The sequence below is a fragment of the Gilliamella sp. BG3 genome (assembly GCF_046635605.1).
In the GTDB taxonomy this organism is placed as follows: domain Bacteria; phylum Pseudomonadota; class Gammaproteobacteria; order Enterobacterales; family Orbaceae; genus Gilliamella; species Gilliamella bombi.
In genome coordinates, this window is sequence record NZ_JBIDFE010000003.1 from 1 (window position 1) to 57,671 (window position 57,671).

Consider the following 57,671-nt stretch of genomic DNA (forward strand, 5'->3'; position numbering starts at 1 on the left):
ACCAATGTTAGTGCCCATTCAGCATACGGAATACCTGATGTAGGTAAGCAAATTACCCTAGCTAAGACCTACCAAATCGCACCAAAATCGCAAATTTGTTATGCAAAACCGAATGATGTGATTGTTTCACCTAATCTACAATGGCGATCATATGATCCTAATCTGGCATCTGACCCAATTTCAGGACCTTGGGCTTGGAATGGTACGAATATAAGCCGACATCCTAACGCTGGTGGAGGGTATAGCGCTGATTATGTTTATAACTGGGGATTTAAAGCTAATCCAATAGAATCAGGTAAAAAATTTCCAACAACTGGCTTTCCTGGAGCTAAATTTCAATTAGTGATGATAGGTGCACAAGATGATTATCGTTATCAAATACTCAATAACCCAGGTGGAGGTGTTTCTGTTGATCAAAATGGGGTGGTAGAACTTAATAGTAAGCCGTCAGGAAATGTTACGGTGAGGACAACGTTAAAAAGAGATACTTCAATCATTCATGATTATATATTTAACCCAACTTCTGTGTGGTTAGAACCTAAAAATAACGACAATATAAATTTATCTAATGCAATCAATTTATGTGGAGGAATGGATAATATACCTTTACGTAAAGATTATACTAATTCTCCAGCTATTAATGTTGCAGAAAATCAGAATTGGAAAATTTATCCCAATAGTTTTACGCGATCAATTGGCGGTTCAGTTATGGGGGAATGGGGCTGGCTATCGAATAAAAACTATCCTAAATCAAATTGGCCTAAAGATAATACTTACAATGTTCTTTTTTGGACTAGAGAAATAGATTACGCTAAGTATAATATTTATTTTACAGTTAACTTATCTGGTTATGTTTCTACACGTGAAGCTGAAAAGGGTGACAATAGTAAAATAGCGTGTAAACGTTAATGATTCTACAATATATGATAATATCGAGTTATATAAAACTCAGATTAACTGAAACGTAACTCTCTGAATCAGTGACGGCTATTTTTATGATTTTAGCGCCATATTGCCTTCTGGTGATAAGGCGCTATTTTTTTATGTTTTCCATTACCATTGTTTCTCAAATTACGATAAATAACACAACAAGTAGTTCCTACATATTACTCAGTAAACTCACCTCTTTTAAGAACATTAGTTGTATAAAGAATTCACACACTATCATGAAATACTATCTATCATATAACTGTACCATCGGGCGCTAGTCTGCACTTTTTTAATGGTCAAGGCTCGCATATTCATATGAATATCCTTACTGTATTAGTTCTCTAGCCTACTACTCTTTACCATTTAACTTGCGGTGTATAATTTAAGCAAAAACTATGGAGGATGAATTCGATTTTTGTTCAATAGGATAAAAATTGTTTGTCAAAAACTTTCAGATAACTATGTGTTTTAGTATAAAACTACTTATAATTAATTTTGATATCATATAAAGTAATTAAACCGTTTGGCGAGTATTGTTTTTAAAATTATAGTACTTATTTAATTTTATTATGTTTATTTCTTAGTAGACGTTATAATCTTCATGAATTAACTAGCTGGATATGAATATGTTAAAAAAATTGATATTGATTGCTTTGTTGTTACCTATCACCGTATTTGCTGCTAAAAAAGAGTGTGGGATTAAGCCCAGTTATGACATTACGATAAATAGAGAAAGTGTACATGTTTTTGATAAAAAAAATGATTTAATTATCATGCCAAATGGTAATGTCATTTTAAATAAAGAAACGATATCACTTAATCCATCATTACAAAAAGAACTGATTCAATTTCAGCAAGATTTACGTCAACAGTTACCGCTACTAGAACAACAATCATTAAGCCTTTTAACTGAAGTTAAAGAAACTTTTGAAAAAGCAATAAAAAATCAATTGGGCGATGATAATGAGCTAAAAAGCGAGTTAAACAAATTATATAAACGTTTAGTCAAGTTGTTACATGCATCAATTATTACTGAAAATGGTAATACGCGATTTTCTTACCGACATTTTAATAATATCAAAAAAGATGGAGAAGATATTGGTCAACGCATTTTTTATAATGTTGTGGGCGGAAGTATTTTGCATTTCGAATTTTTTAAAAATTATGGAGCAATTAAACAAATTTCTAAAAATGAATGGAAGGCTCAAAAACCTAAATTAAAAGCTTTTGATGCTCATATTTGTTCAGTTATTACAGATATTGATGCTCAATACAAACAAATATTGAATCAACTTAATCAATCAATTCATAACTAAATAGACATTAATAAAAACTTTTGCGAAAATGATACCTCTAATAAGATAGTTAAACGGAAGCTTATGACTGCACATATAATTGATGGGAAAGTATTAGCACAACAAATACGAACTGAAATTGCTAATAAAGTCAAAATGCGTATTGAAAAAGGACTATCAGTCCCAGGATTAGCTGTAATTCAAGTCGGTTCAGACCCTGCATCAAAAATCTATGTTAAAAATAAGCAAAAGGCTTGTGATGATGTTGGTTTTGTTTCATTTGCTTATGACTTTACCTCGACGACCACCGATGAATTATTAGCATTAATTGATGAACTAAATCAACGTTTAGATGTGCATGGTATTTTAGTACAACTGCCTTTACCTGATAATATTGATAAAACAAAGGTTCTTGAACGTATTGATCCAAGTAAAGATGTTGATGGTTTTCACCCATATAATATTGGACACTTGCTACAGCGTGATCCAATCTTGCGACCATGTACTCCTTATGGCGTAGTCAAAATGCTAGAATCCACCGGCATAAATCTGTCAGGTTTAAATGCTACCGTTGTAGGAGCATCAAGCATTGTGGGTCGTCCAATGGCATTAGAGTTATTATTATTAGGTTGCACAACAACCATTACCCATAGTCGTACTATTGATTTAGCAAAACATGTTAGCAATGCGGATATTGTTGTTGCGGGAGTAGGCATTGCTAATTATGTTAAGGGTGAGTGGATAAAGCCAGGTGCAATCGTCATTGATGTTGGTATCAATCGTTTGCCAGATGGTAAACTTGCAGGTGATGTAGAGTTTGATGTTGCTGTTAAAAGAGCGGGATGGATCACACCTGTTCCTGGTGGTGTTGGTCCCATGACAGTTGCTATGTTAATGAGCAATACACTAGAAGCATGTGAAAAATTTGGTAAATAATTTATATTAATTAAGATTTACTAAATTTTATTCGAAAGATATATATTAAAAAAAGGATTATGCAATGATCATATTTCACACTAATTTAGGTGATATTAAAATCAAAACTTTTGATGATAAGGCGCCAGAAACTGTTAAAAATTTTGTTGAATATTGCAAAGAAGGCTTTTATAACAACACAATATTTCATCGTGTTATTAATAATTTCATGATTCAAGGTGGTGGTTTTGAGCCTGGAATGAACCAAAAAAAGACAAAATCACCAATTAAAAACGAAGCAAATAACGGTCTAAAAAATGAACGTGGTACTTTAGCAATGGCACGTACATCAGATCCTCATTCGGCAACTGCGCAATTTTTTATCAACGTGGTTGATAATGATTATCTCAACTTTCGCTCTGCGGACATTAATGGTTATGGCTATTGTGTTTTTGCACAAGTTGTTGATGGGCTTGATGTGGTTGATAAAATAAAAGCTGTTAAAACAGGGCGCAGTGGTATGCATTCTGATGTTCCTGTAGACGATGTTATTATTACGAGTGTCACGGTTGAATAATCCTGTTCGTTATTTTATTGCTGATATCCATTTAGCAGATAATGAGCCTGCTTCAGGTTATATTAATATAACCGCAGGCTTTTTGTCTTTTTTGGATACTTTGCCCGACAACTGCGAGCTTTATATTCTAGGCGACCTTTTTGATTACTGGGTTGGGGATGATGTAAAAACAAACTTACATTATCAAATTGCGCAGGCTTTACAAGCCTTATCAAAACGTAATATAAGAAAATATTTCGTCCATGGTAATCGTGATTTTTTATTGGGAAAAAAGTATGCACAACAATGCGAAATGACCTTACTGCCTGAGATTAATTGCCTTTCTAATCAAGGAAAAAACATTATTTTTTTACATGGTGATTTACTGTGTATTGACGACCATCAATATCAAACTTTCCGAAAAGTTATGCATAATAAATGGCTTCAAAAATTATTTTTATTTTTACCTCTTTTTATTCGGTTGAAAATTGCAGCAAAGTTACGAAAAAAAAGTAGTCAACATAATCAACTCAAATCTGAAAATATCATGGATGTGAATCAGCAAGCAGTTATTGAAATGATGGTTAAACATAATGCAGATATTATGGTGCACGGTCATACACATAAACCTGCTGTACATCATTTTCAAATTGAAGGCAACACTGCAACTCGTGTGGTGCTTGGTGCTTGGCATGATGGCGTGACATATATTAAACAAGCGGAAAATAGTAATACTTTAGAGCTTTATAACCATTCTTTTAAATAGTCACTTTGTAAAACATGTTCGGTCTTACCAAACTCAATCAGCTTGCCTTGATCTAAAATTGCAACATTATCGGCTATTTGTTTAACTTCATTAATATTATGTGTTACATAAATAATGGGTATATTTAGCTCATTAGTTAATTTATTAATATAAGTTAACAATTCTTTTTTTCTTGGCATATCTAGAGCTGAAAGCGGTTCGTCCATTAATAGTAGTAAAGGGTTGGTTAATAGTGCTCGACCAATTGCTACTCGCTGTTTTTCTCCACCAGATAACATAGCAGGATAACGATTTAATAATGGTCGGACATTAAGTACATTAACTATTTCATCAAATCTTGATTGCTTGAAATTTTTAGCACCATAAATCAGATTTTTAATAACTTTATAATGAGGGAAAAGTAATGCATCTTGAAAAACGGTACCAATATGCCGATTTTCAGGAGTAACAAAAAGGTGTTTATTGCAATCAACTAGTGGTAAGCCATTCAACTGGATTTGGCCTTGATCAGGTTTAATTAATCCATTAACAAGGTTTACTAGTGTGGATTTTCCTGAGCCAGAAACGCCTAAAATAGCAGTAACCCCTTGGCAGGCTATCTCATGATTGAATTGGAACGAAAACGAAGCAAGTTGTTTGCGAACATCTATTTTTAACATATTGATTATCCTGCTAACTTCTTTTTATGCCATCGATTTAACAATTCGGATAAAAAAAGTGCGATTAGTGATAACACAATCGAAATAATACACAGTCGCAATGCACCTTGTTCACCATTGGGAATTTGTAACAACGTATACATTGCTAATGGTAAGGTGCGAGTTTCATCTTGAATATTTGACACAAAAGTGATGGTTGCACCAAATTCCCCTAAGCAACGGGCAAAACCCAATACAATTCCCATAAGAATACCAGGAAAGGCTAATGGTAAAGTAATAGTTATAAAAACTCGCCACTTATGGGCTCCAAGAGTCCGAGCAACGTTTTCAAGGCGTGTATCAATTGATTCAATGGCTAAACGAATTGAACGCACCATTAATGGAAATGCAACTACTGCCGAAGCTAAAGCTGCACCTTGCCAATTAAAGCTAAAACTAATATTTAAATGGCTACTCAACCACTCGCCAATAACGCTACGTCGTCCCATGGTTATTAACAACAAATAACCTAAAACAACTGGTGGTAAAACAAGAGGAAGATGTACGATGCTATCAAATAGCGATTTACCAAAAAATTGACAGCGTGCCAATATCCAAGCGGTTAAAATTCCTATTGGCAAACTAAAACCAATTGCTGTGGCGGCTATCTTTACACTAAGTAGTAAGGTTCGCCATTCAAATTCAGTTAATAACATAGTTTTATAAAATTATTTACTTATTAAATTACTTTGTTATAAATCCATATTTTTCAAAAATAACTTTAGCTTGTGGTGAATTTAAATATTGATAAAAATCAGTTGCTTTCTGATTTAACAAAGTGATGGGATATTCGATAGACTTAAATGTATCTTCAGGAAAGGATCCAATTATTTTTACTTTATTGCTTATTTTTGCATCGGTACTATATACAATACCAAGCGTAGCTTCATTACGCTCAACTAGTACCAAAGCGTCTCTTACATTGCTCGCTGGGGCAAATTGTGGCGATAATTTATTAAATACCCCTAAATTAGTTAATGATTCTTTTGCATACATTCCTGCTGGTACATGATCAGGATCACCAATAGCTATTCTTTCACCTTTAGGTAAAATAATTTCCCAATTGGTATTTTTATTAATTGAAACATTCTCTAAATGTGAATTTTGAGGAGCAATAAGCACCAATGTATTTTTTAATAAATCGTGTTTATTTTTAGTTAAATTATGCTCAATAAGATAAGTCATCCACTTTTGATCAGCTGACATAAATATATCCGCAGGTGCACCTTGTTCAATCTGTTTAGCTAATACTGATGATGAAGCAAATGAGAATACAATATTTGCATCTTTATGTTCTGTTTTATAAGCTGCAGCGATATCTTGCATAGCATTAGTCAATGAGGCAGCGGCAAATATAGTCATTTTTTCAGCAGCTGAAACTGAAAAAGTTATTGCCATCATTAAGATAATTCCAATAATTTTTTTCATTTTGTTCCTCACAATAAAATTGAGTTAATTTTAACTGTTAATATTATTTATCTAATTGATTATTATGATTTATTAAGTTATTTGGTAAATTATTAAATAACCGCTATATAAAATATAACATATCGATGCTAGCAGAATTTATATATAAAGTACAATTAAAATTCATCTAAGCTGATACGATATGACAATCAACAAAATTTCACCAAGTTTTGAAGGAATGCCAAAAAGGGTCTACAATAACCACTATTATCTCTTCCAAATTGATTAGTCGGTTCTTCATGGTGTTAAATTATGTTTTCTCCTGAAATTTTATTAACGTTAAATATAAAACAGCAGTTATTTACTGATCCAAGGCGTATTGCGTTATTAAAAGCAATTGAACAGACGGGGTCATTAAGTCAGGCTGCCAAGCAAATTGGTATTAGCTATAAAACCGCTTGGGATGCCATTAATGAAATAAATAAATTAGCACCTAAACCTTTTTTAATTACCGCAATTGGTGGTAAAAATGGAGGAGGCACTAAACTGAGTGCTTATGCAGTTAGATTTATCCAACTCTATGATCTATTAACTCAACTACAACAAAATGCTTTTAACATACTAAATGATGACAAAGTACCTTTAGATGATATTTTAAAAGCTACAGCTAGACTATCATTACAAACCAGTGCACGAAATCAATTATATGGTACGGTTAAGCAGATTCAAACAAACGATGTCGCTGGTTTTATTACAGTGCTACTTAGTGATAATCAAACTGAGTTAAAAGTTTACATTACTCAGTCAAGTATTGAACGGCTAAAGTTGAGTACGGACAAAACAGTATTGCTGTTAATTAAAGCTCCATTAATTGAATTAAAAAATGAAATCGAGAACGAAAACTGCTTGTCGGTTACCGTTGAAAAAATCACTACTGATGGCAATTGGAGTGAAATTGCTTTTACACTATCTTCTGGCATAGTGCTTTATGCTAACAAATTAGCCAGTGAAGTAAAAAAGTCGGCTTTAGCTACAGGCAAACAATCAAAACTATTTATTAATCCACAAAATATTATTGTTGCGACATTAGTTTAGCAATATGAGGTTATCATGCTACAAATAGAAAACGCACATTTTAAAATTAGTGACTACCTAGTTTTTACCATTGAATCACTTACAATAAATCAAGGAAGTAATGTTGCATTTGTGGGGCGTAATGGCAGCGGTAAATCTATACTAGTTAAAGCATTAGCTGGTGAGCAAACATTATTATCAGGCAAAGTAATTAATCAATTTAACTCCATAGCACACATATCGTTTGAACAGCTACAAAAACTAATTGATGATGAATGGAAACGCAATAATACAGATATGCTAAGCGAAGGTGAAAACGATACAGGATTAACCACTCAGCAAATTATACAAGAAAATAATTTTAATCAAGTACTTTGCCAAAAATTAGCAACACAATTTGGAATTGAACACCTATTAACGAAACGCTTTAAATACCTTTCAACTGGTGAAACACGCAAAGCCTTAATCTGTCGAGTTTTGATGCAGCAACCTGATTTTCTGATATTAGATGAGCCTTTTGATGGCTTAGATGTGACATCACGTGAAAACTTAGCCGAAATACTAGCAGATCTTGCTAAGCAAGGTATCACAATTGTCCTTGTTTTAAATCGATTTAATGAAATTCCTACTTTTATTGAAAATATTGGCATATTAGCCGATTGCCAACTATTGAAAATTGATACAAAAGATACAATCTTAAACGATACAACTGTTAAGCAATTAGCTGATTTGGAAAATATTTCCAATATGCCATTACCAGAAGCCGACGAACCACCAACTCAATTAGCGGATCAATTAGATCGAGTCATATTAAATAATGGTTATGTATATTATGATGATAAAGCAATCATTAATGGATTAACTTGGCGAGTAAAAGCCAAACAAAATTGGCAAATAGTTGGACCTAATGGCGCAGGTAAATCAACGTTATTAAGTTTAATAACTGGCGATCATCCGCAAGGGTATAGCAATGATCTCACTTTATTTGGTCGTAAACGAGGTTCGGGTGAAACGATTTGGGATATTAAACGCCATATTGGTTATGTTAGTAGCAGCTTACATTTGGCTTATCGAGTTAGTTCTAGCGTTAAAACTGTGTTATTGTCAGGCTATTTTGATTCGATTGGTGTCTACCAAGCTACCAGTGATAAACAAGCTAAATTGGCTGATGAATGGCTACAATTACTAGGGTTACAAACGCAGGCGGATAAACCCTTTCAATCGCTTTCTTGGGGACAGCAAAGATTAGTATTGATTGCCAGAGCGTTGGTTAAACATCCGACACTGCTTATTTTAGATGAGCCATTGCAAGGGCTCGATCATCTTAATCGAGAATTAGTAAAACGTTGGATAGATCGTTTAATTAGTGAAGGGTACACGCAGTTGCTATTCGTGTCTCATCACGCAGAAGATGCGCCAAAATGCATCACTCACCGATTGACTTTCATCCAAAACTTGGATCATAGCTATCAATATCAAATCGAACAGATAAATCGAATGATTAGTTAAAACTATCAAAATTAGTGTTAAAGATAGGAATAAACATTAAAATAAAAGGGATTTTTTTTTGAAATTTTATCTTGATAATTGAAAAAAGTTTATAAAGACTATATTTATAAAGTTATCCCCGTTGCCTGTGGATAACTCTGTGAGTATTTTATTGAAAAAAGCGCTAACCTCAGTAACTATCAGGATTTTTCTTAATTTGATTGTAACTTAATCATGAAATATTTTTTTGTTTTATATCAACATGTTACCGTAAATCAAGTTATAAATTAGTTGTCTTTTTTATAAATGAAAATGTTAATTGAACAAAAAATAGTAAATTTTAAAAGGTCAAGTCCTTTTGGGGATAATTTTTATTAATAGGTAAAATATTAGGTTGCGATGTAATGAAAAAATTTAAATTATGTTCCGAATTTAAGCCAGCTGGTGATCAGCCAGAAGCAATAAAAAGGATTAATCAAAATCTTGATGATGGGATTGCGCATCAAACACTATTAGGCGTAACTGGATCAGGTAAAACATTTACCATGGCAAATGTTATTGCTAAACATAATCGCCCTACAATTATTTTAGCACCAAATAAAACATTAGCCGCTCAGCTATATGGCGAAATGAAAGCCTTTTTCCCTGAAAATGCGGTTGAATACTTCGTATCTTATTATGATTACTATCAACCTGAATCTTATGTACCGTCAACCGATACATTTATTGAAAAAGATGCATCAATTAATGAACATATAGAACAAATGCGTCTTTCTGCCACTAAATCACTACTAGAACGACGTGATGTTGTAATTGTTGCTTCGGTGTCGGCAATTTATGGTTTAGGAGCACCAGAAACCTATATGTCGATGATATTACACCTAACAAAAGGCACCATAACCGATCAGCGTTCAATCTTAACTCGATTAGCTGAATTGCAATACACTCGTAATGAAATAGGTTTTAGTCGTGGTACATTTCGTGTTCGAGGAGATGTTATAGATATTTTTCCAGCTGATTCAGACGATCTTGCTGTGCGCGTTGAGTTATTTGATGATGAAGTCGATCGAATTGTTATGTTTGATCCGCTTACAGGTAATAGCATAAATGAAGTATCGCGGATAACAATTTATCCAAAAACACACTACGTCACACCAAGAAACATTATGGAAAACGCTATTGCGCAAATAAAGCAAGAGCTTAAAGAACGTCAAAAAGTTCTGTTAGACAATAATCGTCTATTAGAGGAGCAACGTTTAACTCAGCGGACATTATTTGATATCGAAATGATGACCGAATTGGGGTATTGCTCTGGGATTGAAAACTATTCACGCTTTTTAGCTCAGCGTAATCCAGGCGATCCGCCAGCAACCTTATTTGATTATTTGCCACCTGATGGATTACTGTTTATTGACGAATCTCACGTGGCTATTCCACAATTAGGGGCAATGTATAATGGTGACCGTTCACGTAAACTTAATCTGGTTGAATATGGCTTTCGTTTGCCATCAGCACTAGACAATCGACCGCTAAAATTTGCTGAATTTGAAAACATCATGCCACAAACGATTTATGTGTCAGCAACACCAGCTAAATACGAAATTGAAAAATCAGGTAATGAAATTATTGAACAAGTAGTTAGACCTACAGGTTTATTAGATCCTATTATCGAAGTTCGACCAGTTGCGACGCAGGTTGATGATCTATTATCAGAAATCAAAATTCGTATTAATAACGAAGAGCGTGTTTTAGTGACCACATTAACTAAACGTATGGCAGAAAACTTAACTGATTATCTGTCAGAACATAATGTAACTGTAAAATATTTGCATTCAGACATCAATACGGTCGAACGTATGGAAATTATTCGTGACCTACGTTTAGGTAAAGTTGATGTACTTGTGGGCATTAACTTATTGCGAGAAGGTTTAGATATACCTGAAGTCTCACTAATAGCAATATTGGATGCTGATCGCGAAGGTTTTTTACGTTCAGAAAGTTCACTAATTCAAACCGTAGGGCGTGCAGCTCGTAATGTAAATGGTAAAGCCATATTATATGCTGATAGAATAACCCCTGCTATGCAAAAAACGATTGATGAAACTGCCCGTCGTCGTAAAAAACAGGAAGACTTTAATACAGCACACGGCATTACACCAAAATCAGTACGCAAAGAAATTAAAGACGTATTAGAGGCAGGTTTAAGTACCAAAAAATCAACAGCTAAAGTACAAGCATTTGAACCAGGCAAACCTTATCAGTATGTTTCAGTTAAAGAAGTACAGGCAAGAGTCAAAGAGCTTGAAGCAATGATGTACGAAGCGGCTAAGAATCTTGAATTTGAAAAAGCTGGTGTACTGCGTGATGAAATAAAAAAATTGCGTGCTGATTTTATTAAAGTATCTTAATAACTCATCTAACAAGGAAAATATGATGACAATAACACGAATTGATCCAGATAACCGCTGGTCTGAAGCAGTGATCCATAATAACGTTATTTATTACACAAGTGTTCCAGCTGATCTTGAAAATGACGCTTATGTACAGACCAAAAGTGCATTAGCTGAAATTGACAAAATATTGGCTCGAGCTAACAGTGATAAATCACGTATATTAGATGTAACATTATTTTTAGTTAATAAAAGTGACTTTGCTGCTATGAATAAAGCATGGGACGAATGGGTAGCTAAAGGTAGTGCACCAGTACGTTGTACAGTGCAAGCTGGGTTAATGAAAAAAGAATATTTGATAGAAATTAAAATCGTGGCAGCAGTAAAAGGCTAACTCTTTCTTCACCGCCGATACTATTCGGCGGTATTACTTTGTTTATCATCTTCATTTTTCCGGGAACATGTATTTTAATTGCTAACAGATAAAATCCTTACTATCCCCATTAATTAAATTTTAGTGTATACTTCACATACATCTTATTTTAATTATTCATACATTTGCCATGCATACTCAACCTAGAATTGCCATTGTAATGGGTTCCAAAAGCGATTGGACTACTATGCAACACGCAGCCGACATCCTTGATGCGTTAACAATTCCTTATCATGTTGAAATTGTTTCTGCTCACCGTACCCCTGATAAATTATTTTGTTTTGCTGAAGATGCCAAACAAAAAGGCTTTGATGTAATCATAGCTGGTGCTGGTGGTGCGGCTCATTTGCCAGGTATGTTAGCTGCTAAAACGCTGATTCCTGTATTAGGTGTTCCAGTGCAAAGTGCTGCATTAAGTGGAGTAGATAGTCTCTATTCTATTGTTCAAATGCCTAAAGGTATTCCTGTTGGTACTTTAGCAATAGGTAAATCTGGTGCAGCGAATGCGGCATTACTTGCTGCACAGATTCTAGCTCTACATGATAAAGAAATATATCAACGTTTATCAACATGGCGATTAACTCAAACTGATGAGGTATTAAATCAGCCTGATCCAAGAGTGAATGCATAACATGAAACTTCAATCTGTTTGTGTACTTGGGAACGGACAATTAGGGCGAATGCTTAAGCAAGCAGGCGAACCAATAGGTATAAAAGTTTATCCAGTTGGATTAGATGTAGATCCTACCGCCATTCCATATCAACAGTCAGTAATAACAGCTGAAATTGAGCGATGGTCAGATACTCCGTTTACACAAATTTTAGCTAAACATCCGCATTTTGTTAATCGAGATGTCTTTCCTATTATTGCCGACCGTTTAACGCAAAAACAGCTACTTGACGAACTTGGTTTACCGACAGCCAAATGGTTTGCACTTAATCAATACCAAGATTGGTCAAAGCTATTCACTGAACTTGGCGATCGATTAATTGTTAAACGTCGAACTGGTGGTTATGATGGACGAGGTCAATGGCGAATTGCTATTAATGGTCCAATAACTGTACCTGATGATATCTATCAACAAGCTATCGTTGAACAGGCTATCCCTTTCGAAAAAGAGATGTCATTAATAGGCGCTCGTAATGCAAAAGGTGAAACAGTATTTTATCCCCTTACCAATAACTTCCACCAAGACGGCATCTTAAAAATAAGTGTTGTACAACCTAACGAATCTCATTCATTACAAATAAAAGCGGAGCAAATGCTATCTGCTATTATGCATAAATTGAATTATATTGGCGTAATGGCAATGGAATGCTTTATTGTTGGTAATGAACTACTGATCAACGAACTTGCTCCACGGGTACATAATAGTGGTCATTGGACGCAAAATGGAGCTTCAATTAGCCAATTTGAATTACATCTTCGGGCTATATTGGGACTTCCTTTGCCTAAGCCAGATGTATTTACGCCATCAGTTATGGTTAACTTAATTGGCACAGAATTAAATTTAAATTGGTTATCAATTGATTTGGTACATCTTCATTGGTATGAAAAAGAAGTTAGAGTTGGACGTAAAGTAGGGCATTTAAATTTAACCCATAACCAAACAAACAAATTGTTAAAAGCATTAGAGAATTTAATACCGTTATTACCTAATGATTATCAAAAAAGTATTGAATGGGCAAAACAAACATTAGCAATTTGAAAACTTAAAACAATTTGAGTGATTAAATTAAGGATGAAACCATGATCAACTTTAACCAAAAAATTAATTATCAGCGTTATGCTAGCAAACAGCGTGAAGCTCTGTCTGATGAGTACTCAATAGTACGCTGTTTTGAAAGTGATCGTGGACGCATCATAAACTCAGCCGCTATTCGTCGCCTACAGCAAAAAACGCAAGTTTTTCCATTAGAACGAAACTCAGTAGTTAGAACAAGACTTACTCACTCTATGGAAGTGCAACAAGTTGGGCGATACATAGTCAAAGAAATCGTTAATCGCCTTGGCAATGCTGGAAAATTAAAAAAATATGGGCTTGATAATTGTATAATGGCGATTGAAAGCCTAGTTGAAATGGCTTGTTTAATGCATGATATTGGTAATCCTCCATTTGGTCATTTTGGTGAGGCCGCCATTAATAAATGGTTTACTCTACGTTTAGGTCTTGGCAAAGCAACAAATTATCGACTTCTTGAAATAAATGTTAGTGATAAAGAAGAAATAAAAGAACTTAAAACCAAAATCCGCCAAGATTTATCAAGTTTCGAAGGTAATGCACAAGCAATTCGTTTAGTGCATACAATATTACGGCTCAATTTAACTTACTCTCAGATTGCTTCAATTATGAAATATTCTAAACCAGCTTATTGGTCTAAGCCGGTACTGCCAGAATTTTCATATTTAATGAAAAAAGCAGGTTATTATTTATCAGAAGAACCATTTATTGAAGCGCTATCTAAACAGCTTGATATCAAACCATTTCATCGTTATCCATTTACCTATATTATGGAAGCAGCCGACGATATCTCATATTGCATTGCCGATCTAGAAGATGCGGTTGAAAAGAAAATTCTAACGGTAAAACAGCTTTATACTTACTTAGCAGAGGCATGGGGACCGATTAAAAAAGGTGATCTGTTTGATACTGTTGTCAATCGCCCTTATGAAAATCTAAATCAAAATGGATTTGATGCGATAGGCATTGATCAATTTTTTATGTACCTACGTGTCAACACTATTGGCAAATTGGTACCACATGCTGCTGAACGTTTTATTGAAAATATTGAAGAAATTTATCACGGCTCATTTAATCATGCCTTACTTGAAGATCATGGCGCAGAATATAAATTACTTAATATTTTTAAAACAGTTGGACTTGAACATATATTTAATCATGAATCGGTTGAAAATATTGAACTTCAAGGGTACCGAATTATTAGTGGATTGCTCGATATTTATAGCCCATTGCTTGATATGCCTACCAACGACTTTTTGAAATTGGTTGAGGATAAACATCATAAAAATTATCCTATTGAAACTCGCTTATATCATAAATTATCCTCAAAACATTGTGTCGCTTATAAACAAGCAGTTAACAAACTAAATTCAAATAAAGCAGAAAGTTTTGCGTGTATGGAATTCTATTATCGATGTCGCTTATTGCAGGATTATATTAGTGGCATGACAGATCACTTTGCTTATGACGAATATCGCAAGTTAATGGTGACATTCTAGATCCAAGTAATTTTACAACAGCTAAGCACCACTAATATGCATTGGCACCATATTAGTGCGCTGTTAAATAATAAATCTAATTAACTATTTGTTATCTTTTGTTTTAACCTTCCAATCAAAACAGCCGAACTTTAATTTTATGATAGCTATATTTTTATAAATTAAGTTGCAGTAGCAAATTCAATTCAAGTTAATTTTTTTGGCACACTCTTTGCATAATTTAATCTGTAACTCACAATTTTTAGGAGCGATTGATGAAATTAGTTACTGTAGTTATAAAACCTTTCAAATTAGAAGAAGTTCGAGAAGCCTTATCTAATATAGGTATTACAGGATTAACTGTTACCGAAGTTAAAGGTTTTGGACGACAAAAAGGTCATGCCGAGCTTTACCGTGGTGCAGAATATAATGTCAATTTTCTACCAAAAGTTAAAATTGATTTAGCTATTCGTGATGATGAACTTGACCAAGTTATTAGTACAGTTACTAAAGCAGCATATACGGGCAAAATTGGTGATGGAAAGATTTTTGTCACTTCACTTGAACATGTAGTGCGTATACGTACTGGTGAAACCGATGACTCGGCATTGTAATTGATTGTTAAGGAAATCATTATGTTGAAAAAAATTATTCCCTTTTTAGTTATTTTATTCTCAAGTTCAGCTTTTGCCGAAGAAGCTGCTGTAGTTGATAAAGCGGATAACGGCTTTATGATGATCTGTACCGCCCTAGTACTTTTTATGTCGGTGCCAGGGATTGCTTTGTTTTATGGTGGATTATTACGTTCTAAAAATGTGTTATCAATGTTAACACAAGTACTAGTAACTTTTTCGTTAATAGCGGTGCTATGGATTGTTTACGGTTATACACTTGCTTTTGGTGAAGGGAACTGGTTTTATGGCAACTTTAACCATTTTCTATTAACAGGGATAGGTATTACAGATGTGTCAGGATCGATTTACGAGCTAATTTGGATAGCATTCCAAGGATCATTTGCTTGCATTACTTGTTGCTTAATTCCAGGTGCTTTTGCTGAACGAATTCGTTTTTCAGCAGTATTAATATTTATGGTGTTATGGTTTACATTTTCATATATTCCCATGGCGCATATGGTATGGGGAGGCGGAATTTTAGGTGATGAAGGAGCACTTGATTTTGCTGGTGGTACGGTAGTACATATTAATGCTGCGATTGCAGGACTAGTGGGTGCTTATCTGATTAGAAATCGTATAGGTTATAATCGTGAACCACTAAAACCATTTAACTTACCTTATGTCTACCTTGGAGCTGCTATTCTTTATATTGGTTGGTTTGGCTTTAACGCAGGATCATCAACGCATGCAGATGAAATCGCAGGTTTAGCCTTTATTAACACTGTTGCAGCAACAGCAGCAGCGGTTTTGGCATGGACGTTCGCAGAATGGTTTTTACGAGGTAAACCATCTTGCCTTGGTTCGGCATCAGGAGTGATAGCGGGATTAGTTGGTGTAACACCAGCGGCTGGTCTTGTTGGTGTAGGTGGTGCTATGTTAATAGGGCTTATTTGTGGTTTTGCTGGTGTCTGGGGAGTATCAACACTCAAAAGAATTCTAAAAGTTGATGATACATGTGATGTATTTGGTGTACACGGCGTATGTGGAATTGTGGGTTGTATATTAACTGGTATATTTACATCAGAATCGTTAGGAGGTATTGGTTATGCCGAAGGCATTACAATGGCAACTCAAGTAGGAATACAATTGATGAGTGTTATTACCTGCGTAGTTTGGACTACAGTGGTTGCTTATATTGCTTATAAAATTGCAGATATCATTGTTGGCTTAAGAGTATCAGAAGAACATGAAAGAGAAGGTCTGGATATTAATAGCCATGGTGAAAGTGCTTTCAATAGTTAATCACTAACCGAAACAGTCATTAATTAAAAATTAGATATAAAAGCAGATTTAAACTCAAAATAATTTACAGGGAGATATTCCTATAATTATAGGAATATCTCGTGGTGTTTACATTAATTTAAGAAACTACTGTAACAAAATAGACATAAAAACAAAATTAACGTCATATCACAAATAAGTGATATGGCGCTTATATTATAAAGAAAAAATAACAGTCACTAATTTTGTTAAATGCTTTATGGTTAGTTATTCAATCATTTATAGCGTGTAAGAATGCCTTGTTGAAGTTTTTTGTTCCCTTAACCTGCAAAATGAACGTTATGTTAAAACGTGTAATAGCATCGAATCAATCACAAATTTACTAAACCACTTAATCCACAAGCGAATGACAAAGTGAAAAAAGTGATACAAACTTTGAATTGAGATATGACATAATCAGCAAATATTTATCAATTTAAAAGATAAAATGCAAAATCTTAAGCGATTTCGGGAAAGGAACCTTATGAGTTTTTAGAGGATTATTTTAACTATAAAGTATAAACAACTCGGTTTTTTTCTAAAATTTACATTTCTTTACAAAAAAGTCCGCCAAAAAACTAGCCAACTATTTTTTTTATGGTTATACTTTTATCGCTGTAGGAAAACAAGCTTATTAAATAAGCGAACAATTATAAAAATTCAAATAAAACAAAATATTACTTGACACGAGGAATGTAATGCATTATCATTTTAGGCACAAGGCACAAGGCACAAGCACTGGCAAACCTATGTCTTAAATTTATCAAATAATCCTATTCGACGAGTTTTTACACAAAACTTATTTATATCTTCGAAATTATCGCTCAAATCACCTAAAACAGTTTTGCTAGTATTAGCATTGTTATTATTGTCATTGTCATGGAATGTACAGGCGAATGACAAAAAGTATCGAGCGGGTAATCGTAGTGATGCAATAATAATACCGTCGGCAGTTATCAATTATGTAAGGCCAGATCTAGAGAGTAAGGGATCATCTGCAGGCCCAGCTGACATATGGAATCCTGATAAGGGCTTTTTAGTACAATCAATTGATTTTGAATCAATTCATCCTGAATCATACAGTCTTAATTTCCCGACCACAGGTGCGCATAATTTATATTTTGATTTACTCATAAGTGGAGTAGATATAAATGAATTGACATGGGAACCAGTCACGCATGAGGGAATTACTGCAACAGTGACAAATGTTGTAGCTAATGATAAGAATGAGGATATTCCTGATGAAGACAAGGGACAAGTTGTCGCCCGTGTTAAGCTAACAGGTCCAGAGGCAAGAAATCAATGGGATAATCCTCATCCTAATCCAATTGCTAAGCCACAGTTACCGCAGACGTTTGAGTTAGTGGGTAGAGATATTAATACCGGTGATGAGGTAGTAAAATATGGATTTGTGTTGAAGCAGTGGTTCGTCAATCGTGGTAGTCGATCTAAAACTTATAGTGACCAGTTAGCATGGTGTAATAGTTTGGGTTATCGAATGCCACGGGTAAGAGATTTAACCAATGCAGTTTGTTCTGGTGTGTTTTCAGGAAGCCATTGTCAAGGCGCAGTAGGCGCCACACCTAGTTCATCAGATAATCATTACAAGCGTCACATAGGCGCTGGCTTTTTCACGGAGTGGGGCTACGTGCGCAAGTCCTACACTGATTCGGGATTCGTCTACATCAGCTACTGGACGAGCGACGCTACAGGTAGCAACCAGTTCCTTGTCCACTCGCACACCGGCAGCGTCCGCAGCATCGCCGGCCACCACCCCCTCTTTTGCCTTTGCACCGCACCTTAGCTTTTAGCGTTTAGTTCTTAATCCTTAGGGCGCGGAAGGGGGTTACGGTGCTTGAGAGGATAATATAACAAAGAATAAAGCCCCCGCGTAAGTTGGGGCGCTGAGCAGGCAAAGTCTGCGCTTTTGCTATCAACTGGCTGTTATTAACAAATTATTATTAAATAGCTATTATCAAATAACAAAAGCGCTTTTATTAAAAAGCCAAATTCAACGTAATAAAAAATTAGTCTATAATTGTTTGATTTTATTTAAAAAATCAAATAAAAACTTCAATAAAATCAATAGCTTACCTGAGCGATTTTAGAGTAAAAACACGCTTATAGCACCACAATATTAATAAGCTTGACTTATCAGAGCGCCAAAATATACCAATAACGAAGTAAAGCTAGCACGCCAAACTGGGCTATTGGGCGTGTTTGTGTTTTAGATGTTATCACCAATATTAATCATTCCACAAAAGTTAAAAACTCCTAAAACTAACATATATTTTAATTAGAAAATTCACCTATCTATAAAACCGAATCGTTTTCATCTTTACATTTCTTTACAAAAAAGTCCGCTAAAAAACTAGCCAATTATTTTTTTAACGACTATACTCTTACTGCTATAGGAAAATAAGCAAACAATTAAAAAAATACAAATAAAACAAAATATTACTTGACACGAGGAACGTAATGCAGTATCATTTTTGGCACAAGGCACAAGGCACAAGCACTGGCTAACCTACGTCTTAAATTTATCAAATAATCCTATTCGACGAGTTTTTGCACGAAACTCATTTATATCTTCGAAATTATCCATAAAATTATTTTCAAAAGTTCCATTGGTATTAGCGCTATTGTTGTTATTGCCATACTCTTTTGAATCGCAGGCATTATCGGCCACGACTTCTAATTACATTCAGGGTACTGCGCCTTATTTAACCTTTGATGGCGGTGCGACTCATGCCGATTCAATTAGTCCCTTATTATCAGTGACATTGCCCGGAAACAAAATTATTACTGTATCAAATGATAGCTCAAGCATGGAAAACCCATTAGTGTTAGATAAACTTTCGGCCACTTTTGCAGATATTAAGACATTAGTACCTCATGGAGATTATCCAGAAGTATTGGCAGATAAAGTGATTGCTGACAATGGTTATTGGAAGGATGATGATGGCGATACACTTCATCGTGTCAATTCAAGTAAATTAAAAATTAAATGGCAGAATTTATATGATCAAGATATTACTAATTATGTGAAAGATAACTCAGATAAAGCATTAAATGGCTGTGATGCACCTTATCAATTGACGTTAGAAGTGGAAGATGTGAGCATTAAGACAGAATATGGTATTCCTTCTGAAAGTGATAAATTTACTGGAAATAGGCATACCTATTATCTTTATCCCAAAATGGATAAACCACAATTCTGTTATGCTATGCCTAATTTAGAATATGATTGGCATTCAAATGATATACCTTACGATGGTGCAGTTTCTTCTCTTAACGATCCGCATGGAGATTGGAATAAATATAGAGGATTTTATGCCTATAATCCAGCGAACCCTGGAGCAAACTTTCCAACCACAGGCTCTCATAATTTATTTTTTTACTTGAGTGTTGCAGGAATGAAAGCACAAGATATCGTTAATACGAATGGTCGAACAATTTCGACAGGAGGGGTAACATTAACGTTAAATGCTGAAAATACGCTACCTACAGGGCTTGTAAAAATTAACTTAACGGGTCCTAAGGAGAGTAATCCTGGTTCTTTTATTCCTTCAACATTTTATTTACACGATAAAAACAATGACCCATTGTATAATTTTAGATTAGAGCGTTGGTATGTAGCTAAAAAAGGCGGTGCAGGCGGTTATCAAAATGCCGTAGCGTTTTGTAATAACTTTAATGGTGGTGGGTATCGTATACCCAAAGTGCTTGATTTTACCAATGCAAATAGAAATGATGGTATGCCAAATTGGCAAAATGGTATAACAGACGGAAGCTATTTACGAAAAATTAGTTATAAAGTGAATGGTTATTGGATGGGCGGGTTACTTAGCGAATGGGGACGTATGACACAGCTTTACTATAAAGACAGTGATTGGGAGTTTTTTAGGGTAGGAGATCCCGATTGGAATAACATTAATTTGGCGCATTATTGGACTTCAGACCAACGAGTGGACAATGGCATTGTAGAAAATTATGTTGTAGAAGCTAATGTCGGTATAGTTGGCAGTAGGTTTCATTCGGATCAATACTATAGAGTGGCTTGTGTTACACCTTGATTCCTTACCTTCAAAAATAATTATTTAAAACAAAATACTTAGTATTTTGTTTTAAATAGTAGATTGACCCCTTCTGCTATAAACTCTTTAGATTAATTTAGCTGTAAAAGGTTATGTCCATCCATGGTGAGTAATTCTTACAATTTAGCTATTCAAAAGATAGAGAACAAGAACTTAAGCTATTTATTAACTACTATAATACGATTAAATCGCATAAAGTAATTTCAGAGGAAATACCTTATGCGTTTTTAGAGGATTAGTCCAACATTAAGTTTTAATTAACAATATTCCCGATAAACACGTTTGTGATATCCATTGATAGCCTAGCTTTTGAATACGATGAAAACATTTAGAAAAAAATCAGGGTAATGTTTTTTGGCTATCTTGCTAAATATTAAAGTAATTATTGGAACATCTAATAATTTAGGTCGATAATAGTAAGCATAACAGCTTAATTTTACAATAGCACATCACGGCAATTGATTTTTTGTTAACAGCTTTATTTAATCATCCCAAAGCATAATTGCATGATCTTCAGTTAATATTAACGGCGGTGCAAAAAGATACTCTTTGACTTTAGCTGGTAAAACCTGCATGTCATTAAAGTTAAATTGTAACTCAGGATAAACATTAGCAATTTCTTTTATACGGGAATCAAGTAATTCCTTTATTTTATTCGATTCTTTTGTAATAGCTATTTCGTCTTTTAGCATGCCAATTTGTTTTTTATGATGCTCTGACTCAAATATTTCATGAAAAACAAAAGAAAATCCCTTTTTGTTATTGGTTCTGTCACAATTGGGGCATTCTCTATATTCAGGATGATGCAATTTAAGTTCTTTAACACGCAAAGCAATAATTTCGTCGATATGATCGGTATAATAATTTAATGTGGGATCTAAATAAGCTAGCGTTCTGTGTTCAGGTATTGCGCTATTACTATGCACTAAGGTAAATAAAGGTTTTTTTAATATCTTCATTTTTATAACTTCCTTTTAATTAAAATAAAAAGATAACAAGACCTTAATAAAGAAAATAGGCTGTTAATTTTATGTAAAAAAGTTTTTGGTTGACATAATACTTAAATATAAAAACAAACAACAAAATCAAAATAATTCATTATGTTATAATGAATATTTAAATTAATGAAATTAAGTTTCAAAGCATAGGTACTTAAAATAAAAAAATACTATTAAGAACAACTGCTATCAGAAAATGAAAAGTCTTATTTACTTATAAGCCTTATTTAAAGGTTAATTACGGTATATTATCAATACAGTAAAACATTATTACTTAATAGTAAAAACTTAATAAGCGAATGACTACCTATTTTAAATAGCAAGCTGGTACTATTTAACATATTTAAAAATAATCACTTTTTTAAGACAGATTTAATTTTGGAAAGTTCAATAATATTGCTAGATTTCATCTTTTAGTTAAAGATTTTACTTCTAATTTTATAGACAAATACATAACGAAGTAGATCAATATATCACAATAAGTTTTAGTATATTTAACTATTAAAGCTATCTAAAATAGTGTAGAGCACGGAATGATTTATTTTTTAGTAAAAAACTAGCAATATTGGTCAAATTATAAGACGATCATAATTATGGTGATGATTGTTGGGTTTTCAATGCTTTTGGATATTATAAATAATCAACTTAATATATAGGATTTTCTTACGCTGTTTATTGGAATTAAAAGAAATACAGCATAATCAGCAAATAGTTAGTGATACAACAGATACAAACAAAATTTTAAGTGATTTGCTCACTTTTATAATAGTAAAGTTAAACCACATAAGGCGATTTTAAATAAAATACCTTATGAGTTTTTAGAAGATTATTTTAACCGTGAAATATAAACAAATTGGTGTTTTCCTACATTTTAAGTCGAAAATGTCAGATGAGCTAACTATTTTTCAAGTTTGTTCTTTTTGACATGTTTTAGGTTAGGTAAAGCAATTGCCAAAAGAATAATACCCACTCCAATCCATTGATTAAAATGGACCGATTCGCGTAAATAAAAATATGAACAAGTGACCGCTACAGGCAGTTCTGCTGCCGACAAAATGGCACTTAATGAAATTCCAATTTTTGGAATTCCTACCGAAAACAAAAAAGGAGGCAATACAGTACCTAGCAATGCTAATAAAAATCCTAACTGATACAGTTTGTCGCTAATATCAAGTTTGAAGAAAAATAAAGGTGGAAATATCAAAAAAGTAACAATACATGCGCCGGTAATCATCCACGCACTTTTTTCAAGCTTAGGTAATTCGTTACCAATATTGCTGCTAGTACTAATAAAGAGTGAATACATCAGTGCTGCTAAAAAACCAAAAAAACAACCAGTCAAATTTAAACTAATATCTTGATTAAAAATACCTGCTGCTAAGCAGCTACCTAAAATAATTACAATAATCGCTGAAAGTTGAATAATACTAGGTTTGTTTTTGAAAAAAATAAAATCAATAAAGACGCTAATCCACAAATATTGCATTAATAAAATAATTGCAATTGATGCAGGCACTAGTTGTACGCATTGGTAATAACAAATGCCGACCAATCCAGGAAATAGACCAACAGCACAGACCTTCCATTTTTTTGTCAATTTTGTATGCTTTTTTGTTGGAGTTGCTAATTGTGCATTCGTTAATGTAGATACTTTTGGGGAGCGTATTATTTTGACAATAAAGTGAATACTCCATAACATTAACATTCCCAAAAAACATTGGATACCAGTGACTTCACCTAATTTATACCCGTCTTGATAAGCCGTCTTAACGATAGAAGATAGTACGCCAAAGCTACATGCACCTAATAAAACCAGTAAACCGCCTAAAAATTTATCTTTCATATCTAAATCTCGTAACAAAAAATAACATTGCCGATAATTTCGGCTAAAAAACACAATAAAAGACATTAGGGGAAGGATTATACAATTCATCCCCAGTGTCTTTTTAATAAATTAATCAAATTACAATGATAATTAATATTTCAAATATCTATTAATCTAAACGGATAAGTGATTATGCAGCACACTTACTTTTAGTATGGTCATAATTAAATGAATAATAAAAAACAATACCTAACACAAGTGCATATGTAGCAAAAATTAGCCAAATTGTTTGCCAATCTTTAAGACCATCATGTGTACACATGTCAACAACATAACCACTTAAAATGGAGCCAAAATAAGCACCAATACCATTAACCATGGTCATAAATAGTCCTTGAGCGCTGGCTCGAATATTTGAACTGACTTCTTTTTCAATGAAAATAGAGCCTGAAATATTAAAAAAGTCAAATGCACAGCCGTAAACGATCATTGAAAGCATTAATAGCACAAAACCAAAAGGTGTTGGATCACCAAATGCAAATAAACCAAATCGTAAAGTCCAAGCAATTAAGCTTATCATTATGACTTTTTTGATGCCAAATTTTTTGAGAAAAAATGGGATGGTTAAGATAAATGCGACTTCAGCCATTTGTGAAACCGATAATAAAATAGCAGGATATTGTACAATTAAGCTATCTTTAAATTCTGAGACTTTACCAAAATCATGTAAGAAAGCGCCACCAAAAGTATTAGTGATTTGTAGTATCGCACCAAGTAACATAGCAAAAAGAAAAAAAACAGCCATAACGGGCTTTTTGAATAATACAAAAGCATCTAATCCCAAATAAGAAACCCAAGACTGTTTTTGACTTTTAGATACAGTAATATTTGGTAATGTTGCACTATAAACAACAAGTACAGCAGATGCTGCGCAGGCAACATAAAGCTGAGCATTACTCAACTCGAATTTGCATAAACTAATTGTCCACATTGCAATAATAAAACCAACTGTACCAAATACTCGTATTTTAGGGAAAACGGTTACCGAATCTAAGTTATGTTGAGCCAAACAGTGGTAGCTAATAGAATTAGATAATGCAATAGTTGGCATAAAAGCTAACGCGTTGCCTAACATTACCCAAAATAAAATAGCTGAATTATTAACTGATGCAGCATAAAAAAGCGCAATAGCACAAACAGAATGACAAAGCATATATAGATATTTAGCCTGCAAAAATTTATCGGCAATAATACCAATAATAAATGGTGTAATTAATGCCGCTAAACCTTTGGTACTAAAAATCATCGATACTTCAATACCAGAAAAGTGTAAAGTATTAAATAGATAAGCACCAAAAGTGGCTAACCAGCTTCCCCAAATGAAATATTGGAAAAACATCATTATTTTTAATCTATTTTTTATGTTCATTGTTTATTCCTAAAATAAAGTGAACTTTTTATAGAAAATTACCAATAAAAAGTATTGGTTAGAAGCGTGCAATCGTTTTTGTTATTAGTTGTAAAAAAGTTGATTTAACGCGTTCTGCTGTCTCTATAACTTCTTCGTGTCCTAATGGTTGATCTAAAATTCCGCAAGCCATATTAGTTAAACACGAAATTCCAATGGTTTTAATGCCTGAATGGTGTGCGATAATTGCCTCGGGTACAGTTGACATGCCAACTGCATCGGCACCTAAAACACGAATCATTCTAATTTCGGCAGGTGTTTCATAAGTTGGACCTGTCCACCAAGCATAAACACCTTGTTGTAAGGTAAGATTAAGTTCTTTGGCTACATCAATTACTGTTGAACGCAATTGCTTATTATAAACCTCACTTACATCTAAAAAGCGCACACCTAAATCAGGGTTATTTGGTCCAATAAGAGGATTGTTGGCAGTAAGATTAATATGATCGGTAATCAACATTAAATCGCCTGGTTTAAAACTCGTATTGACTGCACCACATGCATTAGTGATAATTAATTTTTCAACACCAAGCATCTTCATCACACGAACAGGGAAAGTAACTTGATCTAACGAAAAACCTTCGTAATAGTGAAAGCGCCCTTTCATTGCCACAACTGTTTTGTCTCCGCATTGGCCAATGACTAATTCATTTGCGTGGCCAACGGCTGCTGATTTGGCGAAATGTGGAATTGTGTCATAAGGAATATGAACAGCATCTTCAAGAGTGTCGGCAAAAGGTCCTAAACCTGAACCAAGAATAATCCCAATTGTTGGTTTTTTGTTTGTGTGTTTCTGAATAAAATTAACGGCTTGTTGAATATCTGAAGTCTGATGCATGATAGTATCCTTTCAAAAAAAATTAATGCTAAGCTAAAGTAAAATAGGTGAATATAATAAAACAGTGATAACCTATTGCTTAGTTTAATTGGGTAAAATCCCATAAAATAATTAAAAAACAAAATAATTTTTGTTTTCGGCATATATTATGATGATCTTCGTCTAATAAAGGAAGATGCGAATTGGTATATCTTAGAATGAATTAGAAAAATTTATTTTTTATTTTTATTATTCAATATATTAAATTTAGATTAATTTAATCACCAAAATGAATAATATAAAAGATTTTCTTAGATAAGACGATCATCGCCAGAATAGATCACGCCTTTATCGCCCCTAAAAAATCCTAACAAAGTTAAATGACATTGTTTAGACAAATCGACAGCCATTGAAGTTGCTGCCGAAACCGCTAACAAAAATTCTACGCCACAATTGGCGGTTTTTTGTGCCATTTCATAGCTAGCACGACTTGATACTAATACCACACCGTGTTGATACTCAGGGTTATTTAACAATTTCATAGCTCTAAAGCCAAGTAGTTTATCTAATGCGACATGCCGGCCGATATCTTCAAACCCTGCCATAAATTGTCCTTTCAAATCTAGCCATACAGCTGCGTGCGTGCAACCAGTTTGTTTACCGACTTGTTGAACATGCGATAAATAGCTTAAGCTGTCACTAAAATCAGCTAAATCAATCTGACTTATTAATGGTAAAGTAGGAATATCTTGGCAGACTTGCTCTATCTGCTCAGTACCACAAATGCCGCATCCTGTTCGCCCAGTTAAATTACGTCGTTTTTCTTTCAGCTCGCTAAAGCGTCGTGACGAAAGTTCGATTTGTACTTCTATGCCTTTGGGAGTATCAATAATATCAATGCCATAAATATCATTAACCGAATGAATAATATTTTCCGTTAACGAAAAACCAATGGCAAAATAATCCAAATCTTTTGGTGTTGCCATCATCACTACATGTGAAATTCCGTTATAAATTAAAGCAACTGGCTTTTCGATAGCTAACATATCAGGTTGAAAATGTTGTAACTTACTGTTTTTAAATTTACGTACTGGAATTGATTTAACACCGATCGCCATTAATTGCCTCTTGCTAATTTGGTTATAATTAAGACTGCTATCAGCACAAGATCAGCCATTAATAATTCTAAAATGTTAACGCAGTGTAATATTTTATCAATAGATGGCGTGCTTAGCACTTAATAAGCAATATTATGATAAAATAGTTCACCATAAGCAATTGATAATTCATAAGCTAACTCTATGTCATTACAAGAAATTACACAGACTATCATGCAGTTTATTGAGCACCACCAAGTTTGGGCATTACCCATTATATTTTTATTGGCATTTGGTGAATCATTAGCGATTATCTCGCTTCTAGTGCCTGCAACGGCTATTTTATTAGGGGCAGGGGCTTTAATCGGTGGAGGAGCAATATCATTTGTGCCCGTATTAATTGCCGCTTCGGCAGGTGCTGTTTTTGGAGATTTACTGTCTTATTGGTTGGGTAAACACTATCATCAACAAGTTATTGCTTCATGGCCACTTAATAAGCACCCTAAATTAGTTTATCGTGCTGAGCAATTTTTTCAGCGTTATGGAACGTTAGGGGTATTTATAGGTCGATTTTTTGGACCATTACGAGCAATAGTGCCATTAATTGCAGGCACAATGCATATGCCTGCTACCAAATTTAATGTGGCCAATATTGCTTCAGCGCCAGTTTGGGCTTTTGTATTGCTTGCGCCAGGAGCATTTGGTGTGCCTTGGTTAGAAACTCTTTTTGGTTAAAGCGTGCCGATGGTATAACTACGACGCCCACTCTTGCGTCCCAATGCTTCTAAATTGGTTTGCAATGGTGGGAATGGTAGCGTTAAATGATGTTTACGATAAGCTTCAAGTATCAATTTATGTATAGCACTTCGCAGTAACATTCGGTGTCCCATCTCGGCAGCAAAAACACGTAGTTCAAACAACTGAATACCTTCTTGGATATCCACCAAAAATACTTGAGGTTCAGGATCGTTAAGCACATATTCACATTCATCTGATGCTTGTTGTAAAAGTTTGATAACCAAATCACTATCAGCATCGATGGTAGCAGGAATAGTTAATACAATTCGAGTGATCGAATCAGACAACGACCAGTTCACCAATTGTTCGGTAATGAAAGCTTTATTGGGCATCACAATTTCTTTACGATCCCAATCGACAATGGTAATTGCACGGGTATTAATTTTTGTAATATTACCTGTCAAATCACGAATTGTCACCGTATCGCCAATACGTACTGGTTTTTCGAATAAAATGATTAAGCCAGAGATAAAATTAGCAAAGATCTCTTGTAAACCAAAACCTAGCCCCACACCTAATGCGGCAATTAACCATTGGATTTTAGACCAGTCGATACCAATAAACGAAAATGCAATCATACAGCCTATCATCAAAGTAATATATTTTGAAACTGTGGAAATAGCATACCCTGTTCCTGGTGATAAATCTAAATGTTGCAAAATGCCTAACTCCAACAAAGAGGGCAGATTTTTGACCAACTGAACGGTAATTGTCATCACTAAAATCGCAATACAAACTGCACCAAGGGTAATGTATTGTTCGATTTCAGTTCCATTTACAATGGCGCTGGTTCCCCAAAGTTTAATATTATTCATAAAGGCAAAGGCCGAATGCAATTCAGACCATAGCAAAATCATACTAATTAGCGCAATCATCATAATAATCGATCTGACTAAATGTAAGGATTGCGCACTGATGACATCTAAATCGATAACAGGTTCATCAACACTTTCGTTAAGTGAATTGAGATCATCTTCATGTGATTTGGCTCGTTGCATACGTTCTAATCGACGTTGCTTGGTTCGTTCAAATTCTATACGACGTTTTTGGATCCACATCCAACGGCGAATCATAAAATAAATAACTAACAAAGCAAACCAAATAATGACAGAGGCCTCAAGACGTCCTAATAGTACTTGAGCTGTCGAAAGATAACCTAAACAAGCCGCAATGATAGCTAGCCATGGTGCACTTAATAAAATAAACCACAAAATATGACTTAATAAATTATCACCAGCTCCTTTTTTATCAATATAAAGAGGAACACCAGCACGATGGATAGAATTAGTCATAAACACCAAAGCAAAGCAGAGCAAAATAAACGACGTTCGACCAATTGTGGCTGCAAATTGATGATTATTATATTGATCAAAACTCATCACTATCATCACTAGTGGAATTACCAGCCAAACTGAAAGTTGATAATATTTCATCGCTGAGCGTACGCTAAGTCCAGACCAACCAAAATGGGTAATAAACAGTCCATTAGTTGACGCAAAATGCGCTGAAATAATAAATACCCACAAAATAGGCGCAGCAGCATTCACACCATAACCCAAGGCAAATGCGACAGGATAATCTGAATTAATCTGTAAAGCATAACCAAACACTGCCCACAAAATAGGGATAGGTAATGCCATAATTAATGAAAATATAATTACTTTTAAGGTTAAAGAGTAACTATCTTGTGTAACTTTTCCTACACGGCTAGCTGATTTATTGAGAAAAATATTATATTTCGTGCGCATCTTAAAGTGTGCAAACACGAATAGCAACGACAAAATAATTAAAAATAACGGTTTTGGCGAACTAAGTACTTCAATGCTAGCTTTATAAAGTTGCGAAATGGTATCGACAGAAAAAATCACATACACAACATCTTTTGCTAAATCAATTGGATAACTCAATGATATTGGATTCACATCAGCTACCCAGAAAAAATATCTGTGTGCAGCATCGTTTACTTCGTCAATCGCATTGGTTAATTGCTTATTGGCAATTTTTAGTTTAGTCAATTCTAGAATGGTAGTATCAGTTCCCGAAATAAGAGTCTTAAGTAATTCGGTCTGTTCTCGAATTAAACGACGATATTGGGTTGCTTCTTTGATGCTATTAAGTGGGCTTGTTAAAGTTGGGTAATTGTCCAAAGATGTTAAAATATTACTATAATTAAGTTGTTGCGCTTTTGCCTCGGCGATTTCGGCATCAAGCGCTTGCGATTTAGGTTTTTCTGGCAAACGCAATAACTGTTGACGTAAGGTTTCGCCCAAAGCGGTCGAAAAACTCAACCATTCTCCTTGTTCATCAAGTGTTGCCAGTGTATTTTGAACATGTGAAATTTGTGTCGTGATATTGTTTTGCTCATTAACAATACTAGTTAGATGTGTTTTTTGTAACTCCATATTTTGTCTGAGTTCATCATTTTTATCACTTAACTGATGAACAACTAGCGAAAGATCATTTTCATCATTAATGACTGGTGTGGTTTCTTCGGCAAAAGTCAGTGAAGAAAACAACACAACAACAAAGCACACAACACCACGAATCCACATAAAGCTATATCCTGTCAGCTAATTTTTGACCCACGCGAGTAACATCACCAACTTTAAGGTGGTTATTAAACTCAATCGAATTTGAGGCAAACAGTGTAATTACTGTCGAACCTAACTTAAAGCAACCTATATCTTGTCCTTTAGTTAATTTTATCCCGTTGGTATAAGTCCAACGTTTCATTATTCCTTCTCGTGGAGGGGTAACAATACCTTCCCATTGTACTTCTATACTACCAACAATAGTTGCCCCAACTAAAATTTGCGCCATTGGACCTAATTCGGTTTCAAACAAACAAATCACACGTTCATTACGAGCAAAAATATTAGGTATACTTTCGGTTGTAGCTTTGCTAACTGAAAATAGCGAACCAGGCACATAAATCATCTCACGCAAAATACCATCGCAAGGCATATGAAAACGGTGATAATCTTTAGGAGATAAATAAGTGGTTGTATATAAACCATTTCTAAAAAAGTTGATCATATCAGGATGACAGGCAAGTAATGATTCTAAAGAATAAAAATGCCCTTTAGCTTGTAACAGCTGTGTATCAAGAATAGTACCAAACTGACTAATTACACCATCAGCAGGCATAACAACAGCACTATCGGTGGTATCAATTGGCCGTGCATCCTCATTTAATTCGCGAGCAAAAAAGTCATTAAAGGTTTTAAATTCTTTTACATCACTAATTTTTGCTTCGCTCAAATCCACTTTATACACTTTACAAAAAAGCATAATCATCCATGTTGTAACTTTACCTAACTGTTTTTTTGCCAACCAACCAAAAATAACGGTTAATAGCTGTTTAGGAAGAAGATACTGAATAATTGCTTTTAACTGATTTAACATAGATAACTCTCAAAATTATGTTATAAATAATACATTATACCAAGGTTTATAGACAAAGTGTAAAACCAACTTAAATCAATAATTTGTATAATTGATCATATACATATATAAATTTTGCCAATTCTGTTCAATAATGGCAATCGTTTAAAAACTTTTATCGTTATTGTTACTTAAACTGCGGTCATTACCAATAATTAAGGACTGTATTAATGGCATTTAGAAGCATTAAAGCTAGATTTAGTTACATTAAGCAGTATAGTTATATTATCATGTTATAAGTAATCATATTAGCATTTAACACCCTAAGAAATACATCGATTTAGTAATGGATTTAAGAACAGTATTTTTGCAGGAATACTATTCATTTATAAAAAGAGATATTAACGGAGCTTAATAAAATTGTTAAATAGAGCATAAAACTCGATAGTATTGATATTGATACTTGGGGGGATTAAGTTTTGCTATGATAAACATGATCAAGTTGCTGAGTCTACTTGCTCATATCGTGAGTGCACTGATGATATAATGCCACAAGTTTAATCTAACCTTGGAGTTGATATTTTCTTACAATTTATAATATTTTTTGTGTAACTTATAGGTGGTGTCGACATTTTTAAAGACCAAAAATATCAAAAAGTACCGATAATAATTATTGATACTAAAATGCATATTGACTATCTATATTCAGTCAACAACCACTTTTCTTATTTTACAGATTTATTTCATAAAAATAAGTTAGCAGAGCATGACGTTTAGTTTGATCAAACCTCAATTACTGATTTACTATAATAACTAATTTGCTATGTATTGATGAAAATACAGTATAAAACATATCATGCATTGGACCTGATTGTCCTCTAAATATTGTAAATACAATTACAGAGATTCCAGCTATAATAACCGCATATTCAACTACCGTTATGCCTTGCTTATTTTGAATAAATTTAGCTAGAAAAGTATTAACGAGAATATTCATTATGCATTCTTTCATCACTTTATCCTTTCATTTAATATTATTTGTATTTTTATGTAAATGAATTCCTTTTAATGTTTATTTTACAATTCTAACGACAAATAGAATGAAATTCAAGCAAATGGTTTTTATGTAATCGATTATTTGTTAAATAGTATTCAATAACATCAGTTTGATAATTGATATGTTGCCTTTAAGTAAATTTTTTTAACTTTAGGAAGTACTTGTAAAGTTTACAGTAATCTAAACAACTCCAAAAAAATTGCGCTATATTACACAGTTATTTTAGTTTGTTAGTAGCCTAAATTAAAAGAGTAGAAAAAACACCAAATTATCAATGATAAACACTGGGATTAAAATACATACAGACCATTTCATGTAACTAAAAAAGCTTGGCATGTTAATTTTATTTTGAATTGCAATGCTTTTGACCATAAGGTTAGGTGCATTACCTATATAGCTAAGAGCTCCCATAAAAACTGAACCCATTGAAATAGCGAGTAAGGTTTTTTCTAATATATTCATTAAAATAGTGGCATCGCCCGAAGCTAGATTAAAGAAGACCAAATAAGTGGGGGCATTATCTAAGAATCCTGAAAGTAGACCTGATAGCCAAAAATACATGCTATTGATCGGTTGTCCTTGTTCATTTGTTACTAGTGATATTATTGGGGCTAATGCACCATGGCTACCTGCTCGTAAAATAGCAAGTACAGGGACGATAGTAATAAAAATCCCGATAAACAGCTTAGCAACTTCAATGATAGGCTCCCAATTAAATTCGTTACCGGCACGTACTTGTTTAGGGGTAATTAACATAGAAAATAGGGTAATCATGATAAAAATAGTATCACGAATTAAATTTTGTAAAGCAATATGTGTTCCTAAAACCGTAAAATTAACCGATGAATGCCAAATACCAGATATTAACACGCAGGCAATAATGATTACCAATAAAAAGATATTGCTTACACCATAAACCTTAATAGTGCTAGCTTTTTTAGCAGAAGTTAACGTAAGCGAATCACCATATTGGGTACGAAAGTAGTAGCAATCAATCTTATAATAAATTGCTAATAACAAAATTGAACTAAACAAAACTGGCAACAACATATGTTGAATTGTCCATCCAAAATTAACACCTTTTAAAAAGCCAATAAATAAAGGTGGATCGCCGAGTGGTGTTAATCCACCGCCAATGTTTGCTACTAAAAAGATAAAAAAGACAATGGAATGTACGGCATATTTACGATTGCGATTAGCTCTGATTAAAGGTCTAATCATTAACATAGCTGCGCCAGTAGTGCCCATGAGTGAGGCTAACAGTGTACCTATCGCAAGCAAACCAACGTTTAGTTTGGGTGTGCTAAGCACATCGCTCTTAATTAAAATCCCTCCTGAAACGGTAAATAGTGCAAGCAATAACAAAATGAAAGGAATATATTCAGCTATAATTGCATGAGCAGTAAGATTGATGGTGGTTTGTAGACCAAAAGAATATAAGGCAAACAGTACAAACAGCATTGTCCAAAAAGTAATAATTTTGCCATAATGATAATGCCAAAGTCGCGACAGAAATAGCGGCATTAATGCAATAGAAAATAAAATCCCTACAAACGGAATCCCCCAACAAATTGATAAATCATCACCGCTAAAATCAGCAGCTAAAAGATCAAAAGGTATTAGTGTTAAAACAATAAAGGAACAGAGGGCTTTCATTAATTTTTGTATTTTCATTTTTAAAGAGCTCAAATTATAACAAAGTGTTTTAGTTTTATCGAATTTTAAGATTTTTAATAAGGATTGAGCAATAATATTGTAACGGGAATTTAATAATATAAAAACCACCACAAACAACACCACAGTTAGCTATAACCATCTGATTTAATTGGAAATTAAAATTTTAATAAAATCAATAGTCTACCTGAACAATTTTAGAGCAAGAAACACACTTATAGCACCACAATGTTAATAAATTTGCCCTATCAGAGCGCCAAAATATACCGATAACGAAGTAAAGCTAGAACACCAAACAAGGTTGTTGGCGGTGTTTGCGTTTTAGATGTTATCACCAATATTAATCATTCCACAAAAACTAAAAGCTCCTAAAACTAACACCATATTTTAATTAGAAAATTCACCTATTTTATAACTGAATCATTTCTATCTTTATGTTTATTTAAATTTATTTACATTTCTTTACAAAAAAATCCGCCAAAAAACTAGCCAACTATTTTTTAAATGGCTATACTTTAACCGCTACAGGAAAATAAGCTCATTAAATAAGCGAATAATTATAAAAAATAAAATAAAACAAATAATTACTTGACAGGTAAACCATAATGCATTATCATTTTAGACACCAGACACCAGACACCAGCACTGGCAAACCTATGTATTAAATTTATCAAATAATCCTATTCGACGAGTTTTTACACGAAGCTTATTTATATCTTCCAAATTATCTCTCTATGTTTTATCGAAATTGTCCCCAAAAAGCTTATTGGTGTTGGGACTGTTATTATTGTTATCTTCATGGAATTTACAGGCGAATAGCAAAAAATATCGAACAGGTAATCGTAGTGATGCAATAATAATACCGTCGCCAGTTATCAATTATGTAAGGCCAAATCTATATAATGGTAAGGGAAAATTTGCAGGCCCAGCTGACATATGGAATCCTGATAAGGGCTTTTTAGTACAATCAATTGATTTCGAATCAATTCATCCTGAATCATATAATCAAAATTTCCCGACCACTGGTCTGGATGGTTTATATTTTGATTTGCTCATAACAGGAATAGAACCAGAAAAATTGACATGGGAACCCGTTACTTTGGGGGGAATTACTGCAACAGTGACAAATGTTGTAGCTGAGGATTGGTGGATTCCTTATGAAGATAGGGGAGTTGTAGCCCGTGTTAAGTTAACAGGTCCAGAGGCAAGAACTCAAAGGAATAATCCTAAACCTAGTCAAATAGCTAAGCCAAGGTTACCACAGACGTTTGAGTTAGTGGGTAGAGATAGAGATGGTGTAGAGGTAGTAAAATATGGATTTGAGTTGAGGCAGTGGTTCGTCTATCGAGATAATCTAAATGGATATCCACATCATAGTGACCAGTTAGCATGGTGTAATGGTTTGGGGTATCGCATGTCGAGGGTAAGGGATTTAAGTAATGCGAAGTGTGGTATTAATTGGCCGTTCTGTTCAAATGGCATAGACGACTCTAGCTCATCAGGTAATTATTACCAGCGTCGAATTGGCGGTGGATTTTTCGCAGAATGGGGCGAACCGCACAGTTACTTTGGTGGTAAGGACTTCAACAGCCCCTACGCTGTATGCTGGACGAGTGACAAGGCAGGTAGCACCACCCCGTTTCATGTTTCGCTCGATGGCCGAGTCTACAGCAGTGGTGAGTACCTCCCCTTCAATGCTATTTGCACCACACCTTAGTATTTATTTTTTAATACTTAGGGCGCTAAGCAGGCAAAGCTTGTGAACCTAGCGCTTTAATGACTGAAAGTAAAAACAATGCTCCGACTGATACAATTTTCAAGCTTGCGCTTTTGCTATCAACTGGCTGTTATTAACAAATTATTATTAAATAGCTATTATCAAATAACAAAAGCGCTTTTATTAAAAAGCCAAATTCAACGTAATAAAAAATTAGTCTATAATTGTTTGATTTTATTTAAAAAATAAAATAAAAACTTCAATAAAATCAATAGTCTACCTGAACGTTTTTAGAGTAAAAAAACAACGCTACACCGTAGTCATTTTGATTAATTGATTTGTTCGGTTTTCGCATATTGCTGTTAAGTCGTTATAATAGCGGTTATTTGATTTTGGATAAAATAGGACAATCGTGCAAACGCCATTAAAAAAGCTTCAATTACATTGCAGAAACAAACACCAGAATGGCTATGATTTTACAAAGCTCATTAAAATACTGCCTGAGCTGTCTCGATATGTAAATCAGAATTCCTATGGCAATTTATCGATCGATTTTGCCGATCCTATGGCTGTCAAACAGTTAAATAAAGCCTTGTTATTGAATGATTATCAAATAAATTATTGGGATATTCCAGATGGTTATTTGTGTCCGCCCATTCCTGGTCGAGCTGATTATATTCACTATTTGGCTGATTTATTAGCTCAAGACAACCAAAATAGCATTCCAACAGGTAAACAAATTCGGGTTTTAGATATTGGCGTTGGGGCTAATGTGATTTACCCTATTATTGGTTGTGCCGAATATGATTGGTCATTTGTAGGGAGTGATATTAATCCAGTTGCGATCAAAGTTGCTTTGCTAATTACACAAGCCAATACGTTATTAAAAAACACTTTGCAGTGTCGATTACAAAAAGACAGTGGATCGATTTTTAAGCATATTATTAAGCCCAATGAATTTTATGCTTTAACCCTGTGCAATCCGCCTTTTCATGCTTCAGCAGAAGATGCATTGGCAAGTACGCAAACCAAATTGAAGAAGTTAGGTAAGCTAACAAATTCCACTCAAAAAACTGTGCTTAATTTTGGTGGACAACATGCCGAGCTTTGGTGTCAAGGAGGTGAAAGTGCTTTTATTAGTAATATGATTAATGAAAGTACTCAATATAAAACTCAATGCCTGTGGTTTACTTCATTAGTTTCAAAAAAAGAGACCTTGTCAATAATTAACAAAAAATTAAAACAAGCTGCTGTTGTTGAAAGCCGTATTATTCCCATGGCGCAAGGGCAAAAAGTGAGTAGGTTTGTAGCGTGGACTTTTTTTAATCAAAATGAACGCCAACAACTTTTGTCAAAAAATTCCCAAAAAACGCAGGGTTAAACATTATAAATAAATTACCTTTATTGACCTTTTTGTTGTAAAAGATCGTTTAAGTGTGTTTTGTTCATCTGCAATAAAAATACCGATAGCTTATTGTTTTGCTTTTGGTTAAGATGGTGATTATTTAATCGCCTCTATTAACCCATCTCAATTTTCAATAACCATAGGAAATACCGATATGAAAAGTAATCAAACAGCTAAGCTCATTGAGCAGCTACAAGGTATTGTTGGACATAAATATACTTTAACCAATCCAGCACGAACATTACCGTATCGTCAAGGTATTCGCTTTGGCGAAGGTGATGCATTGGCAGTTGTTTTGCCAGGGACATTAGTTGAACAGTGGCAGGTGTTAAAGGCATGTGTTGAAGCGGATGTGATTGTCATCACACAATCCGCAAATACTGGATTAACTGGTGGATCAACGCCTGATGGCAATGACTATGATCGTCCTGTTGTTATTGTTAGCACTCGTCGCTTGGATGGTATCAAAGTGATAGAAAATGGTGAACAAGTTGTCTGCTTACCAGGTAGTACACTTTTTCGTCTAGAAAAGGAATTAAAAAAATATCATCGAGGTCCACATTCGGTTATAGGTTCATCTTGCATTGGCGCTTCTGTGATGGGTGGTGTATGTAATAATTCAGGTGGGGCGCTTATTCAGCGTGGTCCTGCTTATACGCAAATGGCGGTGTTTGCTCAATTAGATGCGCAAGGTCAGTTACACTTAGTCAATCATTTAGGTATAGAATTGGGTGATGAACCAGAAACAATTTTACAGAATCTTCAAAATCATACTTATACTGATAAGGATATTAAACGTGATGCTGGTTTAGGTCATGATCACCATTATTGTGAGCATGTTCGTGAAGTAGATGCCGATACGCCTGCTAGATTTAATGCTGATCCTGCTCGTCATTATGAAGCATCAGGTAGTGCTGGGCGTTTGATGGTTTTTGCTGTGCGACTTGATACATTTCCGTTAGAGAAAAAATCAGCCGTATTTTATATTGGTACAAATGATATTAATGAATTAAATGGTATTCGTCGCCAAATTTTAAGCCAATTTAAAACGTTGCCAGTGTCGGGCGAATATATACACCGTGTGGCGTTTGATATTGCCGCGGTTTATGGAAAACCGACCTTTTTGGCCATTAAAAAGCTAGGTACAGATATGATGCCACGCATGTTTGTGTTTAAGAACTTTGTTGATCGTGTTACCGCTAAAATTCCATTTTTTCCAAAGAATTTTTCGGATCGGTTTTCTATCTTTGCTTGCAAATTTTTGCCAAATCATTTACCAAAATCAATGCGTGATTATCGTGATCGTTATGAACATCACCTTATTTTAAAAATGGCAGATGATGGGATTGCAGAAGCCGAGGCTTTTTTAAAAGACTATTTTCAAAATAAAAATGGTAATTATTTTTTATGTAACGAAAAAGAAGCCGAAGCCGCAATGTTACACCGTTTTGCCGCTGCGGGTGCTGCAACGGCTTATCGTAATGTACATAGCAAAACAGTGGAAAACATTGTTGCATTAGATATCGCACTGCGACGCAATGATACCGATTGGTTTGAAACGCTGCCAGAAAACATTGATCAAAACTTTATTTATAAAATGTATTATGGGCATTTTTTCTGTTATGTATTTCATCAAGATTATATAGCTAAAAAAGGGGTGGATTGTGATAAAGTTAAGGAGGAGATTTTAGCATTGCTTGATCAGCGTGGTGCGCAATATCCAGCTGAGCACAATGTGGGGCATTTGTATCATGCCAATGAGGATTTGAAAAAATTCTATCAAGAGCTTGATCCTACAAACAGTCTTAATCCGGGCATAGGTAAAACATCTAAGAAGAAAAATTGGGCTTAATTTTTTAAATTCTAGATGCTATTCATAATTAAAACCAACCGCTAGAAATCACATCTAGCGGTTTTTTAGAATAATATCGCAATAAAACAATTAGAGGTTATTTAAATTACACCAACTTTTTTAATTGATATAAAATTTCTAATGCTTGTTTTGGTGTTAAAGCATCAGGATCAATCTGTTTTAACGCTTCTTCAACTTCCGAAGGTTCAGGTTCGTTGATAAAAGAAAGTTGAGATTGAGCAACGCCACTGTTAGCCGTTTGTTTTGAAATAATCTCGAGCTCTTTCAATTTTTGTTTAGCCCGTTTTAGTACTGCCTTAGGCACACCGGCAAGTCCAGCAACAGCAATACCAAAACTTTTACTCGCTGCGCCTTCAGATACTTCGTGGATAAAAGCAACGGTATTATCGTGTTCAATGGCATCAAAGTGGATATTATAAACACCTTGCATATGCTCGGGTAATTGGGTTAATTCAAAGTAATGAGTGGCAAAAAGCGTCATTGATTTGATTTCATTTGCTAAATTTTCGGCACAAGCCCAAGCTAATGAAAGCCCATCATATGTTGAAGTTCCTCGACCAATTTCATCCATTAATACTAAACTTTGTTGAGTTGCATTGTGCATAATGTTAGCCGTTTCGGTCATTTCGACCATAAAAGTAGAGCGTCCAGATGCCAAATCATCAGAAGCACCAATACGTGTAAAAATGCGATCAACTGGTCCAATGACTGCTTTTGATGCAGGGACAAAACTACCAATATAAGACAGTAATACAATTAAAGCAGTTTGACGCATATACGTACTTTTACCGCCCATGTTTGGTCCCGTAATAATTAACATACGTCTGCTTGGTAATAATGAGAGTGAGTTTGCAATAAATGGTGTTTGTAAAACTTGCTCAATCACCACATGTCGGCCATCTTTAATTTCTATTCCTGAGTCGGTTGATAGTGTTGGCTTTTGATAGTTAAGGGTTAGTGCTCGTTCCGCCAAGTTGGTAAGCACATCAAGTTCGGCAATGGCCTCAGCACTGATTTGCATAGTGGCTAGATCTGGCATTAATAGATCAAATAGCTGTTCGTAAAGTTGCTTTTCGAGTGCTAATGCTCGTCCTTTAGATGTTAGCACTTTATCTTCGTACTCTTTAAGTTCGGGGATGATATATCGCTCAACATTTTTCAGTGTTTGACGACGAGTATAATGAATTGGTGCCAAATGACTTTGCCCACGGCTGATTTGGATATAGTAGCCATGTACAGCATTAAATCCAACTTTTAATGTATCAATGCCAAGTGTTTCACGTTCTCGGATTTCTAACTGTTCTAAATAATTGGTTGCACCATCCGCTAAACTTCGTAGTTCGTCTAGTTCTGCATTATATCCAGTAGCAATAACCCCACCATCACGAATAATTACCGGCGGTGTTTCGACAATAGCCTGATTTAATATTTCGGCTATATGGTCAAATTGATTTATTTTTTTACACAAGCTAATTAACGCAGGTGAAGTAAGACCACTTAATAGTGTTTGTAATTGTGGTAATAAATTATAAGCATCACGTAAACGAGCAAAATCACGAGGTCGAGCCGTATGTAATGCAAGTCTTGCTAAAATACGTTCCAAATCACCAATTTGTTTTAATAATGGATTAACTTCATCAATATAATTTTGTAATTCGCCAATAGCTTGTTGTCGATTTTGTAATATAGTCAAATTACGAATTGGTGAATGTAACCAACGTTTAAGCATACGGCTACCCATTGGTGTTTGAGTTTTATCAAGTATTTCAGCTACAGTATTTTGAGTTCCACCAGATAGGTTTTCGGTGATTTCTAGATTACGACGTGTTGCGGCATCTAACACGACAAAATCATAAGCCGACTGTTTGATAATTGAACGTATATGAGGTAGAGCTGTGCGTTGAGTATCTTTTACATATTGTAACAAACAGCCAGCTGCACAAAGTGCATAATTACACTCTTCCACACCAAATCCAATTAAATCATTAGTGCCAAATTGTAGATTAAGCTGTTGTTTTGCTGTTTCAAGATCAAAGTCCCATTGTGGACGACGGCGCAATCCAGAGTTATTTTCAATTAATGGCATAGATTGAAATTCTTCCGGATATAGCAATTCGACAGGACTTGTACGTTGTAATTCGGCTTGCATTTCCTCGAAATTGTCACATTCAAAAATATAAAATCGTCCTGAACTGATATCGAGCGTGGCATAGCCGTAATAATTTTTATATTGCCAAATTGATGCCAGTAAATTGTCTTTGCGATCTTCTAATAATAGCTCATCACTTACTGTACCAGGAGTTACAATACGGACAATTTTTCGTTCTACTGGTCCTTTACTAGTAGCTGGATCGCCAATCTGTTCACAAATAGCAACAGATTCCCCTAGTGCGATTAATTTTGCTAAATAACTTTCAACCGCATGATAAGGCACTCCCGCCATAGGAATCGGTTCACCATTTGACGAACCACGCTTTGTGAGCGAAATATCTAAAAGTTGCGAGGCACGCTTGGCATCATCATAAAACATCTCATAAAAATCACCCATACGATAAAACAATAAAATATCAGGGTTTTCAGCTTTAAGTTTTAAATACTGCTGCATCATTGGGGTGTGGTTGGCTAAATTGTCTTTATTAGTCATGGTGGTTTTCTTTTTTTATCTTTCAACGTAATAAGTAAATTCATTAGTCTAACAAAGAACCATTAAGATGCATAAATTCGTACTGGTTCTTATTTTTAGTTTAATCATAAATTATGATAAATGTAAGTTGTATAATGTAATCATCTATATAATAATTCTATTATAACTGATTATTGGTTTATTACAGAGGCTATTTGGGGCTTAATGTAAAATGGATATGTTTGCATTTAATTAAAGAATTGGACTCATTACGAGCCCATTATTCTAAATTATGTACTTTTTATGTGTTTTTTATATTCAACATATTGAAATCTATTATAATCGTATCGGTTGTTATTGGGCTAATGGTTGGGTATTGCTACAACAATGTGAACAACAATATTACCAAAACAGTAAAATGATAGATATAGGCACTGTCTAGTATTTTGGTCAGGAACAATCAGCTAAAAGAAAAATAAGCCAATAAATCATTTTATACCAATGTGCCTTATAATTATGAGTTAATAAGTTTTATTTTTAAGGGAGTCAAGCATGTTTGAAAATCCTCGATGGGTACGAGATTTGTTACGTTTTTTACCACTTAAAAGTCAATTTGTATTATCAGGTAATATCCGAGATTTACAAGCTTGCGAGATAGTCCCTTCTGTTATTACACCACAATCTTTTGAATTAACCGTTTATCGTTGCTTAAAACAAGTCGGTTATGAGCATGTTGTGATATGGGATCCCTTGTCGGGCTTTCGATGTTTACAAACAGCCGACTTTCCTGCCAATAATACCGATCAATTATTACAAAAGTTAGGTTTAACACCAGAAAATGGCAAAGCCACAGGTGGTGTTGATTTATTGAGTTCTGTATTAGAACGGCTTGTTAATTTTGTTGGAGATCCCATTGCTTTATTGGTGGATTTTGCTTCTCAATTAAGTGTGCGCACCGATAATTTAACGCCAGCTGAACATCAATTATTTACACGAGCATTGATTTTGTCTCATCAGGCAAAAGTACGTCCTGCAGGGGAAAATCGCCAACCTTTTTTTAATACAGTGCTATGGGTTGTGGAAAAGGAGGGGGATTTACCGGATTGGTTCTTGGTGAATAATCCTAAAGTAAGATCTATTTCTGTCGCTAAACCAGATCATATTGCTCGCCGAGCTTTGGCAGGTGCATTAATTAAGGGAATAGCTCATGCCCAACAATTACCAGATGAGATTTTAACTCAAGCCGAAAAAACATTCGTAAATAGTACAGAAGGTATGCTGTTATTGGATATGAACGCAATTGCTACATTGGCACGAGTAGAAAATATAGGTGTTAACGTAATTGCTGATGCTGTACGGCGTTATAAGGTGGGGGTGACAGAGGATCCTTGGCAAAAAATAGATAGAGAAAAAATACAGCAGGCAGAAACCTTTATTTCGCAGCGCGTAAAAGGGCAAATGCATGCTGTGACACATATGTTAGATATTGTTAAGCGTGCAATTACGGGAATCGGTGTTAACCGTAAGGGCAATCGACCTCGAGGGGTAGTGTTTTTAGCTGGGCCTACAGGGGTTGGTAAAACAGAGTTAGCAAAAACTATCACCAGTCTATTATTTAATGATGAAAGCGCATATATCCGGTTTGACATGTCTGAGTTTAGCTCAGAGCATTCAGATCAACGTTTAATTGGAGCACCTCCTGGTTATGTGGGGTATGACGTAGGCGGCGAGCTGACTAATGCAATTCGAGAAAAACCTTTTAGTGTTGTGTTATTTGATGAAATTGAGAAAGCGCATCCCCGTATTTTGGATAAATTTTTGCAGATTTTAGATGATGGTGAGTTGACTTCAGGAAGAGGAGATAGAGTTTATTTTTCTGAAGTGCTGATTATTTTTACATCTAACTTAGGCATTTATAAAATGACAGAAAGCGGAAAACGAGAGGTGAATGTTAGTGCCGATGATTCTTTTGATGTGGTACAACTAAGAGTAAAAAATGAGATAGATCATTATTTCAAGGTGGTACTAAATCGTCCTGAAATTTTGAACCGGATCGGGGAAAATATTGTGGTATTTGATTTTATCCGCCCAGAAATTGCTGAACAGATTTTTGAACAAATGGTGGCTAATATTTTAAATGATTTTAAGCAAACAGGACTGACATTAACCTTTAGCCCTAATGCCATGCATAGCCTAAAAATGTTAGCTTTAACTGATCTTTCTAATGGTGGGCGAGGTATTCGTAATCAATTAGAAGCACATCTTTTAAATCCACTGGCACGTGAGTTGTTTGCTTTAAATCCTCAAGCTGGGCAGCATGTAACTATTACCTCAGTGCAAGCTAATGCAATAACATTGGAGTTGTAGAATGATAAAATTAGGTTTATCTCGTATCCATTTTCCGGTGACGACACTAGGACCAGGTAATAGAATAGGTATATGGTTTCAAGGATGTCGTTTAAGGTGTAAAGGTTGTATTTCAGCTGACACATGGGGCACGGCCAAAGAGTTTGTTGATGTTGACGAATTAGTCGATAAACTAACACCTTGGTTAGCACAAGCTGATGGCATTACTATTTCAGGTGGCGAGCCTTTTGATCAAGTGAATGCCTTATCTACCTTATTACAACAGCTTAAACAAAAAACGACCATTGATATTTTAGTGTATACCGGTTATTCATTAGAGCAAATAACCGAACATTTAATTACGATTAAACCTTATATAGATGCATTGATAACCGATCCCTTTCAATACCAAACAGCGCAAACGTTACAACTTAGAGGTAGTGATAATCAACGGCTACACTTTTTTACACCTTTAGGAGAAAAACGGTTTAGATCTTATCAAACCACCGTGAACGAACAAGAAAAAGCACTGGATATAATGTTTGATGAAGATGGAACGGTTTGGTTGGCAGGCATTCCTAAAAGAAATGACATGCAGCTATTACAAGATATGTTAGCACAACAAGGCCACCGTATAGTATTAACAATCGATAAACCCCGAGATTAAGGAAAAACAATTATGGCAATGATGCGTTTTTGTCCTCATTGTGAAACAGAAAGATCACTTTATGAGATTTTTTGCGAAGGAACTATTGAGACAGGAGTTTGCGGTTGGGATTTGTCGAACGAACCGATTCGTGAATCAGGTTGGCGACCGTTGTCTATTGTTACAGCCGAGGAGTTAACCGAGCAAATAAGCTCATTGCCACATTGTGTTAATGGTCACCCGATGGATGAAGGGGATTTGATGTGCATGGTGTGCGGTGGGGATTTAGCCGAGTTAGATGTTATAGAACAAGAGGTAATATCTGCGACAACTCAAACCTTAGAACCTGCGTCACAAGCAGTGGAAACAACAATTGATAACTGGCGAATATTAAATACATTAAGTACCACAGATGGGACTAGAGAGCGCTATTTAGCCGAGAGAATAGAAGATAAAAAAAGAGCCGTCTTAACACTTTATCATGCCGGTGCCGAGCCTGATGTGGCGATTTATGACGTATTAAAACAACTACCTAAAGAGCACGTTCCTGAAATTATTACTGCAGGTCGTTGGAATGCTCAAGCTTATGTGGTAGCGGAAGAACTAACAGGAGGAAGCTTATCAGATCTTGGTATTGTTATGACCGATCTTGTTAGCATTAAGCATGTTATGGCAGAGTTAGGTCAAGCTTTACAGGCGTTTACCGAGGTAGGATTAAGACACTGTGATTTAAGACCTGAAACATTGTTAGTAAGAACTAAAGATCCTTTAGATTTGGTGATTACAGGTTTTGGATCTGCTCGTTTATCAGAATTTGATTTAGAGGTTATATCGCCTTTAAAAACAACTCGCTATATGGCACCTGAAGTTATTGCAGGTGGCGTTAGCGTTGCATCGGATTGGTGGAGTCTGGGGATTATTCTATTAGAGCAATTAACCCAAGGGCAATGCTTTGCTGGTGTGAATGATCAAGCTTTTTTAATACAAATATTAACCAATGGAGTAACAATTCCTGATAACTTACCAATACAATTACAACAATTATTAAAGGGGTTATTGGCTAAAAACCACCATGAACGTTGGCAATGGCCACAAGTGCAGGCATGGCTACAAGATCAAATGGTTGCCGTGCCAGAAGCCTTATCAAGCCCTCAACACGAATTAGGTTCAACAATTCAGCTAGGAGAGCGACATTATTCTGATATTAAATTATTTGCCTTAGCTGCAGCTGATCCGCTTTATTGGCAAGAAGCATGTGATCATCTTGTAAGAGGTTTAGTCACAACATGGTTAGAAAAGGCTGAGTTTGATGAGCAAATACTAGCTAAAGTAAGAGAAGTTCTACGTCAACTTGATTTAAGCGACGACTTAAAGTTGATGTTAGTACTTAAGATATTAAATCCTGATATGCCATTGGTACTCAAAGGCGATATTATTACACCAAGTTGGCTATTACAGCATCCATTACAAGGATGTCTATTTATTGAGGGATTTATCCCCCATGTTTTACAAGATTTGGAGATTTGGCTGTGGCGTTTGCAAGAAAGAGCAAATACAGTTAGAAGACGAGCCGATAATTTGCAAATTCGCTTGGATGAAGAAACGCTAAAGATTCATCTGCTTTCTACATCGCGCGCTCAATTAACTGCATTATGGGAGGAGCGATTAGCTATTTTTCCTGATGCCAATAATGTTGGAATTTTATCATTAATTGAGCGACGAGCAATCAGTGAAGAAGATTTGATTGTATTGCTAAGCGCTCAGATCGGGCAATTCAAATCGATAGATAATGTAACGCAAGAAGTTTTAAAATTAAGTGATCAGCATTCAGTCGTAACGGTGGATGAGCAAGAATTAAAAGAATTAATGCGCCAACCTAGATTAGCACTTTATCAAATGCTTAATGAGCGTATTGAAGGTTTTGCTTGTATAGGACATGAGCAGCTAGATGCTTGGACTGAGCAATACCGATTAGAAAAAAGAATGCCTTTTCACCAGTTGTTACTGTTATTAAGTGTGCCGGCAGAGCAATGGATAAAACCGCATAAACAGCAATATATTTCACAGATTATTGATTTCTTCCATAAAAAAGTTTCTGCCTCAGTATTGCAAGGACCTTTAGTTCGAATGCATTTAGGGCTGTACATGCCACGAATCGATATTTATTTACTAGGTACAGAGCGTAAGCCCGCAGAAGCATTATTAGATCATCTTGTTGCACGTAATAGCCGTCAAATAAGTATCGATCTGATGGCATTTCAGCAAGATCAATATTTAGAGCGTAGATTAAGTAATTTATATAGACAATCTTCTTTGTACAAAAGAGATACCGGCATTGATGATTTGTATATGGGGTTTCCTTTCTTAATTTATCAAGAACCCACAGCATATCGATTACCTCGTATTGCACCATTGCTGTTATGGCCGATAAAACTTCATTACGAGCTTGGTGCAAGAAATCATATTGCCTTTTCCTTCGATCATGATCGGGAAGAAATTAGAATTAATCCTGCTTTGGAAGGAATATTAGGTAAGAGCTTATATCAAACATGGAAAAATACATTAGATGAATTATTAACCCGTTCCGCTTTATCTACACAGGAAATTATCGATGCTCTTAGTATATTGGGGAACCCTTTATCAAGAAAAGTACAAGCCTTACCATTTAAGCAAGAGATAGAGCGAGGAAAGCTATACTTAAGTTGCTCAGCTGTGTTTTTTAATGTTAATTTTATGGGGCAATCGATAGGTGAAGAATTAAATAAACTGAAAAAAATATCTCCTATTGGCACTGCATTAGAAACCGCATTACGATTAAAATCTTACCAAACTTTAGCGGATATTCCTGAAAAAACACCCGAGCTAGAGCGCTATTTTACCGTTGCAAGCGATCCCTCTCAAGAAAATGCAGTACTTCAATCAAGACAATATCCTGGACTATTGATTGAAGGACCTCCAGGCACAGGAAAGAGCCAAACCATTGTCAATATGATAGCCGATGCGATTGGTCGTAATAAAACAATTTTGCTTGTCTGCCAGAAAAAAGCTGCGCTTGAAGTTGTTTATAAAAGACTTGTAGCTGAGGGGCTTAATAATCGCGCAATAATGATCAATGATGTGAATGCTGACCGCAATATAGTGATTAGTAGTATCCGAGAGCAACTTGATAGACTATTTAAGTCACCAGTAGATACTCACTGGGAAGCTAAAAGAGAACAAATTGCAAACCAAATTACTCAGTTAGAACATCAACTCGATAGTTATCATCAAGCTTTGCATCATGTAGATGAACAGACAGGATTAACTTATAGAGAATTAATAGCTGAATTGATCAGTTTAAATAAGCAGCCGAGTACATTTGTAGCACCACAACTTAGAACCGTATTAAGTGCATTAAATAAAGTACAATTAGCCGAGCTAGAAGATGAATGTGCATTACTGATACGTTATTGGCTACCAGCGAATTACGAGCATACGGCATTAAGTGAGTTGCGTGCTTTTTCGCATGAGCCAGCAACCCTCAGTGATTTTAATCATTTCTTTACTGATTTTATGGAAGCGGAACATAATCGTACAGTTGTGTTAAACATTAACCAAGCACGATTTGATTTAAATGATCCTACCCCCTATCAACACTGGATAGAAACTGATGGACAGATGTTTTTAGCAATTTCTGACAGTGTAAGAATACAACTAAATAAATGGTCTTCGCTTTTTAAAGTCGACGCTGCTAAACAACAAAGTTCATCAGAAGGTTATACACTGATAACAGAGCTAAAGCTGCTTGAAGAACAATTGGCCGTTATTAGTGATGCTTCGTGGTGCGATTTATCGCCTAAGTTATGTTTGTTAGAACAGCAACAGCTCGATAAATTAACAAAGCAAGCTAGCCGCATGATGACTCCAACTTCTTGGTATAGCTTTTTAAGTATTACGCGATATTCTGCAAAGAAAAATTTAACGCATTTCTTAATGCAACAAGGTGAAATATCTGATGGAACACGCTTCCCAATGCTTTTTCACGCATTGATTTTAGAGCAACAATATCGCCCTATTCGTAATAAATTACAGTGTATTTTTAAACAATTACAATTACCGATACCTGATAATACAATTGGCATTAAAATGGCTGGACTCATTAATGAAACGATAGTTACTTTAGAAGAAGTAATGCAACTATTTAACAAAATAATGATCGCCCCGAGAACCGAAGAGGTAGAAGCAGCGTTATTAAATAGCAAACCGGCCTTTGAACAACTTTTAGCTGATTATACTACAGCTTTTAATCGTTACTTTGCTCGAAAAGAAGCACTAGAAAAATTAGCTAGGATTGAACACTATTTAAGCCCTTCGCTTTATCAAAGCTGTAAAACAGCGATAGAAAACAATGTGTCAACGGAACCTAAACTATTAGACATCAAGCAAGCTTTACCTAGCTTGGCTGACTACCAATATTTTAGAAAAAGAGCCGAACAACTTTCAGCCACTTCCTTACAGTTGCTAGCTAAATTGCGTAGTTACCAAGAACCATTGAAACAAATAGCGGTAACTGATTTAGAAAAAGTATTTAGGCAATTGGTCAATGGAGAAGCTTATCAAGCATGGAAAGAAAGAATAGAGTTGGCCTATCCAATCTTATTAATTAATGATGAAGAAACACAAAAACGAATTAAATTATTAGCTGCAGCTGACCTTGAAATGCGAGCTTTGAACCGCGTATTACTTGAACAAAATATTCCTATTAAAGAATTAGGATCATTAAGACAGTGGGAAGATATTACAAGGCTAACAGGTGTTAGAGCTAGGCGTTTAAGAGAATTTATAGAACAAGGTGAAAAATTAGGCTTAATGAAACTTAGATCTATCTGGTTGATGAATCCTGATGTGGCAAGTCGTTTATTACCTTTAAAAGCAGGCTTATTTGATACGGTTATTTATGATGAAGCTTCTCAAATGCCGATACAATACGCTATCCCAACCCTTTACCGTGGTAAAGTATTGGTAGTAAGTGGTGATGAAAAGCAAATGCCTCCTAGTAATTTTTTTGCTAATCAAATAGAAATAGAAGAAGCTGATTTAAATCTGTCTTATGATGAATTAAGCGATGAAGAACAAGAAGAATTACAAACCGGTCAATGGAATTGTAGAGAAATTATGGATTGCCCTGATTTGTTGCAATTAGCACGTTCAGTATTACCAAGTACAAGCTTACAAATTCATTATCGTTCTGCTTATCGTGAATTAATTGCTTATTCTAATGCAGCTTTTTACAATAATCAGCTTAATGTACCAGTACGTCATCCAAAATCGACAATAAAACAAGTTCAACCTATAGAATTTTTACAGGTTAATGGAGTTTATCACAATCAAACAAACCTCACCGAGGCAGAGCAAGTGGTGGAAAAGGTTGCAGAGATTTGGCAATTACCGAAAGAACAACGTCCTTCACTCGGTGTTGTTACATTTAATAAAAAGCAGGCTGATTTGATTGAAGACTTATTTAATAAAAAAGTCCGAGAAAATGAGATATTTCGAACCCTTTATCTCGAAGAGACTCAGCGTGTAGAGGCGGGTGAAAACATGTCTTTTTTTATTAAAAATGTAGAAAATGTACAAGGTGATGAGAGGGATATCATCATATTTTCTACGACATTTGGTCGAAACAAAGAGGGCGTGTTCCGTCGTAACTTTGGCGTGCTTGGACAATTGGGAGGAGAACGTCGACTCAATGTTGCCATCACACGGGCAAGAAAAAAAGTAATATTACTTTGCTCTATGCCAATTGAAGATATATCAGATATGTTAGCATCACAGCATCAGCCAATAAGCCCAAGAGATTACTTACAATGTTATCTGGCATATGCTAGAGCCTTGTCGGCTGGAGACTTCGTTACAGCACAAAGCCTTTTAAAAGGTATTATTGCCACTACTGAAACTCAAGCAACAAAATTAATCGAATCTCGACAAGATGCGCTTTTAAATGATGTAGAAATGTTTATACGATCACTAGGGGTGTCTTATACCAAAAATTCAGGAACAGGCGTTTTTGCTTTAGATTTCGCAATAGAAGATCCTAAAACACAACTTTATATAGTGGGCATTGAGTGCGATGCTCCAACACACCCTTTATTGGCTAATGCTAGGGCTAGAGATATTTGGCGTACGGCGGTGCTAAACAGATCTATTCCTCATATCATTCGTATCACATCGCATGAATGGTATGAACAAAATGAACAAATTAAAGCCAAGCTTAGACAATTAATAAATGAAACGCTTGCCACAGGAGAAACTCATGAGCGGTCCTAAAGTTGTACACATAGTGACACGAGAAGAAATAATAGCTACTTGCCAAGGGATATTAGCCCAACTTGATCAAGCCATTAACCAATGGCAGCGTGCGATGCAAAACTTAGCAATTACCGATGATACGTTTTTGCAAGGCATCATCAACACACGAGAAAAATTTAATAAATTATTAGCTGAAGATAAATTTTCAGATATTCAACGACTAGTACCTATAGAAATTAAACAGCTGCAAGCGGATATTATTGAACGTAAGCAAGTCATAATAACAACATTAGCGAAGCAACGTGAAGAAGCAAGACAAACCAAAGAAAATGCTCAATTGTTGATAAATGCAATAGCACAAAAAGGGCTGCACCTACCAAAAGCATTACACAATGAACTGACACAAATAATACAAGGAAACTACCAAGGCTCAGCAACAGCTGTATTTAACCAAGTCTTTGGTTATTTAGTACCTGAACAACAAACGAATGTGTTGACGGCAAAACAACAAGCAATCTTAAATAGCATGAATGTAGATAAATCAACACAAACTTATACAGATTGGCTAACTAAACATCAAACCTCACAAAGGGATCCGCGCTTTAACCGAATAGATCATTACTTAAGTGAACTCGCATTAGAAAATAAAAATGTCTATCAATCTTTTATGCAACGATTAAACATAGCAGAAACAGAAACAATAAAACAACAACAAAATTTATTACTAGATAGTATTTTATTAGATTTATCAAAAACCGTACAAGAAGCCAAAAAGCGTACCCAATTATTGGCTAAATTAGAACTCATTGTAGCGGAGTTGAAACAAAAATCAGTAGAACCTTTAAAGTTAGATATTCAACAATTGGATCAGTTAACTATAGATGAATTAACAACATTAGTTGAAAATTGCGAGCAGCAACTTATAAAAGTAACCAACACCATAACCGCAACTTACAGGCAGCAAACTTTACTTCAATGCTTATCTAAACTAGGTTACGAAGTAAGGAGTGACATGCAAACTCAATGGATTAAAGACGGGCGATTAGTCATTCGCAATCCTGCCACACCAGGATATGGTATTGAATTTACAGGACAGGCTGAAAACCAACGGATGCAACTTAGAGCGGTCAGATTTACTCAACAAGAAGATCGACAACGAGATAAAGATATAGAAACACTATGGTGTAGCGATTTTGCTAAATTACAAGCATGGCTTGCTAAGCAAGGAGATTCATTAATACTAGAAAAATCACTCCCTATTGGACAGGTTGCTATAAAACAAGTTAACGAAGAACAAAATGGTACAATAATAAAAGAAAACGTAAAAAAATATTTTTAGTAAATAAAATATATTATCTGTAGGAATTCCTCACGTTGTTTACAGTAATTTAAGAAACACTGTAATAAATATCCTTGAAAAAAACAAAATTAACGCTTTACCACAGACAGGTGATAGGGCGCTGATATCATAAAGAAAAATTATTATCACCAATTTAGCTAAACACTTTATAGTCAATGTGTAACTATCCCCTAAAATAGTACAGCAAAAAAGTAGAAAATTCTCTATGATAAAAGAAAAGGGGATTTAGTTATGAAAAAAATGACTGAACATCAAATCGTCGCTATTTTAAAAGAAGCTGAAGCGGGTATTCCGGTTAAAGAACTGTGCCGTAAATATGGCATGGGTAATTCAACTTTCTATAAATGGCGGGAAAAATATGGCGGAATGGAAACTTCGGATATCAAACGCTTAAAGGAGCTGGAGGCTGAAAATCGCAAGCTTAAGCAGATGTTTGCCGAACTGAGCTTAAAATCTCAGCTTCAGGAAGAAATCATAAAAAAGCTTTAGTGCTCACAAAGGCACGTAAAACGTGGGCACAGCAACTACAACAAAATCATTTAGTTACTATTGCTATGAGTTGTGCCATTGTTGGCTTAAGCCGTTGTGCTTACTATTATCAACCTAAGTTACAGGATGATTCGGTGATTGTTTCGGTGTTGAATGCTATCACAGACCGGCATTTACGCTGGGGCTTTCCTAAATGCTTTAATCGTATCAAAAAGCTCGGCTATAAATGGAATCATAAACGGGTATATCGGGTGTATTGTGAATTAAAGCTTAATCTCAGGATAAAGCGTAAACAGCGCATTCCTCCACGAAGCCCAGAAAGGCTATCAGCACCCAATAAACAAGGTGAATGTTGGTCAATGGATTTTATGAGTGACAGTAGTCGTAATCAACGTCGCTTTAGGACATTCAATGTTATCGATGACTTTAATCGTGAGGCGCTAGGTATTGATATTGCAGTAAGCTTACCAGCAGGAAGGATTACCCGTTACTTAGATAAACTGGCTGAATATCATGGGTATCCATTAAAAATACGGGTCGATAATGGGCCAGAATTTACAGGAAAAACCTTTATAAACTGGGCTAAATCACATGATATAACCATTGATTATATCCAGCCCGGTAGCCCTTATCAAAATGGCTATATTGAACGATTTAATCGTACTGAAGTACTCGATTTATATCTTTTTAACAACTTAGCACAAGCAAGGAGAATAACCGAAGAATGGTTAACGATTTATAACACCGAAAGACCGCATGAGGCATTAAATAACATGACACCGCTCGAATATAAAACATTAAAACAGGCAGCATGATTTTCTACGTGAGTTGTGTACTAAGTTTGGGATATTTACAATTTGATTTTTTGTCAAATAGACATTTGATAATTCTTTATAAAACTTTATTAATCGATTAATTGGATATAAAATATTTTTTGCTGTTTATTTTGCCAAGTGATTGAATATTTGAAAGAACCTGACTTCATTAAAGTTGCTTCTTGTAAATATGCCTGACATAGATACTGTTTATTATCATTATCAGTACGGAGTGTTTTTTGATTAACAATAGTCGGTCTTTTAAAACCTTCTCTTGTGTAAATTTCTTTTAATATATTTTCTGCATCTTTACTATCACATTTTGGCGGCATTTCATCTCCACAACCAGTTAATAAAAAACAGCCTAATAATGTAAATATAAATATTTTTTTCATCAGTTTTCCTTAATCAAATAACATTTTTAATATAATTAATCAGTTTTTTTTGTCATTTTCTTGTTCTTTTTTACTATATACAGCATCCCCAAAAGTGAATCCCAGCTTAAAATTAATGCCACGATAATGTATCTTTTATCAAGGGTTGAATTGTATATATCAATACTCCTACAAAATTCATTAAAAAATAAGAAATATATAATGTTTTTCTATAAAAGGGCTATATTGCCCTTTTCTTTGCTAAAACGAATAACGAACACCAATAGTTAAATCAGTTGTGCTAAGTTTTAATGATGAATTTGAGCTATTATCATTTGTTGATACATTTACTTTTCCTCCGTAAGTATATCGAGCTTGTAAATCTGTCGACCAATTGTCAGTTATTTTATAAGAAGCCCCAATACCTGCAGAGTAGGCAAAGCGAGTTTTGCTTTTGGAATCTGTATCGGCATCCTCATTGTCTCCGCCTTTTACAAGTCCTGTTCGTTCATATTTCAAAAACGTAGTACCAACACCTAGTGATGCATAAGGTGTGAAATCAGTTCCTGTATCAATATCATAATAGGTATTTAACATTAATGTATTCATACGTGTTTTTATGCTTAAATAGTAATCAGCAGTTTGTGCATCTCCATCGTCATCGATATATGACACATTTCGCGAATTGGTATTTTTATTTAAATTGCCACGTTTAGTAAACATCAATTCAGTGCGAATAGGGATACTAAATTGAGGTTTAAAGTTATATCCAATTCCTACACCACCACTAAGGACAGTCTTATTTTGAGATCCAAATCTCAAATGACTAGAATTTATATCGTCCTCATTAAAGTGATGCTCTATACTTTTTGCTTTTAGCCAACTTGCACCTATTTGGCCATTAATGTAAAGGCCTGATGTTTCTGCATAAGAAAAGCTACTTATACTTGTTAAAAAAGCTATTGTAATAAACGATTTCTTCATTTTTATTCCTTATTTTGCCTAAATTGACTTTTAAAAGTATAAATTAAAAATATAAAACTATCAATAATGGATTTATTTATTTGTTTTTGTATCAATAAAGGATATTCAATAAAAAGACAAACATCTCGACAATAAATACCAATTTAAATTTTAGTTATGAGCAAAGACATTTAATGGCAAAAGTACCTGTATCTGATATAGATAAAAAAGTAGGAAAGCGCATACAACACTGTAGAAAAGAAAACAATTTAACTATAGCTGAGTTATCTGAACGAGTAGAGTTATCAACTCAGCAATTATCTCGTTACGAAAGAGGGATTAATAAAATTAATCTGGATCATTTAACTAAAATTGCACATAAATTAAATACACCAATAAGTTGGTTTCTTATTGATGAAGAACAAAGTTATATCTTTAATAGTTCCAATAAAGTAAGTGAAAACAAAACGGGATATTATTCTACACAAAATGATCTAAAAGCCCGTTTATTACAACGTTGGGATATGTTATCAGTTGAACAAAAACGGGCAGTTATCATTTTGATTGATACAATGTAATAAAAAATAAGTTTTTATTTTAAGATTTTAAAACTTTTTGGAGCTTTGTTAGACGTTTTTAGATGATAAGATCATATATATAAATAAGTAATTATTTCATCTTTATAGGTCATGATTTCATATATATCAATAACATTACTAATATTATCAGCACCTGTACTTCCTATTCTTAACAAAAAAAGAAGGTCAATCAACCTCAGTTATCATTGGGGATGGTCGGCTAAATCGTCTTCATTAATCATGGTGATATTTCTGTTTTTTATCTTTCAACGTAATAAGGAAATTCATTAGCTTTGCAAAGTATCATTAAATGCATAAATTTAAACTGGTTCTTAATTTTTAGTTTCATCAAAAGTATGATAAATGTAAGTTGTATAATGTAGTCATTTATATAATAATTTTTAACAATAATTCGAGTTGTTTACAGTAGTAGTTTTTCAAGTTACTGTAAACAACTTGATGAATTCCTACACTTCATTTTTTCCCGATAAATAATCTGAAATAGATACAAATTTATCATTATGTAATACTAAGGTTATGATTAAAAAAGCTGATGTAAATCCCGCTAATGCCGTGCCAGTTACTCTTTGCGAATGTTTGGTTCTTCTTTCATATTTTTCTCTTTTTAAAGCCATAGAAATTATTAAAGCGATAATAATACAAGTTATTGCGATAAAAGGAATAAACATCTTTGTATAGAAAGCCAATATAAAATCTTGAATATTGTTATTATATAAAAACGTTGCTTTGGCGATAGCAACTAAGAATATAGCAAATGCTGCAATACAGACGTATAGCGTTATGTTTGGTGATACATTTAACCAATGCATAATGACAAAAAATACAACAGGTAATAGCACTGACGCTATCACAAATCCGACATCAGTATAGTTAGCAAAAACTGTAATTTCGCGCTTGTTACTTTTATAAATCCCATAGGCTGCAATTATAAGTAGTACAACGGTCGAAATAAACCATAATAGGTAGTTAGGTTCAGAGGTGTTTTGTTGTGTGATTGCAAAACTTGAAGTTGGCAAGATTAATATTGACAATGTAAAGATTATTGTTGCGAAGATTTTTCTCATTTTAAATATACCTTATGTCATTAAATATATTTTTATTTTTTAGTTTATAAAAGTTATTTTTAATATTTCTATTAGTTATTGTAAAAAATAATTAAGGGTACCAATATGTAAAATATTTGGGTACCCATAAATAGGTTTGGGTCAGAAAAGAATATTAAAAATCTTCATTTGATTGATTTTGAAAGTTTATAAGTTGTTTTTTAGGCAATGTAAAATTTACACCTAAACGGATATTATCATCTTCATCAGATATAACAATGAGCTCTGCTTGTCTTGCTGTATCAGGTATTCGGTGAAGTAATGACATATAATTATTGGCTTTGCCAAAAACACCTTGTAGAGAATCATTGCTGATAGCTATAATATTTAACGATGTAGAATGAGAAATAGCATCTAGCCAAAATTCTTCAAAAGCTTTTTGAGTAGCATTTTGACCTTTTTCTTTTATGATAGATACAAAGTCAACATTGTTAGAATCATCTGTAGCATAAATAATAGAAAAGTTCTTGCTTATCGCAGTCAGTAATGTTCCTAATTTATTACCGTTATCGTCTGAATCTGTTTCAAGATAAACAGATTCTAAAAGATTATTTTGGTTAAAAATCAGTACCATTGTCCATTGAAAACCGAGAAAGCTTTGGTTGTAACTTATCAGCTGATTTTGATCGTCAGGATCTTGTTCAGTGCTATATTGCTGCATTACTTCATTTTTAGGCATATTGTAATACAAATTTTTGTATAAAGGTGTTTTGGTTGAAGAATAGGAGGTATCAGCACCAACGGTAAGA

42 protein-coding genes and 1 pseudogene (1 of these 43 running past the window's edge) are annotated in these 57,671 nt (G+C 34.5%); 26 read left to right on the forward strand and 17 right to left on the reverse strand.

Translation table 11 applies throughout. The features are described 5' to 3' along the window. The 5 genes from ACGH6S_RS01735 to ACGH6S_RS01755 form a co-directional block, all read left to right on the forward strand. Positions 1 to 909, forward strand: a 909-nt coding sequence (locus ACGH6S_RS01735) for a hypothetical protein (protein ID WP_411579480.1), incomplete at its 5' end; no start/stop codon positions are given. 647 nt (positions 910 to 1,556) lie between these two features. Continuing rightward, positions 1,557 to 2,246, forward strand: a complete 690-nt coding sequence (locus tag ACGH6S_RS01740; RefSeq protein WP_296300691.1) for a DUF2884 family protein — start codon at positions 1,557 to 1,559, stop codon at positions 2,244 to 2,246. A gap of 63 nt (positions 2,247 to 2,309) precedes the next feature. Next, positions 2,310 to 3,161 (forward strand): bifunctional methylenetetrahydrofolate dehydrogenase/methenyltetrahydrofolate cyclohydrolase FolD, encoded by an 852-nt coding sequence (gene folD, locus ACGH6S_RS01745; RefSeq protein ID WP_065560709.1) that lies wholly within the window; start codon positions 2,310 to 2,312, stop codon positions 3,159 to 3,161. Positions 3,162 to 3,225: 64 nt separating this feature from the next. Further along, on the forward strand, positions 3,226 to 3,717 hold the full coding sequence (gene ppiB, locus ACGH6S_RS01750; RefSeq protein ID WP_411578701.1) for a peptidylprolyl isomerase B: 492 nt from the start codon (positions 3,226 to 3,228) through the stop codon (positions 3,715 to 3,717). Further along, positions 3,710 to 4,462 (forward strand): UDP-2,3-diacylglucosamine diphosphatase, encoded by a 753-nt coding sequence (locus ACGH6S_RS01755; RefSeq protein WP_411578702.1) that lies wholly within the window; start codon positions 3,710 to 3,712, stop codon positions 4,460 to 4,462. Before ppiB ends, ACGH6S_RS01755 begins: the two co-directional genes overlap by 8 nt. Here ACGH6S_RS01755 and modC read toward each other — a convergent pair. Genes modC through modA form a run of 3 tightly spaced genes read right to left on the reverse strand, consistent with a single transcriptional unit; the run spans position 4,441 to position 6,588 of the window. Beyond that, on the reverse strand, positions 4,441 to 5,121 hold the full coding sequence (modC, locus tag ACGH6S_RS01760; RefSeq protein WP_296318354.1) for a molybdenum ABC transporter ATP-binding protein: 681 nt from the start codon (positions 5,119 to 5,121) through the stop codon (positions 4,441 to 4,443). The two genes, ACGH6S_RS01755 and modC, sit on opposite strands and share 22 nt — an antisense overlap. Before the next feature lie 5 nt (positions 5,122 to 5,126). After that, positions 5,127 to 5,816, reverse strand: coding sequence for a molybdate ABC transporter permease subunit (gene modB / locus ACGH6S_RS01765; protein WP_085163823.1), 690 nt, complete (start codon positions 5,814 to 5,816; stop codon positions 5,127 to 5,129). 28 nt (positions 5,817 to 5,844) lie between these two features. Further along, positions 5,845 to 6,588, reverse strand: coding sequence for a molybdate ABC transporter substrate-binding protein (gene modA / locus ACGH6S_RS01770; protein WP_411578703.1), 744 nt, complete (start codon positions 6,586 to 6,588; stop codon positions 5,845 to 5,847). A 291-nt stretch (positions 6,589 to 6,879) separates the two neighbouring features. Here modA and ACGH6S_RS01775 point away from each other — a divergent pair, with 291 nt between their 5' ends. The 11 genes from ACGH6S_RS01775 to ACGH6S_RS01825 all read left to right on the forward strand — a co-directional run bounded on the left by ACGH6S_RS01775 (position 6,880) and on the right by ACGH6S_RS01825 (position 21,182). Beyond that, positions 6,880 to 7,662 (forward strand): TOBE domain-containing protein, encoded by a 783-nt coding sequence (locus ACGH6S_RS01775; protein WP_174799119.1) that lies wholly within the window; start codon positions 6,880 to 6,882, stop codon positions 7,660 to 7,662. Between the two features lie 15 nt (positions 7,663 to 7,677). After that, positions 7,678 to 9,150, forward strand: a complete 1,473-nt coding sequence (modF, locus tag ACGH6S_RS01780) for a molybdate ABC transporter ATP-binding protein ModF (protein WP_034912101.1) — start codon at positions 7,678 to 7,680, stop codon at positions 9,148 to 9,150. 383 nt (positions 9,151 to 9,533) lie between these two features. Next, positions 9,534 to 11,537: an excinuclease ABC subunit UvrB gene (gene uvrB / locus ACGH6S_RS01785; RefSeq protein WP_296300684.1), complete on the forward strand. Its 2,004-nt coding sequence runs from the start codon at positions 9,534 to 9,536 to the stop codon at positions 11,535 to 11,537. A gap of 25 nt (positions 11,538 to 11,562) precedes the next feature. After that, a complete protein-coding gene (locus ACGH6S_RS01790; protein ID WP_034912106.1) occupies positions 11,563 to 11,913 on the forward strand; it encodes a RidA family protein in 351 nt (116 codons plus the stop codon). Between the two features lie 169 nt (positions 11,914 to 12,082). After that, positions 12,083 to 12,583, forward strand: a complete 501-nt coding sequence (gene purE / locus ACGH6S_RS01795; RefSeq protein WP_085163820.1) for a 5-(carboxyamino)imidazole ribonucleotide mutase — start codon at positions 12,083 to 12,085, stop codon at positions 12,581 to 12,583. A 1-nt stretch (position 12,584) separates the two neighbouring features. Further along, positions 12,585 to 13,661 carry a 5-(carboxyamino)imidazole ribonucleotide synthase gene (gene purK, locus ACGH6S_RS01800; RefSeq protein ID WP_411578704.1) on the forward strand — a complete coding sequence of 359 codons (1,077 nt, stop codon included), beginning with the start codon at positions 12,585 to 12,587 and terminating at the stop codon, positions 13,659 to 13,661. A gap of 41 nt (positions 13,662 to 13,702) precedes the next feature. Continuing rightward, on the forward strand, positions 13,703 to 15,193 hold the full coding sequence (gene dgt, locus ACGH6S_RS01805) for a dGTPase (RefSeq protein WP_296300681.1): 1,491 nt from the start codon (positions 13,703 to 13,705) through the stop codon (positions 15,191 to 15,193). Positions 15,194 to 15,447: 254 nt separating this feature from the next. Then, on the forward strand, positions 15,448 to 15,786 hold the full coding sequence (gene glnK / locus ACGH6S_RS01810) for a P-II family nitrogen regulator (protein ID WP_296208114.1): 339 nt from the start codon (positions 15,448 to 15,450) through the stop codon (positions 15,784 to 15,786). A 21-nt stretch (positions 15,787 to 15,807) separates the two neighbouring features. Next, entirely contained in the window at positions 15,808 to 17,088 is a 1,281-nt protein-coding gene (amtB, locus tag ACGH6S_RS01815; RefSeq protein WP_034912125.1) for an ammonium transporter AmtB, read from the forward strand. A gap of 886 nt (positions 17,089 to 17,974) precedes the next feature. Next, complete coding sequence (locus ACGH6S_RS01820) at positions 17,975 to 18,910, forward strand: hypothetical protein (RefSeq protein WP_411578705.1); 936 nt, start codon at positions 17,975 to 17,977, stop codon at positions 18,908 to 18,910. 688 nt (positions 18,911 to 19,598) lie between these two features. Beyond that, on the forward strand, positions 19,599 to 21,182 hold the full coding sequence (locus ACGH6S_RS01825) for a hypothetical protein (RefSeq protein WP_411578706.1): 1,584 nt from the start codon (positions 19,599 to 19,601) through the stop codon (positions 21,180 to 21,182). Positions 21,183 to 21,685: 503 nt separating this feature from the next. Here the strand turns inward: ACGH6S_RS01825 and ACGH6S_RS01830 are convergent. From ACGH6S_RS01830 to fdhD, 5 genes are all read right to left on the reverse strand, one after another. Continuing rightward, complete coding sequence (locus ACGH6S_RS01830) at positions 21,686 to 22,162, reverse strand: hypothetical protein (protein WP_065589334.1); 477 nt, start codon at positions 22,160 to 22,162, stop codon at positions 21,686 to 21,688. Between the two features lie 937 nt (positions 22,163 to 23,099). Beyond that, entirely contained in the window at positions 23,100 to 24,044 is a 945-nt protein-coding gene (locus ACGH6S_RS01835) for an EamA family transporter (protein WP_411578707.1), read from the reverse strand. Between the two features lie 172 nt (positions 24,045 to 24,216). After that, positions 24,217 to 25,455 carry a nucleoside permease gene (locus tag ACGH6S_RS01840; protein ID WP_411578708.1) on the reverse strand — a complete coding sequence of 413 codons (1,239 nt, stop codon included), beginning with the start codon at positions 25,453 to 25,455 and terminating at the stop codon, positions 24,217 to 24,219. 58 nt (positions 25,456 to 25,513) lie between these two features. After that, positions 25,514 to 26,332 carry a purine-nucleoside phosphorylase gene (locus tag ACGH6S_RS01845; protein WP_174799134.1) on the reverse strand — a complete coding sequence of 273 codons (819 nt, stop codon included), beginning with the start codon at positions 26,330 to 26,332 and terminating at the stop codon, positions 25,514 to 25,516. A 290-nt stretch (positions 26,333 to 26,622) separates the two neighbouring features. Then, the gene (gene fdhD / locus ACGH6S_RS01850; RefSeq protein ID WP_411578709.1) at positions 26,623 to 27,429 is read right to left on the reverse strand and encodes a formate dehydrogenase accessory sulfurtransferase FdhD; all 807 of its coding nucleotides are present in this window, start codon (positions 27,427 to 27,429) and stop codon (positions 26,623 to 26,625) included. Between the two features lie 183 nt (positions 27,430 to 27,612). Between fdhD and ACGH6S_RS01855 the strand changes: the two genes are divergently transcribed. Further along, positions 27,613 to 28,143, forward strand: coding sequence for a DedA family protein (locus ACGH6S_RS01855; RefSeq protein ID WP_411578710.1), 531 nt, complete (start codon positions 27,613 to 27,615; stop codon positions 28,141 to 28,143). On the opposite strand, the gene mscM is transcribed toward ACGH6S_RS01855, so the two are convergent. The 4 genes and pseudogenes from mscM to ACGH6S_RS01875 all read right to left on the reverse strand — a co-directional run bounded on the left by mscM (position 28,140) and on the right by ACGH6S_RS01875 (position 34,321). Beyond that, positions 28,140 to 30,758 (reverse strand): miniconductance mechanosensitive channel MscM, encoded by a 2,619-nt coding sequence (gene mscM, locus ACGH6S_RS01860; RefSeq protein ID WP_065589329.1) that lies wholly within the window; start codon positions 30,756 to 30,758, stop codon positions 28,140 to 28,142. The genes ACGH6S_RS01855 and mscM overlap by 4 nt on opposite strands. A 7-nt stretch (positions 30,759 to 30,765) precedes the next feature. Further along, positions 30,766 to 31,611 (reverse strand): annotated as a pseudogene (asd, locus tag ACGH6S_RS01865) (archaetidylserine decarboxylase); the annotation flags it as partial. A 772-nt stretch (positions 31,612 to 32,383) separates the two neighbouring features. Next, complete coding sequence (locus ACGH6S_RS01870) at positions 32,384 to 32,602, reverse strand: Flp family type IVb pilin (protein WP_065589327.1); 219 nt, start codon at positions 32,600 to 32,602, stop codon at positions 32,384 to 32,386. A 288-nt stretch (positions 32,603 to 32,890) separates the two neighbouring features. Next, on the reverse strand, positions 32,891 to 34,321 hold the full coding sequence (locus tag ACGH6S_RS01875) for a sodium:proton antiporter (protein WP_411578711.1): 1,431 nt from the start codon (positions 34,319 to 34,321) through the stop codon (positions 32,891 to 32,893). Between the two features lie 769 nt (positions 34,322 to 35,090). On the opposite strand from ACGH6S_RS01875, the gene ACGH6S_RS01880 reads away from it, so the two are divergent. The 3 genes from ACGH6S_RS01880 to dld all read left to right on the forward strand — a co-directional run bounded on the left by ACGH6S_RS01880 (position 35,091) and on the right by dld (position 39,295). Continuing rightward, positions 35,091 to 36,038, forward strand: coding sequence for a hypothetical protein (locus ACGH6S_RS01880; protein WP_296318315.1), 948 nt, complete (start codon positions 35,091 to 35,093; stop codon positions 36,036 to 36,038). A 412-nt stretch (positions 36,039 to 36,450) separates the two neighbouring features. Next, positions 36,451 to 37,419, forward strand: coding sequence for a 23S rRNA (adenine(1618)-N(6))-methyltransferase RlmF (gene rlmF / locus ACGH6S_RS01885; RefSeq protein ID WP_411578712.1), 969 nt, complete (start codon positions 36,451 to 36,453; stop codon positions 37,417 to 37,419). Positions 37,420 to 37,597: 178 nt separating this feature from the next. Beyond that, a complete protein-coding gene (gene dld, locus ACGH6S_RS01890) occupies positions 37,598 to 39,295 on the forward strand; it encodes a D-lactate dehydrogenase (protein ID WP_411578713.1) in 1,698 nt (565 codons plus the stop codon). Between the two features lie 106 nt (positions 39,296 to 39,401). Here dld and mutS read toward each other — a convergent pair whose 3' ends face one another. After that, a complete protein-coding gene (mutS, locus tag ACGH6S_RS01895; RefSeq protein ID WP_411578714.1) occupies positions 39,402 to 41,960 on the reverse strand; it encodes a DNA mismatch repair protein MutS in 2,559 nt (852 codons plus the stop codon). Between the two features lie 531 nt (positions 41,961 to 42,491). Here mutS and ACGH6S_RS01900 point away from each other — a divergent pair. The 5 genes from ACGH6S_RS01900 to ACGH6S_RS01920 all read left to right on the forward strand — a co-directional run bounded on the left by ACGH6S_RS01900 (position 42,492) and on the right by ACGH6S_RS01920 (position 53,883). After that, complete coding sequence (locus tag ACGH6S_RS01900) at positions 42,492 to 44,306, forward strand: AAA family ATPase (RefSeq protein WP_065608989.1); 1,815 nt, start codon at positions 42,492 to 42,494, stop codon at positions 44,304 to 44,306. Between the two features lie 4 nt (positions 44,307 to 44,310). Beyond that, entirely contained in the window at positions 44,311 to 44,952 is a 642-nt protein-coding gene (locus ACGH6S_RS01905; RefSeq protein WP_411578716.1) for a 4Fe-4S single cluster domain-containing protein, read from the forward strand. 12 nt (positions 44,953 to 44,964) lie between these two features. Continuing rightward, positions 44,965 to 51,237, forward strand: coding sequence for a protein kinase domain-containing protein (locus ACGH6S_RS01910; protein ID WP_411578715.1), 6,273 nt, complete (start codon positions 44,965 to 44,967; stop codon positions 51,235 to 51,237). Then, positions 51,224 to 52,558: a hypothetical protein gene (locus tag ACGH6S_RS01915; RefSeq protein WP_065608987.1), complete on the forward strand. Its 1,335-nt coding sequence runs from the start codon at positions 51,224 to 51,226 to the stop codon at positions 52,556 to 52,558. Before ACGH6S_RS01910 ends, ACGH6S_RS01915 begins: the two co-directional genes overlap by 14 nt. Positions 52,559 to 52,810: 252 nt before the next feature. Beyond that, positions 52,811 to 53,883 (forward strand): IS3 family transposase gene (locus ACGH6S_RS01920; protein ID WP_411579481.1). Its coding sequence is split into 2 segments (ribosomal slippage): positions 52,811 to 53,057 and positions 53,057 to 53,883, totalling 1,074 coding nucleotides; the frame shifts between segments, so codons are not numbered across the junction. 89 nt (positions 53,884 to 53,972) lie between these two features. Here ACGH6S_RS01920 and ACGH6S_RS01925 read toward each other — a convergent pair. Continuing rightward, positions 53,973 to 54,278 (reverse strand): hypothetical protein, encoded by a 306-nt coding sequence (locus tag ACGH6S_RS01925; protein ID WP_296300941.1) that lies wholly within the window; start codon positions 54,276 to 54,278, stop codon positions 53,973 to 53,975. A gap of 240 nt (positions 54,279 to 54,518) precedes the next feature. Then, a complete protein-coding gene (locus ACGH6S_RS01930) occupies positions 54,519 to 55,241 on the reverse strand; it encodes an outer membrane protein (RefSeq protein ID WP_296300939.1) in 723 nt (240 codons plus the stop codon). A gap of 173 nt (positions 55,242 to 55,414) precedes the next feature. Here ACGH6S_RS01930 and ACGH6S_RS01935 point away from each other — a divergent pair, with 173 nt between their 5' ends. Continuing rightward, complete coding sequence (locus ACGH6S_RS01935) at positions 55,415 to 55,798, forward strand: helix-turn-helix domain-containing protein (RefSeq protein ID WP_174799425.1); 384 nt, start codon at positions 55,415 to 55,417, stop codon at positions 55,796 to 55,798. Between the two features lie 467 nt (positions 55,799 to 56,265). Here ACGH6S_RS01935 and ACGH6S_RS01940 read toward each other — a convergent pair whose 3' ends face one another. After that, a complete protein-coding gene (locus ACGH6S_RS01940; RefSeq protein ID WP_065589320.1) occupies positions 56,266 to 56,883 on the reverse strand; it encodes a hypothetical protein in 618 nt (205 codons plus the stop codon). 154 nt (positions 56,884 to 57,037) lie between these two features. After that, a protein-coding gene (locus tag ACGH6S_RS01945; protein ID WP_065589319.1) for a hypothetical protein crosses the window boundary here: on the reverse strand, positions 57,038 to 57,671 show its 3' portion. It continues 53 nt past the right edge of the window; 634 of the gene's 687 nt are visible here — the last part of the coding sequence; its start codon lies off the right edge, out of view; the stop codon is at positions 57,038 to 57,040.

Excerpts from the sequence above, each read along its gene's own strand:
- uvrB (WP_296300684.1), top strand. The coding sequence starts at position 9,534 with ATGAAAAAATTTAAATTATGTTCCGAATTTAAGCCAGCTGGTGATCAG.
- modC (WP_296318354.1), bottom strand. The coding sequence starts at position 5,121 with ATGTTAAAAATAGATGTTCGCAAACAACTTGCTTCGTTTTCGTTCCAA.
- modA (WP_411578703.1), bottom strand. The coding sequence starts at position 6,588 with ATGAAAAAAATTATTGGAATTATCTTAATGATGGCAATAACTTTTTCA.
- ACGH6S_RS01775 (WP_174799119.1), top strand. The coding sequence starts at position 6,880 with ATGTTTTCTCCTGAAATTTTATTAACGTTAAATATAAAACAGCAGTTA.
- ACGH6S_RS01835 (WP_411578707.1), bottom strand. The coding sequence starts at position 24,044 with ATGAAAGATAAATTTTTAGGCGGTTTACTGGTTTTATTAGGTGCATGT.
- ACGH6S_RS01910 (WP_411578715.1), top strand. The coding sequence starts at position 44,965 with ATGGCAATGATGCGTTTTTGTCCTCATTGTGAAACAGAAAGATCACTT.
- dld (WP_411578713.1), top strand. The coding sequence starts at position 37,598 with ATGAAAAGTAATCAAACAGCTAAGCTCATTGAGCAGCTACAAGGTATT.
- ACGH6S_RS01915 (WP_065608987.1), top strand. The coding sequence starts at position 51,224 with ATGAGCGGTCCTAAAGTTGTACACATAGTGACACGAGAAGAAATAATA.
- ACGH6S_RS01740 (WP_296300691.1), top strand. The coding sequence starts at position 1,557 with ATGTTAAAAAAATTGATATTGATTGCTTTGTTGTTACCTATCACCGTA.
- purK (WP_411578704.1), top strand. The coding sequence starts at position 12,585 with ATGAAACTTCAATCTGTTTGTGTACTTGGGAACGGACAATTAGGGCGA.
- dgt (WP_296300681.1), top strand. The coding sequence starts at position 13,703 with ATGATCAACTTTAACCAAAAAATTAATTATCAGCGTTATGCTAGCAAA.
- ppiB (WP_411578701.1), top strand. The coding sequence starts at position 3,226 with ATGATCATATTTCACACTAATTTAGGTGATATTAAAATCAAAACTTTT.
- ACGH6S_RS01925 (WP_296300941.1), bottom strand. The coding sequence starts at position 54,278 with ATGAAAAAAATATTTATATTTACATTATTAGGCTGTTTTTTATTAACT.
- fdhD (WP_411578709.1), bottom strand. The coding sequence starts at position 27,429 with ATGGCGATCGGTGTTAAATCAATTCCAGTACGTAAATTTAAAAACAGT.
- glnK (WP_296208114.1), top strand. The coding sequence starts at position 15,448 with ATGAAATTAGTTACTGTAGTTATAAAACCTTTCAAATTAGAAGAAGTT.
- ACGH6S_RS01830 (WP_065589334.1), bottom strand. The coding sequence starts at position 22,162 with ATGAAGATATTAAAAAAACCTTTATTTACCTTAGTGCATAGTAATAGC.
- ACGH6S_RS01845 (WP_174799134.1), bottom strand. The coding sequence starts at position 26,332 with ATGCATCAGACTTCAGATATTCAACAAGCCGTTAATTTTATTCAGAAA.
- amtB (WP_034912125.1), top strand. The coding sequence starts at position 15,808 with ATGTTGAAAAAAATTATTCCCTTTTTAGTTATTTTATTCTCAAGTTCA.
- ACGH6S_RS01840 (WP_411578708.1), bottom strand. The coding sequence starts at position 25,455 with ATGAACATAAAAAATAGATTAAAAATAATGATGTTTTTCCAATATTTC.
- ACGH6S_RS01790 (WP_034912106.1), top strand. The coding sequence starts at position 11,563 with ATGACAATAACACGAATTGATCCAGATAACCGCTGGTCTGAAGCAGTG.
- mscM (WP_065589329.1), bottom strand. The coding sequence starts at position 30,758 with ATGTGGATTCGTGGTGTTGTGTGCTTTGTTGTTGTGTTGTTTTCTTCA.
- mutS (WP_411578714.1), bottom strand. The coding sequence starts at position 41,960 with ATGACTAATAAAGACAATTTAGCCAACCACACCCCAATGATGCAGCAG.
- modF (WP_034912101.1), top strand. The coding sequence starts at position 7,678 with ATGCTACAAATAGAAAACGCACATTTTAAAATTAGTGACTACCTAGTT.
- ACGH6S_RS01875 (WP_411578711.1), bottom strand. The coding sequence starts at position 34,321 with ATGAAAATACAAAAATTAATGAAAGCCCTCTGTTCCTTTATTGTTTTA.
- folD (WP_065560709.1), top strand. The coding sequence starts at position 2,310 with ATGACTGCACATATAATTGATGGGAAAGTATTAGCACAACAAATACGA.
- modB (WP_085163823.1), bottom strand. The coding sequence starts at position 5,816 with ATGTTATTAACTGAATTTGAATGGCGAACCTTACTACTTAGTGTAAAG.
- ACGH6S_RS01940 (WP_065589320.1), bottom strand. The coding sequence starts at position 56,883 with ATGAGAAAAATCTTCGCAACAATAATCTTTACATTGTCAATATTAATC.
- ACGH6S_RS01900 (WP_065608989.1), top strand. The coding sequence starts at position 42,492 with ATGTTTGAAAATCCTCGATGGGTACGAGATTTGTTACGTTTTTTACCA.
- ACGH6S_RS01930 (WP_296300939.1), bottom strand. The coding sequence starts at position 55,241 with ATGAAGAAATCGTTTATTACAATAGCTTTTTTAACAAGTATAAGTAGC.
- ACGH6S_RS01855 (WP_411578710.1), top strand. The coding sequence starts at position 27,613 with ATGTCATTACAAGAAATTACACAGACTATCATGCAGTTTATTGAGCAC.
- ACGH6S_RS01935 (WP_174799425.1), top strand. The coding sequence starts at position 55,415 with ATGGCAAAAGTACCTGTATCTGATATAGATAAAAAAGTAGGAAAGCGC.
- ACGH6S_RS01870 (WP_065589327.1), bottom strand. The coding sequence starts at position 32,602 with ATGAAAGAATGCATAATGAATATTCTCGTTAATACTTTTCTAGCTAAA.
- purE (WP_085163820.1), top strand. The coding sequence starts at position 12,083 with ATGCATACTCAACCTAGAATTGCCATTGTAATGGGTTCCAAAAGCGAT.